Below are 57671 nucleotides of genomic sequence, written 5' to 3' on the forward strand. Positions count from 1 at the left end.
CAAGCCAATGCCATGAGTAGTGATGAGTTTGCCGAGCAAGCGGTACAGGCGCTTTTGGCAGGCCGCGAATACATTGTGATTGGTGGTTTAAAGGAAAAAGTGGGCGTGTGGCTGTCACGGCTGTACCCACCACTCATGTATCGCATTATTCGGAAAAGCAAGGTGCGTTAAATAGTCTTCTGGAGAAATCCCTTTTGGTTTTGCAAGAAAGCTCATGAATTGACGTTAAGGATAGGTCAACTGCAATACGTTTAGTTTAGGGAATACAACACAACATTTAAAAAACAGGATGCACTTTATATGGAAACCCAGTACGCCGTTGCCTTACCGCTAAATGATGTAATCCGGCAGGAGCTGGAACAGTTGCATACCTCATCGGTTGCGCATGACAGTTCAATTGCTGAAAAGGCTGGCAAACTGATGAGTGAAGCGACTTGCCACATTATTGATTATATTTTTACCGACATGGTGCAGCAGTTTGCCAATGTCAAGGAAATGGCTGAGGAGAAAATTGCCAGTTTTAAGGAGTCACTCAGCCATATAGAAGAAATCAAAGGCATTATTCGCAAGTACTTTGGCTGGGCAGTCAGCTGGTTTGATGCCAAGCGCTTAAAGCCGGTGATTGCGCATTATCACCAACTGATTAATGAGTGCTCCATTAATAGTGCTGCCATTCCCTGTCTGATTTATGCCATACCCGACATGCTGGCGCAAAAAGCCCTTGATGCCTTGAATGATCTAAAAGACTTAAAAGCGGATAATGCATTGCACGCCATCGAATGCCTGATCGAAATTATTGATGTGGGCGTCACCAAGCTATTAAAAGAACCCAAGGAACTGCTGAAGTTTAACTTTATTGCCAATAAAACCCTGGATGGCGTCATGAACATGACCACGGCTTTATCCTATAAAAGCCTGCGCAAGCTGGGCAACGCCATGGACCCGGCATTGTTTCAAACTGCCTCAGGCCACTTGCAGCAGTTTATTATTCCGCATCCGCTTAGCTGGCATGAAGCTGTCGGTACAGGCCCGGCGTTACACCCGTCCATTTCTTGAAGGCGCGGTGAAAGGTACTGGTTTCACTAAAACCCACCTGTTGTGCCACATCTTCGAGGGATAGTTCCGGCTTGAGCAGCAAGTGAATGGCGGTATCCCGGCGCAGGTTATCCTTGACGCCCTGATAGCTTTTGCCTTCTGCAGCCAGCCTGCGACGCAGCGTTTGCGGTGACAGGTAAAGCATGGAAGCCACTTCATTCAAGGTGGGCATTTCTTCGCCGATATGACTTTTAAGCACTTCACGAATGCGTGAGGTGAGCGAACTGGCATTTTTAAATTTCACCAGTAACTGCGCAGGGGCACTCTTTAAAAATTCATGCAGGCTGGCTTCGGTTTGCCGGATGGGCAAGTCCAGATAATCGGCCGCAAAGGTAATTTCGGTACGGACGGCATCAAACTTGGTGACCGGTGAAAAAAACAGGGCATCGTATTCATCGGCATGCTTGGGCTGGGGATAGGCAAATTGTACCCGCTCCAGTGGTATACGGCGTTCGATCAGCCATGATGCCAAACCATGCCAGATCATCAGCATGCTTTCAGTAATAAAATGATCAGGGTCGCGATTGTGTGGAATATGCGTCACCATGCGGGCTTCGTGGGTATCGCGTTCAATACTCACCGCCCAGTCATCACCAAACAGGCGATAAAACTGAGCGCTTAAATCCAGCGCCTTGCCCAGTGTACCGGCATGAATAATCAGCTGGCACATAATGGAAAACGTGCCGAGCCTACGTGGCTGGCTATCAAATCCCAGGTGTTCATCTTGTGTCACCAGCCACAGGGTCTGGGCCAGACGGGTATACTGGTCTGGGGAAACACGGGCTTTGGGCTGGCCTAGCAATTCCGGCTCAATACCTGCCCGGGACAATAAAGCATTGACATCCAGACCCATCCGGCGAACGCCAGTCAGGGCTGCGTTGACAAAGTGAATGCTAATGGTGTCACGGTTCATCATCGACCTCTGGAATTCTAAAGCGCTTGAATGTAATACAAGTAAATGTCGTATAGACCTCAAGGCTGGGTGCACAGACCCAAGCTACAAGAGACTGGTATTACAGCTTTACCATAGCATATCTGGCTGATTAATTTGAGTTCATTTAGCGACAAAATACGAACTGACAAGTTTGTTCAGCCAAACTGGCAACTATCGTCATTGCTCACAGGTACTGCCACATTCTAGGCTGGCTCATGATTTAAACTGACTTTGGCCATCAATGTATTGGCCGCTTAACTGGAAATTCCATGACACAAGATACAACCCAACTTACTGTGCAAACTACTACATCTTCACGTTCAAATACACCGCTGGCTGGCCTTAAGGTACTGGATTTTTCAACCTTGCTGCCGGGGCCATTTGCCACATTGATGCTGGCTGACCTTGGTGCAGAAGTGATTCATGTAGAATCGCCCACCCGGGTTGATCTGGTGCGTGTGATGCCACCGTATGCCGATGGACAGGCCACTGCCCACGCGTATTTAAACCGCAATAAAAAATCACTGGCTGTTGACCTGAAAAATCCGGAAAACATTGAAAAAGTAAAAGGTCTGCTGGCTGAGTTTGATATTGTGGTTGAGCAGTTTCGTCCCGGCGTCATGCAGCGTTTGGGGTTAGGTTATGATGACTTAAAAGCCATTAATCCGCGCCTGATTTACTGTTCCATTACCGGCTATGGCCAAACGGGTTCTTATAAAGATCGCGCAGGTCATGACATTAACTATATGTCACTGGCAGGAGTTTCCGGGCACAGCGGACGGCAGGACAGTGGCCCGCCAGCCCTGGGTATTCAGGTGGCAGACGTTGCTGGCGGTTCATTGCATGCAGTGATCGGCGTGTTGGCAGCGGTGATTGAGCGCAACCAGAGCGGGCAGGGTCAGCACATCGATATTTCCATGACAGATTGTGTATTTACCTTAAACAATATGGCGGCTTCAGCGCAGATTGCAGGTGGCGAAGATCAGGCACCAGAAGCAGCTACCCTAAATGGCGGCAGTTATTACGATTACTTTAAAACTTCTGATAACCGCTATATGTCTGTGGGTAGTCTGGAACCACAATTTATGATGGGTTTGAGTGCTGCCTTAAACCTGCCCATTCTGGCGCAAAAAGGGGCTTCCATGTTTGATGATGACCGTCAGGCAGTGAAGCAGGCCGTTAGTGAAGCCATTGCAGCGCAGCCATTTGCACACTGGCAGCAGGTATTTGCAGCGCTGGATGTCTGTGTGGAACCTGTTTTAAGCTTAAAAGAAGCTGCGGATTCACAACTGGCTCAGGAGCGTGGCTGGGTAGTCGATGTGCCTTTAACGGCAACTCATTCGTCCAGCCAAAAGCAACTGGCTTGCCCCATCAAGTTTTCCCGCAGTGTGGCACGTTATGAATATGCGGGACAGCAACTGGGTGAAACTGGCTGGGCTGACTTATAAGCAGTTTTAATCATTTAATCTGCTTTAAGATGTTGTGGTTTTATAAAGGAAAATAATAAATTTGTTGGTGAATCCCTTGAGTTCCCCCTGCAAAAGGGGGATTTTATAGCTAACAAAACGACTTAAAAAAGCACAGTAACGTGGCGACACTCATAGACCAGCTGCAACTCATGGCACGCTATAATCAGTGGATGAATAAAACACAGTGGATGAATAAAACAATCTATGCAATTGCCAGTCAGTTAACTAAAGAAATCTTCAAGCTGGATTGCCAGCCATCCGGCAGGAACTCAGCATATATTGGTAATGCATCGCCTTGACAGGTGGCCAGCCTTAAGCCATGTGCTATTTGATCATTTTTAATCATCAAATCCATCATCGCGGGCAGGTTATCCCATTTACTGGCTATAAATTCAAATCTAGAGTTCAAAAATTAGCAAGCAAATTTAGGGACTTATGCCCAAAAATAGGCAGTGCGATATGTGAGCAAGATTGGAGCTTGGTTAATAAGTGTTAACTTTTGTAAGCCATGGCGTACAGCAATTGGGGTTGTGGCGACTATTTATAGTTAGGGAAATACGCGATGATGTGTTTAGCGAATCAAGGATGATATGGCACGGATTAGCCATAAGGATAGCGCGAACTGAAAGGTTGGCAACAATCGCAAGGCTCGAATGGATGTTTCGAGAACAGGATGTACAGCAGGATGCTAAAGAAATGCCCGACCATTCAGGATGAATATAGTCGGGCTTTTTTATGCCTGTCTGCTATGGATTCACAGGGCCAAGGGTTTATCAATAAAACCGTTATGAATTATGCAAAAAAAACGTTTTATTGATGAAGCAAACCTAGGTATGCTTCGCACCTAAACTTATACAATGAATCTAGCCGTACGCCATGTATTTATATACCGATCTTGACCAGCAACTGGTTAATGAGCGCGTTGCTCAATTCCGCGATCAAACCCAGCGTTATCTCGCCGGAACTTTGTCTGAAGACGAGTATCGTCCCTTACGCCTGCAAAATGGCCTGTATGTGCAGCGCTATGCACCCATGCTGCGTATTGCCGTGCCTTACGGTTTGCTAAATAGCAAGCAGTTACGCAAGATTGCGGACATTACCCGTCAGTATGACCGTGGCTATGCGCATATTTCCACCCGCCAGAACATTCAGCTGAACTGGCCTGCACTGGAAAATGTACCGGATATTCTGGCTGAACTGGCTACTGTACAGATGCATGCCATTCAAACCAGCGGCAACTGTATCCGCAATACCACCACCGACCAGTTTGCGGGTGTAGTGGCTGGCGAAATTGAAGACCCGCGGCCAACCTGTGAGCTGATTCGCCAGTGGAGTACCTTCCACCCGGAATTTGCCTTCCTGCCGCGCAAGTTCAAGATTGCCGTATCTGCGCTGGAAGAAACCGATCGTGCGGCCACTGCCTTGCATGATATTGGCGTGTATCTGGTTAAAAATGCTGCCGGTGAGCTGGGCTATAAAATTCTGGTGGGCGGCGGTCTGGGCCGTACCCCAATTATTGGCAGTGTGATCCGTGATTACCTGCCCCGTGAAGACCTGATTGCCTATCTGGAAGCTGTGCTGCGGGTGTATAACCTGCATGGCCGCCGTGATAATAAATACAAGGCGCGTATTAAGATTCTGGTTAAAGCCTTAACCCCGCAAGTATTTGCCCAAAAGGTAGAAGCCGAGTTTGCGCAGGTGCGCGAACAGCGCAAGGTTGATCCTGAGCTAATGGCCAGAATGGATGCAGTTTTTGCGCCACCGGCTTATGAAAGCTTGCAGGACATCGACTGGTCTGCACAATTTCAGGCAGAGCCTGCATTTGCCAACTGGTATCGCCATAATACCCATGCACATAAAGTAGCGGGTTATCGCATTGTGACCCTATCGCTCAAGCGTGTGGGCATTGCACCGGGTGACCTGACTGACAGCGAACTGGACATGGTGGCTGACCTGGCGGATCGCTACAGCTTTGGTGAAATCCGTAATACCCATGAACAAAATATGGTGCTGGCGGATGTGCCCCAAAAAGACCTGTATGATCTTTACCAGATTTTAAACCAGCACAACATGGCGCGTGCGCATATTGGTTTTGTGACTGATATCGTGTGCTGTCCCGGTGGCGATTTCTGCTCACTGGCCAATGCCAAGTCCATTCCTATTGCGGAAGCCATCAGCCGCCGCTTTGATGATCTGGACAGCGTGTATGCACTGGGCAAGATTGACCTGAATATTTCCGGCTGTATGAATGCCTGTGGCCACCACCATGTGGGACACATTGGGATTCTGGGCGTGGACAAAAAGGGTGCCGAGTTTTATCAGGTGACTCTGGGCGGTAATAGCGACCATGATGCCAGCATTGGCGATATTCTTGGGCCATCCTTTGCGGCTGAAGACATGGCCGATATCGTGGAAGAAGTCCTGAATACCTATCTGGATTTACGCGTGGATGAAGAGCGTTTCCTTGATACCTATCGCCGCGTTGGCATTACACCATTCAAGGAGCGCGTCTATGCCTAATACCGTATTGTTTAAAGATGGCAGCATCTGCGAAGATGAATACCAGATGATTGCTGAAGATGGAACAATGCCTGCGGGCAATGTATTGCTTCGTGCAACTGAACTGGATCGTCTGGCTGAAGTGCAGGGCAAGAAAGGCCTGTTAATTACCGTGGCAAGCTCGCCGGAAGATAATTCATTTCCAGTCAATCAGCTTGACCTGATTGCCATTGAGTTTGCCGGTTTTAATGATGGCCGTGGTTATTCGTTTGCGGCATTGCTGCGTCGTCAGGGCTTTGTGGGCGAGTTGCGTGCGGTAGGCGATGTATTCAAGGATACCTTGAACTACATGAAACGCGTTAGCTTTGACTCCTTCATTTTAAAGGAAGGCAAGGACGTTAACGAAGCCGCTGCGGGTCTGAATGACTTTACCGTGCCATATCAGGCATCGGTTGCGGTGCAAAAAGCCAGCTACCAGACCGGCCAGTAGTTCGCCAAAATCATCTGGCACGGATGTGTGCTGGATCAAAAGCCCTTGTCCAAACCCGTGCAGGGGCTTTTTTTATACAAACTTTTTTGAGGTAAACGTAGTATATTCAGTTTGTTGATTACCAGTTTAAGGGAGTAATGGATTCACGATGCTAATACTGATTTCACCAGCCAAGACCCTGGATTATGACAGCCCACTGGCAACGACCGAACATACCCAGCCGCAGCTATTGGACAAAAGTCAGGAACTGGTAGATGTGTGCCGCGAACTCACCACGCAGGACTTATCCGACCTGATGGCCATTAGCCCCAAGCTTGCCGAACTCAACAAGCAGCGTTTTTGCAACTGGGAACCTATTTTTAATCTGGAAAATGCGCGACAGGCCATTTTAGCCTTTAAGGGTGATGTGTATGCCGGTTTGCAGGCGCAGGATTTTACCGAAAAGGATTTTGAGTTTGCCCAGCGCCACTTACGCATGCTATCCGGTTTATATGGCCTGTTGCGTCCACTCGATTTGATGCAGCCCTATCGGCTGGAAATGGGCACGCGGCTGAATAACCCGGCAGGCAAGGATTTATATGGCTTCTGGGGCGAAACCATTACCGATCACGTCAATCAGGCCTTGCAGGCGCAGGGTGATGATATTGTGATTAATCTGGCTTCCGATGAATACTTTAAGGCCATCAAGGTTAAGCATTTGCAGGGTCGCCTGATCAAGCCGGTATTTCTGGATGAAAAGAACGGACAGTACAAAGTCATTAGCTTCTATGCCAAAAAAGCCCGTGGACTGATGAGCCGCTTTATTATCAAACACCAGTTAACAGAGGTAGCACAGCTAAAAGATTTTAACCTTGAAGGCTATGCTTATTCTGCCGAGCATTCTACTGACGATGAACTGGTCTTTATGCGTGCCCAGCAGGATGCTGTATCAGTCACTTGAACAGGCTGAGAGTTTCACTGGTTTAAGTGATTTATAAAAAAGGCAGCAGCTTGCTGTCTTTTTTATTAGAGGTGTTTTATCACTACTTATATTGCCTTCGACCCTTTTGACAAATTGCTGGCATGGGCGGGTTGAACTACAAACTCAGGAATCGGGTCGAACCAGAATTGGTAAGCTTACTCAATATTAAAACCATATTTTTATAAAGAACGCTATAAATAGGGTTTGCTATAGGGCAACAAATATATTGATGCCTACACGATTAACAATTTTTAAACTTATATTACATAGCTGTAACATTCTATATTAAAATTCGGTTTTTGGACGTTTTTGCCTGCGCAGGAACGTTTGCCAGTTGATTGGAGCAAGCAGTTTATTTCGCCTGTGCCGGAGTAAACAGTAGAGGTCATATGAAATTTCAAACCATTCTAGTTACGGCAATTTGTAGTGCCGCCATGTCTGCCGCCTGTGCCCAGCCTGTATGGCAGGACTTTAGCATTACCGGACTTCATGGTGATGATTATAAAGTCGGCCCTGAAAAACGGGATGTCATTACTCTGGAATATGCAGCGGGCCTGACTTGGGGCGATGCATTCTTTTTTATTGACCATAGCCGCTATAACCAGACGGATGAAAAAGACAATTATTTTGAGCTTGCACCCCGCTTAAGCCTGTCGTATGTAACGGGCCAGAAACTGTCTTATGGGCCAATCAGGGATGTTTATCTGGCATCTACCTGGGAATCCGGCAGTGATTTTGACAACTATGTGTATGGCATTGGTTTTGGCCTGACCATTCCGTATTTTAAATATGCGGATATCAACCTGTACCGTGCCAATAATGAAACCACCAAGGATGACTGGATGACCACAGTCACTTATGGGGTGCCGCTGACAGTGGCTGGGCAGGACTTTTTGTTTGATGGTTTTGCCGACTGGTCCAGCAAGGAATCTGACCATGCTGCCGAACTGAACTGGACATCGCAGTGGAAATGGAACGCTGGCAAGCTGATTAGCCCAAACACCCGTCTTTATCTGGGGATTGAATATTCTTACTGGATCAACAAGTTTGGCATCAGGAATGTAGATGAAAAGAACGTCAGTGCCTTGGTGAAATATCACTTTTAGGCCAGAACCTAGCTGTTGGTGTAATCCTGTATTTTAGGCATTGCCATAGTGAACTGAATATTGACTGTGTTTGTGCATGCTCTTTGCATTGTTAAAGGTATCGTACAGACGGACTTTTTAAAAAAGCGTACTTATGGTGCGCTTTTTTGCATTTATCGGGCATGAATAATTTTTTGGCAGTGAATCACAAAGCATGGAAAGCCAGTCTTGAGCTGGGTTTTACCTGGTCTGGACAGCAGCGCACTATATTGGCGCATCGCAAGCACAGTGGCCCACTTCGGGTGCAAAAGGCACTCTGGCCCGAAGCCAAAGGCGTGTGTCATGTAATTATTGTGCATCCACCGGCTGGTTTTGCAGGCGGTGATGAGCTGAGTATTCAGGTGGCAGTTGCGCAGGACAGTCATGCGCTCATTACCACGCCCGGCGCTGGCAAGTGGTATGCCAGTACGGGGCAAACTGCAAGGCAGACTATTGATTTACAGGTGGCTGATAAAGCCATTCTGGAGTGGTTGCCACAGGAAACCATGCTGTTTAACCGGGCAATTGCCCATAGTCAAACCAGCATCCGGCTGGCTGCCAGTGCTGTTTTTATTGGGTGGGATATTCTGGTGATTGGCCGCCAGTCACGCGCGGAAAAATTTGAGGCCGGGCATTATCAGAACCAGTTATCAATCTGGCAAAACGACCAGTTGCTGTTTAAAGATCAATTGTTTTTTCAGGGCAATGATCGCTGGCTGGTGTCTCCACTGGGTATGCATCAGCAAGCAGTGAGTGGTTCACTCTATGCCATTCCGCCGCTTGAACAACGTGATGAAAAACGGCTGGATGTGCACATTGATATCCTGCGAGAACTGATGAGCCGTATGACGGTGCCAGTGCGCTTAACCCGGTTGGGTTATACACTGGTTGCGCGGTATCTGGGCAACGATACCCGACAGTGTCTGGATGCATTTGCGGCGATTCGGGCCAAGTGCCGACGCGAGTGGCTTGGACTGGATGAAGAATTACCCCGTATCTGGAAAACCTGAGTTTTAAACGTTTTACCCGGATTTTGATTAAAAAAACATCGATTGCAAGATTGTTATTTAAGTTAGCCTAAAAATTTTCATAAATGTGTACGGTTTTTGCTTAATAAAGCCCAAGTATAAATTACCGGCCTACAATCCTTATGGAACTTACCCCCACTGAAAAAGACAAAATGCTGATTTTTACTGCGGGGCTGGTGGCAGAGCGGCGCAAGGCACGGGGTTTAAAACTCAACTACCCCGAAGCAATTGCCTATATTTCTGCTGCATTGCTCGAAGGCGCGCGTGACGGGCGTAGCGTAAGTGACCTGATGCATTATGGCACCACCTTACTGAACCGTGATGATGTGATGGATGGTGTGGCTGACATGATTGCCGAGGTACAGGTGGAAGCCACTTTTCCCGATGGCAGCAAGCTGGTCACGGTGCATCAACCCATCATGTAATTTTAAAACATAAGGAAAATGCCATGACTCCCGGCGAAGTGTTGGTAGAAGCAGGTGATATTGAAATTAATGCAGGTCGCCAAACCTTACGAATTGATGTGAGTAATCATGGTGATCGCCCGATTCAGATTGGCTCACATTTTCATTTTTATGAAGTGAATGATTCGCTGGTGTTTGAGCGCGAGCAAAGTAGGGGGTTTCGCCTGAATATTCCAGCAGGAACCGCAGTGCGCTTTGAGCCGGGACAGGTACGACAGGTTGAATTGGTGGCATTGGCGGGCAAACGTGAGGTGTATGGGTTTGCTGGCCGTGTGATGGGCGGACTTTAATGCTGCAGTGATGTAGGTATTACAACGGTAAACGGAATAATTTATTTCAGCACTTGATTTTTTGATTCTTTTGCATCAAGGCCAAAGAACGTAAAAAATCGTGATGGTTTATAAACCAAAAACTGTAAGACCCTGTCGTGCTAGGAGTTTTGAATTTACGACGTAACAGTAATTTCAAGAATAAATAACAGATTTAGGAAGCATACCCTGTGAAAATGTCGCGCCGTGCCTATAGTGAAATGTTTGGCCCTACCAAGGGTGACCGGGTTCGGCTGGCAGATACCGAGCTGCTACTTGAGGTTGAGTACGACTATACCTGCTATGGCGAAGAAGTGAAGTTTGGCGGCGGCAAGGTCATTCGTGATGGCATGGGACAATCACAACTGAATGCCGAATTTGTAGCCGATACCGTCATTACCAACGCGCTGATTGTCGACTGGTGGGGCATTGTTAAAGCCGATGTGGGGCTTAAAAATGGCCGGATCTGGAAAATTGGCAAGGCGGGTAATCCTGATATTCAGCCGGATATTGACATCCCGCTGGGCGCCGCTACCGAGGTCATTGCGGGTGAAGGCCAGATTTTAACCGCAGGTGGGGTAGATACCCATATTCACTGGATTTGCCCGCAACAGGTGGTAACTGCGCTCATGTCTGGTATAACCACCATGATTGGCGGTGGTACTGGCCCAGCCGCCGGAACGTCTGCCACTACTGTTACCCCGGGGCCTTGGCACATTGCGACCATGCTTAAAGCCATTGATAGCCTGCCGATGAATATTGGTTTGCTGGGCAAGGGTAACCTGAGCCTGCCAGAACCGATTGCCGAGCAAATTAAAGCTGGCGTCGTGGGTTTAAAGCTGCACGAAGACTGGGGTTCAACGCCTGCCGCCATTGACAACTGCCTGACCGTGGCGGATCAATACGATGTACAGGTGGCGATTCATACCGATACCTTGAATGAAAGCGGTTTTCTGGAAGCCACTCTGGGCGCGTTTAAAGACCGTACCATTCATACTTATCACACCGAGGGCGCAGGTGGCGGCCATGCACCGGATATTTTAAAAGCAATTGGCCAGTCCAACGTGCTGCCGTCATCCACCAATCCCACCCGTCCGTATACCATTAATACCATTGATGAGCATCTGGATATGCTCATGGTGTGCCATCATTTAGACCCTGCAATTAGCGAAGATGTAGCGTTTGCCGAAAGCCGAATTCGCCGTGAAACCATTGCTGCTGAAGATATTTTGCAGGATTTGGGCGCGATTGCCATGATGAGTTCTGACTCGCAGGCGATGGGCCGGGTGGGTGAAGTGATTATTCGCACTTGGCAAACCGCTCACAAAATGAAAGTGCAACGCGGCGCGCTAGAAGGGGATTCTGCGCGCAACGACAACCAGCGCATCAAGCGCTATATTGCCAAATACACCATTAATCCGGCCATTACGCACGGTTTAAGCCATGAGGTTGGTTCGGTGGAAGTGGGCAAACTGGCCGATCTGGTACTGTGGAAACCTGCATTTTTTGGTGTCAAACCGTCCATGATTATTAAGGGGGGCATGATTGCTGCCGCACCAATGGGTGACATCAACGCGTCGATTCCAACCCCGCAGCCTGTGCATTATCGCCCAATGTTTGGTGCTTTACCTGATGGGGTTCATGCGTCTTGTATTACTTTTTTGTCGCAAATTGCCATTGAGAATGGTGTGGCTGAAAAGTTGGGTTTAAAGAAAATGATTAGCCCTGCCAAAAACACCCGTAACATTCGCAAGACTGATATGAAGCACAATACCTATTTGCCTGTGATGGAAGTTGACCCTGAGACTTATGTGGTAAAAGCGGATGGCGTGCATTTGACCTGTGAGCCTGCGGATGTGCTGCCGATGGCACAACGGTATTTTTTGTTTTGAGTGCTTATATGTCTTATTGGTTAGATGAAGCAGACTTTCAATATGCTGATGATAAGTATTTTTATCTATATCGTCATATGTCTTTTCAAGAATATTATTTAGATTCAATTGTGAAGCAGACATTACGCTTTAGCTCACCTTTAGACTTTAACGACCCTTTTGATTGCGTCTTTAAGATAAATGAATCGCCTAACGCAAACTATTTTAATGGAGTTTTGAATAGGCTTAAATGGAGTGGCTCTCCTGCTCAGCGACTGCAAAAACGAAATACATTAAAGAAATCCCTAATGTCTATTGATGGTCAAAAACGATTTTTAAAAGAGCATTTTGAGAAATTTGGGGTAATTTGTTTAAACCATAATCCATTAAATATATTGATGTGGTCACATTATGGTGATTCTCATCGAGGATTTTTGATTGAGCTAAAGTTTCCAAAAGATAGGTATCAGTTCTGTCAAAACCATTTTCCACCGCATCCAGTTATATATAGTGAAAATTACCCTGTAGGAAGGCTTGATTTTTTTGATATCAAAACCCAGCAACAAATGTTTTGTCAAAAATCTATTGACTGGCAATATGAGAAAGAATACCGCTTATTAGCTAGTGGTTTTTTGGATAAAGCAGACGAGCAAAGAGTTTATACATATCCTTGCGACTGGTTAGCGAGTGTAGTTGTTGGTTGCAAGTGTTCTGAGGATAATGTTAAAAAAATTACGGAAATTGTGAGCAAGTTTAATTTAGATAATGATAAGAATATTAAGCTGTATAGATCCATTCAATCCCCAGATAAGTTTGTGGTAGAAGTTCCCCAACATCCTCGTTTAGATCCAAAGTTAAATAAAAAGAGAAAGTAATGAACATTTATACCCAACGTCTACCCACTGACTACCACCCACAAAGCGAAATACAAAGCATCGCTTTAAATTACGATACCCGCCAAAAATGCCGTTTCCGTGCCACTTTAGATAATGGTCAAGATATCGGTGTAGATTTGCCTCGTACTGGCGTGCTGCGTGGTGGAGCATTTATCGGTACAGAAACAGGCGAAGTATTACAAGTCCAAGCTGCACCTGAAAAGCTACTGTGCATTACTGCCAATGAACCTTTTGACTTGCTCAAAGCCGCCTATCATTTGGGCAATCGTCATGTGCCGTTGATGCTCACACCAACGGCGCTGTATCTGGAACCCGATTATGTGCTGGCTGATATGGTGCGCGGTTTGGGTTTAACCGTGGAAGAAGTCATGCACCCATTTGAACCGGAAAGCGGTGCATACGCTCAGCATCAACATGACAACCGATTGCGTCCCTATCATGCCCATCACTGAACCAGTGCCGCAAAATAATGCGCTGAATCAAACGCTCAACGCAGTCAGTTTACTCAAGTTGCTCACGCTATCGTCCACCGCGTTGCCAATTGGTGCGTATTGCTATTCGCAAGGGGTAGAAAGCGCCATTGAATGTGGTTTGGTCACTAATGAAAAAACCGCGCTGGCCTACTTTGAGGATGTGCTGGACTTGTTGCTGGTACGCTATGAATTGCCCATGCTGGCACAACTAATGCAAGCAGTGACTGATGCAGGGAGATTTACAGCATTAGCCAGCGATTACAAAGCCAGCCGTGAAACCCGCGAATTTTTACTGGAAAGTCAGCAACTGGCTTTTTCACTCAACGCATGGATCAAGCAGGTGCTGGAACTAGAGGTACAGGTAGAGTCACATTATGGTTTTGTTCCGGTCTATGCCCAGTTGTGCGCTCGGCTTAATTTATCGGTAGATGACTGTTTGACCGCGTATTGCTTTAGTGTGCTGGAAAATCAGGTGTTGGCGGCGGTCAAAACTGTTCCACTGGGGCAGATGAGTGGGCAGCGGATTTTATGGCAATTGCATCAGCGCATGCCGCAAGCTGTACAACAGTCATTAAAACAGGCATTAAATTTGCAAGGTTTGGCCATATCTTTAAGCAGCAACTTACCCAATTTTGCCATGCTGTCCATGCAGCACGAAACCCAGTATTCACGATTGTTTCGGTCGTAGTTTGTATTCATGAATAACAGTATTTATCAGCAGTTATGAGAACAGAGAATTGATATGTCAGAACGTAGTCCGCTTCGGGTAGGAATTGGTGGCCCGGTTGGTTCAGGTAAAACCGCACTCACCTTGAATTTATGCCGTGCCTTGCGCGATAAATACAACATGGCGGTCGTCACCAACGATATTTACACCAAGGAAGATTCTAACTTTTTAACCCGTAACGAAGCCATGAGCCCGGATCGTATTGTTGGGGTGGAAACTGGTGGGTGTCCGCACACGGCCATTCGGGAAGATGCCTCCATTAATCTGGCGGCCATTGATGATTTGAATAACAAGTTTGCGGGGCTGGAGCTGATTATTATTGAAAGTGGTGGCGACAATCTAGCGGCAACTTTTAGTCCGGAATTATCCGATTTGACCCTGTATGTGATTGATGTGGCTGCCGGTGAAAAAATCCCGCGTAAAGGCGGCCCCGGTATTACCAAGTCCGATTTGCTGATTATCAATAAAACTGACTTGGCACCCATGGTTGGCGCTTCACTGGAAGTAATGGATCAGGATGCCAAACGTATGCGTGGTGAGCGTCCATTTTTGTTTTCTAATATGAAAACCCAAGATGGCTTAAATGACATTATTGCCTTTATTGAAAAACAGGGTTTATTCAAGCATTAACTGGATTAAGGACAACATTATGCGTTTTTTATTACTGGCGTTACTGAGTGTATCAAGCCTTGCACTGGCACATCCGGGCCATGAATACAGCCATTCTGCCTTGCTTGCTGGCTTGTTGCATCCATTATCGGGGCTTGATCATTTAACAATGGGCCTGGGTTTGGGTATTTTGCTGGCGCGTACTTTTAAGCAGGCACGTTTTATGGGGCTGGCCTTGTTGCTGGTTACAGTTACCGGTGGTTTTATGCTGGGCATGGCGCATATGGTGCCAGTAAGTATTGCTGAGTATGGCATTGTGGCTTCGTTAGTGGTGCTGGCTGTTGCCCTGTGGCAGCGTTCTACCTCGATATTTTTGGCCATGGTAGCGCTGCTGGGTGTATTTCACGGTTTGGCCCATGGTGCTGAACTGGGAACAGGCATGAATCCGCTGAATTTTATGCTGGGTATGCTGGTTACTTTGGGTGCACTGTACAGTGTTGGCCTGTTGGCGGGGCAATTGATCAAGCGGCATATCAAGCAAGGCGAGCGCATCGTTGCCGTGCTAATAGGTGTGGTGGCGCTGCTGGGTTTGACTTAAATAGCTGGTGCTTTAAAACTGATAGTAGAAAATAAAAAGCAGCTTAGTGCGCTGCTTTTTGAGTTTGATAAAGTCCGGCATGTACTTGTCCGGCTCGGGTTTCCTTAAGCAGTTGCCAATGGGCGGGCAGTTCCAGTTGCTGCAAGGGGCGGTCTGCTTCTATATAAATTCTTGCTGCTGGATTCAATAAGGGATCAATCAGAGTGGCAAGGGGTGTCCATAAATTCAGGCTATACGGCGGGTCCAGAAACACTAGATCAAAACCTGCTGAACGTACAGGCTCTGGAAGCTGCACTAGCGCTTGCTCAGCCTTGGCAAAAATCACTTTGGCGGTAGTGCATTGTAATTGCACAAGGTTGGCTTTAATGAGTTCTGCCTGTTTGCGATCTGCTTCAATAAACACACAATGGCGGGCCCCACGGGACAGCGCCTCAATGCCCAAGGCACCAGAACCAGCACAAGTATCCAGCACTTGTTTGCCTGACACATCCCACATTAGCCAGTTAAACAGGGTTTCCCTTACCCGGTCTGGCGTTGGGCGCAGGCCATTAACGGCTTCAAAGCGAATCAGCCGACGCTTCCATTCACCGCCAATAATGCGAACCTGATTCATGGCTTATTCCTCATTGCAGCTTATTCTTCATCAGTGGTGGTTGCAGCCCGGCGATTGCCAGTGGTGCGGGTAGTCTGGCTGACCTGTTCAGAAATTTCCTGTGGCTTCATGCCAGCAGTCATCAAGCCTCCGGTAATGCTGGTTGGTGCCGGCTTGATTGGATTTTTTTCCATCTGGTGTACCATATAGTCAAACATGGGGCGGGCCAGTACGGCCGCAGCAGAACCATGCTTGCCATTTTCCAGAATGACCGCAACGGCAATCTTTGGCTTATCCGCTGGGGCAAAACCCACAAACAGGCCATGGTCATAGTGGCGTTTATCCAGCGCAGCTTCGTTATAGCGTTTGCCCTGTGCAATACTTTTAACCTGTGCAGTGCCGGTTTTACCTGCAATTTCATAGCCTTTAAGACCGACTTTGAGGCTGCCTCCCGTACCAGAGCGAATGACGTTGACCATGGCGTCACGCATGTTATTCCAGTCCTGCTCGGTGCCATTAAATTCAACCTTGCCATCTGGTGCATTCAGCACATGGTAGGGTTTTGGCCCTTTGCTTTCACGCAGCACATGGGGAGTAACATGGTGCCCATGATTGGCCGTAATGGCAGTCGCTAGCGCCAATTGAATAGGCGTAGCAGTAAAAGCTCCCTGACCAATACTTACCGAAATAGTTTCACCGGGCAGCCATTTGCTGTTGCGCTTTTGCATTTTCCATTTGGGTGAGGGGTACAGCCCGGAGCTTTCATTGGGCAGGTCTATCCCGGTTTTTTCACCAAAGCCAAACTGGGTCATCCAGTCATGCATATTGTCAATGCCCATGCGATAGGCCAGTACATAAAAGAAGGTATCGCAAGACCAGGTAATTGCCTTGTTCAGGTCAACTGTGCCGTGGCCTGATTTTTTCCAGTCCCGGAAACGGTGTGAGTCACCCGGTAGGTGAAAATAGCCGGGGTCGTAAATCTGCGTGCCCCAGTTGACCAGGTTGTAATGAATACCACCCAGTCCTTCCATGGGCTTAATGGTTGAGCCGGGTGGATAAACCCCTTGCAGCGCACGGTTATAGAGCGGCTGATCCGGGTTGTCACGCAGGCCATTATAGTCAGTGTGGCTAATGCCGGTGACAAACAGGTTAGGATTAAAACTGGGGTTGCTGACAAAAGCCAGAATTTCACCGGTTTGCGGGTCAATTGCCACAATGGCACCACGCCGCCCGGATAACTGGGCATGGGCAATACTTTGCAGGCCATAATCCAGTGACAAGTACAGATCATTGCCACGAATGGCAGGGGTCTGGCCCAGATGACGTAGGACTTGCCCATGTGCATTTGCTTCCACATATTGATACCCGGGCTTGCCATGCAGCAAGTCTTCATAAAATTTTTCAACACCAATCTTGCCAATCAGGTCTGTACCGGCATAGGCGTTTTTATCCAGTTCGCCCAGTTCTTTTTCATTAATCCGCCCGACATAGCCAATAACGTGCGCAAATAGTTCGGCATGCGGATAAAACCGGGTCATTTTGGTTTCAATGTTGACACCCGGAAAGGTATATTTTAATTCGCTAAAACGGGCAATCTGCTGCTCATTCAGGTTGAGCTTGATGGCCAGTGGTTCGGTTTTGCGGCTGGACTTTGCCCGGTGCCTGAATTTGTTCAGGTCATCCTGTGTCAGGTCCAGCACGGGCACCAGACGTTTGAGGGTATCTTCCACATCCTCAATATCTGCCCGGTTAATAATGGCCGTAAATACCGGATAGTTGTCAGCCAGCAGGATGCCATTACGGTCATAAACATAGCCGCGCGCCGGGGGAATGGCCTGTAGGCGGATACGATTCTTGTCTGCTGCACTGTTGTACTGGCCATACTGGAAAATCTGTAGATAAGTATAGCGGGCCAGCAGTCCTGCAATGCAAAAGACCACAAAAGCCACCGCAAACCAGACGCGATGACGAAAGATTTGCTGGTCCTGGTGAGGATTTTTAAGGGGAAGCGGGCTCTTCATACAGGCAGCAGGAATAAGATTGGCACAATTTTAGCTATATTTGGTTATAGATGCCATGCTTCTCAATCCCTGAGTTGTAAAAGATCGATTACGGCAGGCATCTGGTTTTCGCAATTTGGGTTTTCTTGTCGGTTTCATTAAAAAAAACGCGACAGATGTTCTACTTTTGTCTAAACTTTCGCGCCGTCTACCCATAACTTGGGAAGGTTCAGTTGGCACCGCTCGCACCAGTCCTGCGGAAGAGTTTAACCCTAGTCATGAGAAGGGTGACCTGTGTTTACAACCAAAGATTACTTATTGATTGCCGCTGTTGTTTTATACATTCTGGCAAATGTTGTGGTTGGGGTTCTTGCTGCAAAACGTGTGAAAAACAGTACTGACTATATTGTTGCAGGCCATCGCCTGCCGTTGTATATGGTGATCGCTACTGTATTTGCAACCTGGTTTGGTTCGGAAACCCTGCTGGGCACGTCGTCAACCTTTGTCAGTGAAGGAATGGGCGGCATCGTGGCTGACCCGTTTGGTGCTGCGTTGTGTCTTATTCTGGTGGGGCTATTTTTTGCAGGGCCACTGTATCGTCTGAAACTCCTGACGATTGGTGACTATTATAAAATCCGCTATGGCCGTGATATTGAAATTGCCACCTCAGTGGTTATTATCATTTCCTATTTGGGCTGGGTTGCTGCCCAGTTTACCGCGCTGGGTGTGGTGTTTAATTCCATTTCCCATGGCTTAATTAGCCAGAATGCCGGTATTTATATTGGTGCAGCCATTGTGCTGATTTACACCATTTTTGGCGGTATGTGGTCGGTAGCCCTAACCGACCTGATTCAAATGGCAACCATTGCTATTGGGCTGGTGGTGATTACCTGGGTGATTACCGGTCAGGTTGATGGCGGTGCGCCCGCTGTTATTCAGCATGCAGCCGAATCCGGTAAGCTGAATATGCTACCCGATGCCACACTGGTGGGTTGGCTGGGCTTTTTTAGTGCACTGGTGACACTGGGCTTTGGCTCTATTCCGCAGCAGGATGTATTCCAGCGTGCCATGTCCGCCAACAGTGAAAAAAATGCCAAGCGCGGTGCAGTGATTGGTGGCGTTTTGTACCTCTTAATTGCCATGATGCCAATTTATCTGGCCTACACAGCCTTTATTATTGAACCTGCAACCGTCCAGAGCATGCTCAGTGACAGTGGTGACCCTCAACTGGTGTTACCAACACTGGTCATGAACCACACGCCTTTTTTTGTGCAGATTATTTTCTTTGGTGCGGTACTGTCAGCCATCATGAGTACGGCCTCAGCCACCCTGCTGGCACCTTCCAGCATGATTAGCGAAAATATTTTATCGCGTTTTTTTGTGGGCCGGGATGAAAAATACAAACTGCGCTTTATCCGTAGCTCGGTGGTAGTGTTTGCCTTTTTTGTACTGCTATATGCCGTGCAGTCCGAGCAATCCATTTTCCAGATGGTTGAAGATGCCTACAAGGTCGTGCTGGTCGGGGCATTTGTACCGCTGGCTTTTGGCCTGTACTGGAAGCGTGCCAGCCACAATGGTGCTCGGCTTGCCATGGTGTCTGGTATTGTCAGCTGGCTGGTTTTTGAGTATCTGGACAAGGATTCCAACTGGGCCATGCTGGGTTTCCCGGATGCTGCCGGTGTCTGTCCGCCGCAACTGGCTGGTTTGATCATTGCAGTGATTGCCATGCTGGTGGGTAGCCTGATCTGGCCAAACCGCAAGGGCATGCCACAACCGCTGAATGAAAAAATTGCAGATGAAGCAGTGCTTAACGCAAAATAAATTCTTGTATTTGACGGCGAATAATAGTGGTCAGGCGGATTTTTTCTGATAAAGTCTGCCTTGGCTTAACCAAACGACGCCATAGATGGTGTTGCAGACCAAAAAACCAGCAGGAGTGGTTAGTAATGAATAAACAGTGGATTACAGCGCTGTTGACAGTGGGGCTAATGACAAGCGTGTCGGCACAGGCAGCAGTGAAAGACTGGTTTCCAAAGCCTGCAACAGACACCACCGGGTTAAAAAAAGTATATGCCGGGGTGGGGATTACCAATGAGTTTTATCACCTGAATGCTGAAATGCCAACAGGTTACGGCAATGTTTATGTCAAGGCGGGTGGCTTTATTGATGGGCCGAATGAACCGGCTGGCCAGATTGGCTTTCGCTATCCCTACTTCCTAACAGGGACTGATAAAAACGGCTATTACTTTGGTGGCTTTATCGGGCATATTGAAACCAAGACCCAGGATAGTAAAAAATACAATCGCCTGGGTGCTGGCGGCGAGCTGTCCTATGTCTGGATGAACAGTTCACGTGTGAGTGCGGCCAGTATTGGTATTGGTGTGGGCGAGCGCAAAAAGGGCCGTGATGGTAGCAAGGAAGATGCCACGCCCATGATTATGTTTGGCTATAGTTTTAGCTTTGGGATTTATTGATAGGCGACTAAACCACCAGAATCAAGCACAGATGGTGGTAGGGCATTGGCCTGTTTTACAATATTTAAGCGTCATTTGAGAGTGTTGCATGCTGGAGTTTATTAGTCATTATTGGCAAGTCTTTGCAAATCGCCCCGATTTTTGGGCAATTTTAAGTATTGTGCCAGTAACGGCCTTTGTGACTTGGGCGCACGTCTGGATGGCGCTAAAAATGGTATTTTACCCCATTAACTTCTGGGGCTTTCATATCGGTTCACTGCCGGTTGGCTGGCAGGGTATTGTCCCGCGCAAGGCTGGCCGTATTTCCGGTATTATTACCGACAATACCTTATCCAAGTTAGGATCATTGCAAGAGTTTCTTCAGGCCATGGAGCCTGATGAAATGGCAAAAATCATTGGTGATCAGGTAGGTTATGACCTTGAGCACCTGATTGATGAGGTCATGCTGGAGCGTAACCCGGTATTGTGGGAAAATCTGCCTTTTTCCATCAAGCGCCGCATTTATAGTCAGGCACAAAAGCAGATTCCCACCGTATTGCGTGATCTGGTAAATGAGCTGACCTTTAATGTGGAAAATCTGGTCGACATGCGGGAAATGGTTGTGCGCCAGATGGAAGGCGACCGTCGCCTGATGGTGCGCATGTTCCTGAAAGTAGGCCAGAAAGAAATCAACTTTATCTGGCATATCAGCGCACTGATTGGCATGTTTTTCGGCTTTTTCCAGATGCTAGTCTGGTTCCTTGTACCATGGCACTGGACTGTGCCATTCTGGGCGGCTGTCTGGGGCTTCCTGACCAACTGGATTGCCATCTGGATGGTATTTAATCCGGTTGATCCACATCCAATCCGTTATTTAAAGCTATTCCGGCTTACCAACACCAAAATTCCATTTATTGCCCCGGTTATTCCGCATATTGCCACCTATAACTGGCAGGGTGCGTTTATGAAGCGCCAGCATGAAGTGTCTGAAGTGTTTGCGTCAGTGGTTACTGAAGAACTGATTACACTTAAAAGCATCATGACTGAAATGATGTACGGCTCGCGTAATGAAAAAACCCGTCGCATTCTGAAGCGCCATATCAATAAAATTATGGAAACACCTGTGGTGCGCACCAGCTTGCAAGTCAGTATTGGCATGAAAGAATATGCCCGACTGAAAACCGACCTGATTGACCGCTCCATCCAGATTACCATGGTGCCTATTTCTGACCCGGTGCTTAACCAGAGCCGCGCCAAGAAAATCTATCACATGTTCCGTGAGCGTATTCTTGCCCTGTCTTCCAAGGAATTCCAGAACCTGCTTCGTCCAGCCTTTCAGGAAGATGAATGGATTTTGATTGTCCTTGGCGGTGTGACAGGCTTTATTGCCGGGACTATTCATTTGTTTGTGGCATTCATTCGCTAACAGCACTAATTAAGCCAGCACCTACCTTTTTAATCGGGTCAGGTTCTGGCATTTTACCACTTAGGTCTTATGGTATTTATAGGTGCGGTTGGGAATGATAGGGACAGCGCGGTAGCAGTGTGGCCTTAGGCCTGTCAAGTTAGGCTGTAGCGGTTATGGGTTTGACAGAAATGCTTACTGAATTAACCGGATAAAGTTGAAAAAAACTTGAGTCCAGCTAGCTGTGAATGTATTGTTACGCCAATCTTTTAATTTTTATTTTGTAATTTATTTATCGTGATTGAGGAAGATGTTTTATGCGCATTATTTTGCTAGGGCCACCGGGAGCAGGAAAAGGAACACAGGCTCAGTTAATCTGCCAGCGCTATAACATTCCACAAATTTCTACGGGCGACATGCTGCGTGCTGCAATCCGTGAAGGAACAGAGCTTGGTCAAAAAGCCAAAAGTGTAATGGATGCAGGTGGTCTGGTATCCGATGACCTGATTATTGGTCTGGTGAAAGATCGTCTGGCCCAGCCGGATGCGGTAAATGGCTGTATTTTTGATGGCTTTCCACGCACTATTCCACAGGCTGAAGCCTTGGAAGCCGCTGGTGTGGCCATTGATCATGTGATTGAAATCGACGTACCGGATGAAGAAATTGTGGCCCGCCTGTCTGGCCGTCGTCAGCATCCAGCGTCTGGTCGTGTGTATCATCTGGTCTATAATCCACCCAAAGCCGAAGGCGTGGATGATGTTACTGGTGAGCCACTGGTTCAGCGTCCTGATGATCAGGAAGAAACCATTCGCAAGCGTTTAAATTCTTATCATACTGAAACTGAACAATTGGTTGGTTTTTACCAGTCTCGCGCACAAGCTGGTGAAAATGCACCCACTTATGACAAGCTGAACGGTCTGGACAGTATTGATAACGTTAAACAAAAATTGTTTACCATTTTGGGTTAAGCCTAGACTGATGTAAAAACCAAGCATTAAAAAACGGGACATTGCTCCCGTTTTTTATTACCGCCCTATTTAGCCCATACCACTGTAACTATGTGGTTTTTATATGCGCTATTGCCTCGGCGGCACCAAATTCATATTTTTCAGGCCATTGGCATAAGTCTGCCACAATGCATTTGGCACACAACGGAACCCGGGCCTTACAGGTATAACGGCCATGCAGCAATATCCAGTGATGAGCATTGGTCAGATAAGAGGCAGGCACCACGTCCAGCAATTTTTTTTCAACACCTTCTACGGTCTTGGCCGGCGCCAGTCCGGTACGATTACTAACCCGGAAGATGTGGGTATCCACCGCCATGGTGGGATGACCAAATGCCGTATTCAACACCACATTGGCTGTTTTGCGACCTACACCAGCCAGTGCTTCCAGATCCTTGCGATTATCGGGTACTTGACCCCCATGCAGGTCAATGAGCATCTGGCAGGTTTTAATAATATTGTTGGCCTTGGCGGTATAAAAATTAACAGTCCTGATATATTCCTTCAAGCCGTCTACACCCAGTGCCAAAATGCTTTCGGGCCTATTGGCCACAGCAAATAATTTGGCTGTGGCTTTGTTCACGCCTACATCCGTCATCTGTGCCGATAAAATTACCGCAATAAGTAATTCAAAGGGTGAGTGATAAACCAGTTCGGTGGTGGGGTCAGGGCGCTGGGCTTGTAACCGTTCAAAAAATTCTTCAACGTGTTCTGGGTTCATGGCTAATCCATACTGCGTTGCAGCTCTGTTTTTAATGATTCTAACTGGTGCTGCTTGGCCACATCATCAGGTTTAACGTTAAGCTGCCGTTCCAGTTTTTTAATCTGGCTGCGCAATGATGCCAGCCTGATGGTTTGTGCTGCTGAAACAGGTGTTGCAGGTTTGGCTTCTATCACTGGAGCCGCCAGTTGATGTAAATCCATGCCCGTAATGGCAGCGGCTTGCTCGGTGCTAATTGCCGCTGAAACCACGGGTTTACGAATTTTCTGAGTGAGCATGCGCTGCTGTTCACGCAATACATGTGCCTGATAGCGCTGACGTAAATCCTGCTGTTCAGTCTTACGTTCGGCATCACTGGGCACTGGCGCAGGGTCAGCAATCAGGTCAATGCAATCTACCGGACAGGGCGGGATACACAGTTCACAGCCAGTACACAGGTCAGTTAGAATGCTATGCATTAGCTTGCCACTGCCAATAATGGCATCAACCGGACAGGCGCTGATGCACTTGGTACAACCAATGCATTCATCTTCACGAATGATGGCTTTCATGCGTTGGGGCCGGCCATCAGCCACTAATGGCCACTGGCTGGGTTTGGCAGGCAAGGGTGGCCGGCCCAGTATTTCTGCCAGCTGGTTGGCTACAGGTTGCCCGCCGGGCACACAGCCATCTGCGCTGGCACCCTCGGCCATGGCAGTGGCATACGGCAGACAGCCAGCCGGATGCCCACAAAGACCACACTGGGTTTGTGGCAGGGTTTCGTCAAGTAAACGAATCAATTCGGCAGTTGACATGAACAATAGGGCACTAAACTAAAACAAATAAAGTGGCAAATGATGCGAGAATCCCAGCACAAGGTCAAATAAAACTTGGCAAAAATCTGCATGTGTTGCAGAGAAATTCTGTGGAAAACTGCATTTTGCCACACGCTGTTCTACTACATGCTTAATTCTGTAAGGAAAGTAATCTGCCTGATAGCTGATCAGTCCGTCGATAGGGAGATAATTAATTTGAAATATAGTTCGGTCAATGATTTTTTAAATGTGGTAAGCCGTCGCAATCAGAATGAACCTGAATTTATGCAGGCAGTAGAAGAGGTAATGACCAGTTTATGGCCTTTTATTGCGCAAAATTCCTTTTATGCCGAACAAGGCCTGCTGGAACGGCTGGTTGAGCCAGAACGTATTATTCAGTTTCGGGTTGCCTGGGTGGATGATAGCAATGAGGTACAGGTGAACCGCGCCTGGCGGGTGCAGTTTAATTCAGCCATTGGGCCTTATAAGGGTGGCATGCGTTTTCATCCTTCAGTCAATGTGTCCATTTTGAAGTTTTTGGGTTTTGAGCAAACCTTTAAGAATGCCCTGACCACCTTACCCATGGGTGGCGGTAAGGGCGGTTCCGATTTTGATCCCAAAGGCAAAAGCAACAATGAAGTCATGCGCTTTTGTCAGGCGCTGATGCTGGAGCTATACCGGCATTTAGGCCCAAATACTGATATTCCCGCTGGCGATATTGGCGTAGGTGCGCGGGAAGTAGGATATATGGCCGGCATGATGAAAAAAATCAGCAATGATACCGCCTGTGTCTTTACTGGTAAGGGCTTGTCCTATGGCGGCAGCTTGATGCGCCCTGAAGCCACCGGCTATGGCTGCGTGTATTTTACCGAGCAGATGCTGCATACCCATGGTGAGACGCTGGATAACAAGAAAATTGCCATTTCCGGGTCTGGCAATGTGGCGCTGCATGCCGCAGAAAAAGCCATTGAACTGGGTGCCATGGTGGTCACTTTATCTGATTCTAGCGGCACTATTTACATTGAACAGGGCCTTGATTTTGAGCGGTTAGAGCAAATCAAGCTGCACAAAATGGTGCAGCGCAGGCGTTTGTCAGAGTTTGCTGTACAGCACAAACTCACCTATTATCCGGATCTGCGGCCATGGCATATTCCAGCAGATATTGCCTTGCCCTGTGCTACCCAAAATGAACTTAACCAGCAAGATGCAGAAATGCTGGTAAAAAATGGGGTCATCTGTGTGGCTGAAGGAGCAAATATGCCCTGTACCATAGAAGCAGTGAACTGTTTTTTAAATGCCAAGATACTGTATGCACCGGGTAAGGCCAGTAATGCTGGTGGCGTGACGACCTCTGGGCTGGAAATGACCCAGAATGCCATGCGCATGAGCTGGCCACATGCCGATGTCGATAGCCGCTTGCACCATGTGATGCAGCAAATTCATCAAAGTTGTGCCTTTTATGGCAAGGCTGAGGATGGCCACATTAACTATGTGAACGGTGCCAATATTGCCGGTTTTGTCAAAGTGGCTGATGCCATGCTGGCTCAGGGAGTGTGGTAGCTGTGTTTTGAACTGTATAACATCAACCGACTAAAAATTTAAGTTAAAAAAATGGCGTATGCAACCTATTGCAACGACGCCATTTCTTCACGTTACTGCCAAATAATCTAAAACTTATTTAACCTGTTCACGTTCAACAAACATATCCAGCACATACGCCGCGTTGGATGCATCAGCAGGTGGATTTTTAACAGGGTATTTTTTAACCCGGATAATCACACGTTCGTTATTGCTGTGCTCATAGCCTTCAATGGAGTCATAAAAGTTTTCCCAGCCGCTGGATACATAGTTTTTTAAGCCTTGTTCATTGTATTTGACTTGTCGTACTTGTAAACACTGCATCTGGCGCACACCTGCATCACAGCGTTGTGTTTTGGGTGAAACTTCCAGAAAAATGGTTTCAGCCTGAGCACCATATTTGCTTTCTGGCGTGGCAATGCCTTTAAACACCAGCATGTCACCTGATGCACTAATTAGGGTTAATTGGGGTTGTGAGTCGGCCTTGGTAATCTTGAGGGTAGAATTACCTTCAATCAGCTTGCCCATTAAGGTGTCTAGCTGGTTTACTGGTGCATCACAGGCCATCATGGTAGAAACCAGATTGCTGACTGTTAACACATTTGCTTTAAGCGTGAAGGCACCGCCCATGTGGTTGCAAGTGTTCAAAATGCCAATATTGTTATCCTTAAACTGAAGGCTAACCGGTTTATCCTGTCGCACAAACAGGGCATTGATGGCCTGACCCTGTTGATTGGTAGCCTGCACCAGTTGCCATGTATAGCTGCTCAAAACAGTGCTGCTAGGAGATAATGTGGTAGATATTTCAGACATATTGGCTTTAGGGTTGTGTAGGCCAGATTGGGTACAGGCAATCAGTGACAGGCTCATTGCAAGCATTAAGGCGTTTTTCATATTTGGGTTTCATCAGTTTCTTAATGCCCCATTATAAAAAAGCCACGCGAATGTATTGCATGGCTTTGGTTAATGATCTGCTGTTTTTTAATCAAACCGGTACAAATCCATACCCAGTGCACCCAAACTAAAGCTGGAATGCACCAAACTAAAACGCGGGCCAGTACCCATAGCAAAAAATAATGGTGATAAATGCTCAAGGGTGGGGTGGTTGCGTTGTATATGGGGGGCTTGCTGCCAGTTCAGTACCGCAGCAAAATCATCATTGCTGAGTTGATGCACCACCCAGTTGCGAAAACCTGATGCCCATTCCGGCGTGCTGGCCTGTTCTTCGGCCCAGCTCAGTTCTGCCAGATTATGGGTAATACTGCCAGAGCCAATCAGCAGGATTTGTTCATCGCGTAATGGCGCTAAAATTTGTCCTACCTGATAAATCTGTGCTGCGCTGAAATGGCTGGGCAAAGAAATCTGTATTACAGGAATTTCAGCATCGGGATACATGTGCAGCAAAGGCATCCATACGCCATGATCGCGTGGCCGCAAGCTATTGGCATGGGCTGGCATATCACCTTGCTCCAGCATTTGAATCATACGTTCAGCCAGCTGGATATCACCCGGTGCCGGATAGCGAATCTGGTATAGCTCACGCGGGAAACCGCCAAAGTCATGCCATGTCTCAGGGCGGCTGCTGGTGCTGACTTCCAGCGCCTGACTTTCCCAGTGTGCTGACATCACCACAATGGCACGAGGTGTCGGCAGGTTAATTGACAGGCGATGCAGGGCTGGCCCCACCTGCTCGGGCTCAATCGCCAGCATGGGTGAACCATGGGAAATAAATAAGCCGGGCAGGGTAGATATACTCATAGTGTGCTCAGAAGTGTGAAAATTAGCAGGGCAAAATCAACCTTATGCGTATTTAAGCGCAAGGGCTCGAGTCGGATTTTGCACTGCAACAAAGGTTTGACTAAACCAGTAAAAACAGTAGCGATGCAATACTGACTAAAGCCTAATAATGCAGGCCATGCCCACAAATTTAAACCCATCGGGTTGCAACAGATTGTTATCAATCCAGCAACGATAAGCAACAAGCAGCATGCTTGAAAACTAAATTTTGAAGATCAGGAACTAATCTTTAAACTGATTCTATAAAGCCAATTGCTAGGAGTATTCATCACACCATTAAGCACGATGATAGGGATGGTTATTAATCACAGTCATGGCGCGATAAAGCTGCTCAATTAGCACAATACGTACCAGGGGATGCGGCAGGGTCAAATCGGACAAGGACCAGTGCCACTTGGCCTTTTGCCTTACTTCATCAGACAGGCCATCTGGCCCACCAATCGCCAATGCAATGTCCTGACCTTCCTGCATCCAGTTTTGCATGGTAGTGGCCAGTTTCTCTGTGGTTAAATGCCGACCATTGACTTCCAGCGCAATCAGTTGTTCCTGCGGTTTTAGCGTTTGCAAAATGCTACTGCCTTCTTGCACACAATATTTGTGGATATCGGTATCAGAATCATTTTTGCCACGTTTTGCCATGGGCAATTCAATAATCTGGGTTTGTACAAAGGGTTGAATCCGCTTGAAATAATCATCAAAACCGGTTTGTACCCAGTCCGGCATCTTCTGGCCAATGGTCAAAATTCTGATTTTCATAAATTGAAAAATAGCAGCGATAAAGCCGGTATTTTAACACAGCGCTTGCTAGGCAGTTTTGACAAAAGAAAGGCTCAAGGTTTTGTAATTATAGAAAATAGTAAAAACAAGAAAATAGTAAAAACAATAAACTAGCAAAAACAGCACGCAAAAAAAAGGCAGTCCAAAAGGGGTGTTGGACTGCCAACCAAGCCCATCTGCCTGGAGATCACAGATGGGCGACCGATAAGCGAGAAGCCTGGCTATTCACCAAAAGTCATCAATAAGCAATGTTGACTATTAATGACGTGCAGCTTTATCGCTTTCAACTGTTGTTGAAACAATGGGCGCTTTTGCAAGTGGCTCTGGCATATGCACCAAAGCCGCTGGCAACACGTCATCAATCGTTTTCACGGCTCTGATTTCAAGGCCTTCTTTTACGTTATCCGGCACTTCGGCCAGATCACGTATGTTTTCTTCCGGAATCAGAACCAGCTTGATTCCACCACGGTGAGCTGCCAGAAGTTTCTCTTTTAGCCCGCCAATTCGCATTGCACGGCCGCGTAGGTTAGTTTCACCTGTCATTGCCACATCAGCACGAATCGGAATACCAGTAAAGGCAGATACCAGTGCCGTGGTTAATGCCAGACCCGCAGAAGGGCCATCTTTGGGAGTTGCACCTTCAGGCATATGCACATGGACATCGGTATCGCTAAAACGTTCATGGGGAATGCCCAGCTGGTCACCACGGGTACGTACCACAGTCATGGCTGCCTTGATAGATTCCTGCATCACATCACCCAGTGATCCGGTTGCAGTATAAATACCTTTGCCTTTTACAGCAGCAGCTTCAATGGTGAGTAATTCACCACCTACTGAGGTCCATGCCAGACCGGTGACCCGGCCAATCTGGGCGTCATCTTCAGCCTGACCAAAGTCAAACTTATAGACTCCAGAGTACTCGCTCAGGTTATTTACATTGATATCAATGTGTATGTTTTTTGAACGACTGGTTACAGCTTCTTTCACCACTTTGCGGCAAATTTTGGAAATTTCACGCTCAAGATTACGCACGCCCGCTTCACGGGTATAACGGCGGATTAGGTCACGCACCGCACCTTCTTCCACAGTTAGCTCTTTTTCCTTTAGGCCATTGGCTTTAATGGCTTTAGGAATCAGGTAACGTTCTGCAATGTTGACCTTTTCTTCCTCGGTATAGCCGGGCAGACGAATTACTTCCATACGGTCCAGTAACGGCGCAGGAATATCCATGCTGTTGGCTGTACAGATGAACATCACCTCAGATAAATCCAGATCCATATCTAAATAATGATCATTGAACTTATGGTTTTGTGATGGATCAAGTACTTCCAGCAAGGCAGAGGCCGGATCACCACGATAATCCTGTGCCATCTTGTCAATTTCATCCAATAGGAATAGCGGATTTTTGACACCCACTTTTGACAAATGCTGCACAATCTTGCCGGGCATCGCACCTATGTAAGTACGACGGTGACCACGGATTTCCGCTTCATCACGCACGCCACCCAGTGCCATGCGCACAAACTCACGGCCTGTTGCCTTGGCAATGGACTCGCCCAGACTGGTTTTACCCACACCTGGAGGGCCAACCAGACACAATACCGGGCCTTTTAATTGCTTAACGCGGGACTGAACTGCCAGAAACTCAACAATGCGTTCCTTAACTTCTTCCAGACCATAATGATCAGCGTCCAGAATCTGCTGGGCTTTATCCAGCTTGATGCTGACCTTGCTGGCTTTTTTCCATGGCGTGTTTAAAATCCAGTCGAGGTAGTTACGTACCACAGCCGCTTCACTGGACGCAGCCTGCATGGACTTCAGCTTGCGGAATTCAGCATCGGCTTTTTTGCGTACATCTTCTGGCAGGTCGGCTTCTTCCAGACGTTTTTCAATTTCTGAAATATCATCATCACCACCGCCATTCATGTCAGACAGTTCACGCTGAATCACTTTCATTTTTTCATTGAGAAAGTATTCACGCTGATTTTTTTCCATCTGGCGTTTCACGTTTTCGTGCAGGTTCTGCTCAATCTGCTGTTCTTCAGACTGCTGGGTTAAATATTCCATCAGTTCTTTAACATGATCGGTAATATTGGCTTCTTCCAGAAACTTCTGCTTTACGTCAATCGCTAAAGGCGCACGGGTTGCAATGAAGTAAACCAGTTCCAGCAGGTCTTCAATTTTTTCAGCCGCTGCACTTAGTTCACGTGCATTACGTAGCTTGGCTTCAGCATACTGGCCAAATAGCGCTTGCAGGGTTTCCCGTTGCTGTTTTTGCTGCTCGGGACTCAATGCTACAGGCACAGGCTCGGCTGTGGTTTCTGCACGCATATAATCGTTTAGTTCAACAATCGTATCCAGACGGGCACGGTACAAGCCTTCAATCAACACTTTAATGCAGTTGTCATCATTTTCATGATTAACGACCTGAACAATACGGCACACTGTTCCATAGTGGTACAGGTTGTCATTGTCGATGTCTTCAGCCAGCGAATCTTTCTGGGCAACCACAAAGACCAGATTGTCATTTTCGCGTGCAACTTCGACTGCATTGATGGACTTTGGACGACCCACAAATAAAGCAATCTGCATGTGTGGATAAACCACCACATCGCGTAATGCCAGTAAAGGCAGGCTACCTTCCACTGGAAGAGTTGGATTTTGAATTGTTGTCTCGGACATAGGGCACTCCTACTGAGTGACAAATGATTTTGTCATATGTCATTAGTGATGCATTTTGAGAAAAAAACAAGTGCTTTTCCTGAAAAATCATGGAGTAGTGTTCATATTTTGACTCATTGAACCCTTAATCTGCTGTAAATCCAAGGGTTTTAGTCAGAATTAAATTACGCAACACTACAAAATTTTTAAAAGATAAGCAGATGGAGCTGTTCAAAAAATCGGCTTGTCAAAACTCTTTTCAAGGCTCATTACGGCGACCTATGCACCAATCGCTCAGGCCGCTTGATAATGCTTTTCTTGAAGATACTTTCAATGCAATTCAGGGGTTGATTAAACCTTACGGTGCATGAGGTTGTCATGACGTGATTTCAGCGCATTCTTGATTTCGCCAACATCAACATCGCTATATGGCCGTGCCGCCACATAATCACGGATAGCGGCAAGGGCAGTGACATCAGCAGCTTTCTGGATATCGGCCAGAATGCTGGGCAGTGACTTGGCACTGTTCTGCGCATTGTCAGTGCCTTGCATATTCTGCTTGACCGGTTTCTGGCTGGGCTTTCTGGCCGGTGCTGGTTCATGAATAGTAGCATCCGGATCATTATCGCCTTCAGTTGGAATTGCAAAGGTCTGGAAACAGGCATATTTATAGGCAATTGACATGGCCTTGTTGGTGGCCTTGTCGCCAGAATCCATGGCTTCCCCATAGGTACAGGCGGTGTGTTTGCTGCCATCTTCGGCGCACACAAAGTCAAATTCCATTTTGACCACCACAAAGTACAGGATTTTTGGCCCACTCTGGCGCTGGGATTCATGCCGCTCCACACAGCGGGGAATAATCACCAGGCCATGTTCAGACAATAACGGGCTTAAAGTATTGTAGACATCATCAATACCGCGGAATGCATAGCCCGCACCAAAACCGCTGGCCATTCTGTCCTTGGAAATCCCTTCTTTTGACAGCGCGCGCTGCACTGCATTGATTGCTTGATAAACTTTCATTTGTTCACCTTTATTCTCATAAAACCAATATCGGATATGGCCCGCTGCTCGGCATTTTTACGCTGGAGCCAGCGCGCATTGGGTGGCCGCTTTAATCGCTGGGACTGCTGATGTTCTGGCACAGGTTTGGTCAGCTCATCCAGCCACGCCAGCGTATTTACATTCATCATTTTCATCGTGATCTGGATTAACCTATATCGCCATAGGCGTGCAAGCCTGATATTTAAAAGCACGCTATCCTGAAATTCAGGACTATTTATAGTGCTTTCCCTATGAATATAATGAGGCTAAAATTAACTGATCCAAGCATTTTAAAATTGATTGCGACACAAAATGTCGCTAAATAAATCGCAGGATTTAGAATAAGACTTGAAGACAATAAGTTAAAAAAAGTAGACGTTAATCTAGAATCCAAAAAAGCATTGCCAGACACACTGGATGGCTATGCAGCCATGTCCAGCATGCGATTAATGGCATTTTCAGCCTCTACTTCATTGTTAAAGTGACGTGACAAGACAAAGCGCCAGCACACTCCAAATGCAGCCTTGTAAAACTCGTTAAACTCGGCCTGTGTCATTTTGGCAAAACTAATTGACTTGGCTTTTTTCTCAATAGTGCCATCGGGCAGGCGCACCACGTCAAAATAACCACATTCAATCTTGATCCAGCGATGAATCTCGGCAGTGCTGGCAGGCACCGGATTAATGAGCTTGGCGGCCCGTTTTTGCGTCAGCCTTTGCAGATAATCCTGCTGGAGTGCCTGACTTTGTTCCGCTGAGAGGTCAATGCCTCGGGTTTGCAGGTAATGGCAAAATGACGCTGCTGTCCTTGCTTCAGCCGGATGTACCAGCCCGGTTTGCGGTTCCCAGTAATCTTTCACCAGTCCAATCAGTCCACCAAAATACAGGCGGTGATGTTGCAGGCTACGGTCAGCCTGACGTTTGGTTTCGGTTTTGATCACCTGACCAATCCGGTAGGTTTGTCGCATGATGGCATAGTCATGCTCGGTTGCTGGAACCAGCGCACGGCCATTGCACACCATCATCATATCTACGCTCATGCTGCTTTTCCTCTCGTTTCAGAATCTCGAAATTCAGCCATCCACAGCCGTGCAAAATCGGCCAGATCACGCACGACATCCCTGATTTCATCTTGCATGCCAGCATAGGTGTACTGATCCAGACGGTGATAATCCTTGATAAACACCGGGTAATGACCCAATGCATCCGGCACATCCGGCAGGCCGCTATGTTCAAACACCTGATAAGTAAAATGGGTTTTGCCCCGCATCGCCAGATAAGCACGCCATTGCAGGCTATCCATATAGCGCTCATGGTCAAAACGGCCAGTTAGCTTGTGGTCTATGACCTTGCCAGGTGTTTCGGCATCAATCTTTCCCACCAGCACGATATCGTCAAATATAGGCCATTCATAAATTTGCTCACGAACAGACCCCAGCTCAATCGTGCCGCTTAAATCATCCGGCAGAATAAAATGAAAGCCGTGTTTGTCCGGTTTGGCCAGCAATTGCGGCTCTAGCTGGCCCTTTTCCAGAAAACGGTGAAATGAGGTGCCCACCCGCATGGCAAGGCTGGGCTTTTTGCGGGCAAACAGCTCATACGCCAGTTGCTCACTGCTTAAGTCTTCGTTGGCCATGCCATGCACATAAGTGTCGAGCATGGTCACTGACAGGCGCAGGGGAGCATGGGCAAAAGTGTTCATTTACGCCACTTCCTCATGCACATCATCGACAAACTCGCCTTCTACAAACATCACTTTATGGCTTAAGCCCTTAAAGGCTAAATCCAGTGCCTGCCGCATTTCCTTTAAATACAAATGATCAGGGGTTAACTGTTCACGCAAGTCATTTAAGTCATCGGCATTTTCAGCAGCCATGCATTCACTGCGATAGCGTTCCAGCTCCTGCAAGGCAGCGGCCTGAAACTCGCTTAAGCTATTAATATGATCCTTGGCCTGACTAATAATATCCGCCAGCGCTGTCGGGTTTTTATCCAGACCGGGCAAAATCATATTGCCAATGGCACCGGAATCCTTGGCATGATGTGAAGTGGACGGTGAAAAATTCAGGGAGATGTCAGCCCCCTGTTCGCCTTGCACGGTGGTCATATAACCCATCATGTCGGCTACCTTGTAGGCTTCTTTCTTACTGCCGCCCACCATATCCGGACGAATAATCAGCTCATCACCTTTTTTGTCCTCAGCCGCATGTGCCAGCAAAATGACATCCTTGCCAAACGAGCGAATCAGGTTTAGCCAGCTACTAAAACGCTTGTTGAGCGCACCATAGCCCTGAATGGATAACTCTTTGCTATTCTTACGGCAGTTTTTCTGGTCTTTGACCAAGTCACTAATAATGACATCCAGCATGCGGCCTGCGGTATCAATAATAATAGAGTCATAACCTTGCAGATCATCGTTGCTAATGGTAGCTACATCAGCCCAGCTACTCACCGGCACGGTATCTTTACGGAACTTGCCAGCACGGTGCGCACCCCGGTCAAAGTCGAACAAAATCGGGTTTTTGGCGCTAAAGGCCAGTGAGGTTTTGCCAATACCCGGATCGCCATAAATAAAAACAATCAGGTTATCCACGCGCATGGGTTCAGCAGCAGTGACGATTCTTAATGCCATTTCTGGTACTCCTCAGACTCAGGCTTAAAATGTATTCAAATGCGATAGTGTTCTGGCTAAAAAAAGTTTTATCTCTTCATATTGCAACCCAGATAATCACCGCAGTGAACTTAATAAATGGTGTTTATTTCACCAATTTCAATCGTTTTAGAGATATTCAAGGCCAGTAGTAGAATAAAATTTATTATTAATAATCAATATATTATATTAACATTGGTATTTTTTGGATTATGCTGGCGTCATGCTGTGACGCACCAGAACATGGGAGAAATTAATCCCTGTAAATTTGCTAAAAAGTTACGTGTTTTACATGAATTGACCCAGCATTATAAAAAAGCTGTGCTTTGAAGTGTTTCCCCAACATAGCGCCTTATCGTTTTAGGTTATGTTGAAATGATTCAACTAATTAACTGAAGTAAAGACGGAGGCGACCCATGAATGCAGGTGACAATAATTTCAATGTGCATAATGCAGATCAGCAGGCTATTGATAAAAATGCGGATAAAAACTTACCTGAACATCCTCAGCCTAATCAGCCGCAAACTGAAGGTGAGCGGCAACAGCAACTACAAAATGCGCATCTGGAAAATCAGGATGCCAACGTCAAGCTACCAGACCAGCATACAGATAATGAACCCGAACATAAGGAAATAGGCAGTATTAATCACCAGACTGATTAATCCCTGGACTGTTTAACTATCCTAAATTTAATAAATAACCTTATAAGCGACTGCAAGCTATTTAATACTGTTTAGAAATTTATAGAATTTAAACAGTAGCCTATCGGTTGGATAAATAGTTTGCAGTACTAAAGTATGGGCTATTAAACAGTGCTGGAATAAAGGATTAAAAAACTAGTTTACCCATATCAGGAGTGGCGTAATGAATAGTCAAAATGTAAACAGTCATATCGTTGAAGAAATTCGTGAGGCACTCGAAAAAACTACCCTTACCAAAACCATCGAGCCAGATGCTTATGCCGATGCTGCCCAGCAATTTATAGATGAGTACGGCACTGATTTACATATGATTTTAGGGGAAGATACGCAACATCAACTGGGCGAGACTGAAATAACAGCACCACAGTCATCCAATCCTGCGTATTCGATTAAACCTGTTTGACAGCTCAGCAAGGATAGAATCTAGGCAACTATAAAATAAAGCATCAAATAAAAAAATCAGTTATTTTAAGCAATATGACTCGTTCCAATACTTTTAAAATATTTTATAAAATGCTCATTAAAGTAATAAGTGTTTTAAACCTAAATAACTTTATTTTAAAGTTTGAAGGTAAAGTTTTATTTCTAAGCAGTTAAAGACAACATACATAAAATGAAGGGCTTGCAAAAAAAGATTAAAAAATTAATTTTTGCTGGATAAATAGACAATACACAACTTGCTTTGTCAGTAACATAAACAGTTGTTAGCTTATCAGCATCATAGTTTTTAAGCGCTACATAAAAATGACTCAATACGCTAATCATGTTAGTTATAGCTTTAATCCGAATAATACTAGAAACACAGGCTCAATTAATCATCGTGGCCAGCAGATTAACCCGAATCATCGCGTGTGCCAAAGTGGTGATAAAATTACTATTAACCGTAAGAAAACAATAGGCTATTAAATTAAGATTAAAAAAAGCCCATCGTTATCGGTGGGCTTTTTTTAATGTCTCAAGTTTATTGTATAGGTGCCCTGAATAAATAAAATAATAACCTTAATAGCCAGAAATTATTAAAACTCAGAATTGATTTTGTTAAAAGTAATCTAAAGCTAAGTTGCACTAACGATTGTGCACAGTAAAAATTAAGAAAAATAAGTTGGTATAGGTAAAAATATTAATTAAAAAAAATGAGTAAAATTAATAAGTTATTGTTTTAATTATGGTCCCGGGGGTCGGACTCGAACCGACACGTCATCTCTGACAGTGGATTTTGAGTCCACCGCGTCTACCAATTTCACCACCCCGGGTGGAGTAGTTATGGGTTGCTATCTTAGCGGCCCTAGAATTATTGTCAAGCACAATGGGTCGGCTTTTAGGCTGTTTGATTAGTTTTTGACTTTTCAATTCGTTATAATTCCGGCTCTTTTGGCTGTAATGCTGTGCCCATGCAATTATCTGATTTTTCTTATGACCTTCCGGACGAGCTGATTGCCCGTTATCCTCTGGCCACACGCAGTGCATCACGCCTGCTGTATTTAAATGCGCAGGGGCACACACAGGATTGCACCATCAAGCAGTTACCGGAATTATTGCAAGCTGGTGATTTACTGGTGCTGAATGATACACGGGTAATCAAGGCGCGTTTACATGGCAGGCGGGCCAGTGGTGGCGCCGTTGAAGTATTGGTTGAGCGTATTACTGGTATAGATACCGCTTTGGCCCATATCAAAGCCAGTAATTCACCCAAAGCCGGAACGACCTTGTATCTGGCCAATGATCAACTGGAAGCACAGGTAGCGGGGCGGCAAAATAACCTGTATGAGCTACGCTTTAACCAGCCGGTATTAGCAGCGCTAGAGCAGTTTGGTGCGTTACCCATTCCACCGTATTTTAACCGGGCCGCCGATGAAACTGATGACGAGCGTTATCAAACCGTATTTCATAACCCGGACAAGGCTGCCAGTGTTGCTGCACCAACCGCCAGCCTGCATTTTGATGATGAGTTGCTGGCTGCACTGGAACAAAGCGGGATTAACAAAGCGTTTGTGACTTTGCATGTGGGTGCAGGTACTTTCCAGCCAGTGCGTACTGACAATATTGTCGAGCATGTGATGCACAGTGAATGGGGTGAAGTCCCACAAGCCACCGTTGAGCTGATTGCAAAAACCAAAGCAAATGGCGGCAAGATTATTGCAGTTGGCACTACCGCAACCCGTGCGCTGGAGAGTGCTGCCAAAGCCAATCATGGTGAACTTAAGGCATGGTCTGGTGAAACGGATATTTTTATTTATCCGGGTTACAGTTTTAAGGTGATTGATCGCTTGCTCACCAACTTTCACTTGCCGGAATCAACTTTGTTGATGCTGGTATCAGCCTTGGCAGGTCGTGATCCTGTATTAAAGGCTTATGAACATGCTATCAGGCAACAATACCGTTTCTTTAGTTATGGCGATGCCATGTTAATTGATAAAAAAATCTAAGCGCTTAATGGGCTTGTTAACCGTTCAGCTTTTGATGAAAAAGGCGCAGCTATTGCTGAGCCAGTGAATTGGCTTCGTTTGAGGTTAGTGACAGGTTTTCCAGTAATTCGGGCTGTATAATCGTTACCGGAGCAAAGCGCACCTGAAGCTTAACGGGTAGACCATTGCGGCCGGGTGACAGGCTTTTTTGGGCGGCCAGCACTTCCTGTTTACTGGGAGCAATATCGCCTTGCAGCATGACCCGGATTAATATGAAATTGTTATAGGGAATATACTGCACCTGATCAATAACATTGTTTTGCTTGGAAAATAAAACTTTAAGGTGTTTGGTGGTAGATGCTTGATAATGTTGTTTTTCTACTGTACCCAGCAGGTTTAAGGTCAAATAAACGGCCAGAAAGCTGAGCATAATCAGGCTAACAAAATTGCGTTTGATAAAAGCAATTGCGCTTTTTTCCACTTCTTCATCAGTTACACGGCGAAAACCGGCGATCCATAACACTAGTGATGAGCTAAACTGAATTGCCACCATATTGGTAAAAACCAGAATAAACGCCCCCAGCGCCAGTTTCCATTCAAAATGTGCCAGCAAAATACCCATGGCAACCAAAGGTGGCACCAGTGCAGTGGCTACCGCTACACCAACCACAGCCACAGACAAACGTGCTGAAATTGATGCAAAAGCGCCAGCCGCACCGCCAGCCAGTGCAATCATTAAATCCATAGAATTGGGGCGGGTACGTGCTAGTATTTCTTCACTCATGGGCATGTTGTAATGAATCACGCCCAATAAAATGCCCACAGCAGCCAGCAGGCCAATTCCACCCAGCAGGGTTTTAAGCGAAGTACCCAGCAGAATCATGCGGTTATCAATGAGTGCTAGGGCAATACCGGAAATTGGACCAGTCATCATGGCGACCAGCATGGCACCAATCACCACTGCCGGAGAGTTGGCCAGTAACCCATAGCCTGCAATGACGCCCGCCAGAGTATTCATGATAAAAAAGGTTTTGCTGGGCAGCGCATTGGCCTGAATATTCAGCCGAACCTGTTTATGGTCAATTTTTTTATTGTTTTCACGTTTGGCCTGTTTATAACGTAACTTCTCTTTTAATAACTCGTATTTATCCTGTTCCGGATTATCAGAAATAATAATTGTCGGATCGGAGTCATCCTTATTGCCAATGTTTTCGTCGTTTTGGGCCATAGTTAACGCTTTACCTGAACACTAAAAGGAAAAAACCTGAGGTTTAGAAAGCCTCATGATTTTAAATGCCTGAATAACCTTAATATTGCCTGTGCTCAAATATAGGCGCTAGCACTTCTTTGTATAATCAACGACAATATGGGTCTGGTTTTAAAAGTCGTTTAAAAATCGGTGAACTGTTTCTTCGCTGGATTCATTTAGGTTAATTCATGAAATTTGAAAAAATTGCCCAAACCGGGCGTGCACGTCGTGGCCGTTTAACATTAAATCATGGCGTGGTAGAAACCCCGGCATTTATGCCCGTGGGAACCTACGGCACTGTTAAGGGCATGTTGCCACGGGACATTGAGGACATTGGTGCGCATATTATTCTGGGCAATACCTTTCATTTGTGGTTGCGTCCCGGCCTTGAGGTCATCAAGGAGCATGGTGGCCTGCACCAGTTTATAAAGTGGGATAAGCCTATTCTGACCGATTCGGGTGGCTTTCAGGTATTTAGTTTAGGGGCCATGCGTAAAATCAAGGAAGAAGGCGTAACCTTCCGTTCGCCGATTGATGGCTCTAAAATCTTTTTATCGCCTGAAAAATCCATGGAAATTCAGAAAGTTTTGAATTCCGATATTGTGATGATTTTTGACGAATGCACGCCATATCCGGCCACTTATAGTGAAGCGCAAACTTCCATGCAAATGTCACTGCGCTGGGCCAAGCGCTGCAAGGATGCGTTTGAAGGCAATCCCAATGCGCTGTTTGGCATTGTACAAGGTGGCATGTATCCAGAGCTGCGCCAGCAATCATTAGATGGCCTGACTGAAATCGGCTTTGATGGGTATGCCATTGGCGGCTTGTCGGTGGGTGAACCTAAAGAAGACATGATCAAGATTCTGGACTACCTGCCAACCAAGCTGCCGGAAGACAAACCCCGTTACCTGATGGGCGTAGGCAAACCGGAAGATATTGTAGAAGCCGTGCGCCGTGGCGTAGACATGTTTGACTGCGTGATGCCCACCCGCAATGCCCGAAATGGCCATTATTTTATTACGGATGGCATTGTGCGCATTCGCAACAGCCAGTATCGCCACGACATGAAAGCGCTGGATCCGCACTGCGATTGTTATACCTGCCGCAATTTCACCCGTTCTTATTTGTATCATCTGGACAAATGTGGAGAAATGCTAGGAGCCATGCTGGGTACAATTCATAACTTGCGTTATTACCAGCGTCTGATGCAAATGATCCGTGAATCAATTGAAACCAATCAGTTTGATAGTTTTGTAACTGATTTTTATCAGCGACGCGGATTAGCTGTACCGGAAATGGCTGAATAAGGATAATCAGTTACTTAAATCCTAAAATGCATTTTAAATTAGCTTTTATGATATGGCCTTTTACACAAGGGCCATATAATGTTGCATTTTAAAATCAAAGACTTTAAAAATGTAGACTTATATTTTTTTTATGAAGTTTTATTAATTAAATGTTAATATGCGACCCTTACCAAAGGAAGGTATAACAAGACGTAGAGAAATACGCACGGCTAAATAAACCATTTCGAGGAATTGCAATATGATAGAGGCTGAGTTGCCAAGCAACGAACCTGAACGCATCCATACCCTGCATCAGTACCAGATTATGGATACTGAGGATGAAGAGTGCTTCAATGATTTGGTTCAACTGGCTGCCAATATCTGTAATGTGCCCATTTCCATTATTAGCCTGCTGGACGACAAGCGTAGCTGGTTCAAGTCAGCCCATGGTGTGCCCCGTGGCGATGAAATAGACCGCAAGTTTAGTATTTGCAGCCATGCCATATTGCAGCCGGAAGTGTTTATTGTTGAAGACACCAGCCTTGATCCACGTTTTGTTGATAATCCGATTGTAACTGGCGACCTTAATGTTCGCTTTTATGCTGGCGCACCCTTAAAAACCAGCGACGGCCATCACTTGGGCACACTGTGTATTCTGGATTCCAAGCCACGCAAGCTGGAACCAGCACAAGTTGAAGGTCTGCGCATTCTGGCGCATCAGGTCATGGCTCATCTTGAGCTGCGCAAGTCACACCGTGCAGTTGAGGATTCCAACGATAAGCTAAAAGAAATTAATGCCAGCAAGGACAAGTTTTTCTCAATTATTGCGCATGACCTGCGAGCACCGTTTCATGGCATTCTGGGGTTTTCAGAAGTTCTTGAAACCGAGATTGACGACCTTGATGAAAAGGGTATCCGGGATATTGCCGGTTACCTGCGTAGTACGGCACATGCCACATTCCGCTTGCTGGAAAACCTGCTGCAATGGGCCATGTCTGAAGGTGGCGCTATTATTTACCGTCCGCTGGATGTGCAGATTGAACAGGTATTCCAGAAGGTATTTGAAGTACTGGGCGCGATGGCCCAGAAGAAAAATGTGGCCTTGCACAATGATGCTGACCCTCAGTTGACAGTATATGTCGACCTGAACATGATGACATCTGTACTGCAAAATCTGACGTCCAATGCCATTAAGTTTACCCATAATGGGGGCCACGTCTATTTATCTGCCCAAAAAGTAGATAATGAAATTCATATTTCTGTACGTGACACTGGCGTTGGCATGCCGCAAGAGCAAATCAAGGAATTCTTTATGCGCCAGCAACCCAAGAGCATTAAGGGTACTGATGGTGAAAAAGGCACTGGACTGGGCTTGTTGCTGTGCCGCCAGTTTGTGGAAAAAAATAACGGTAGAGTTGAGATTACTGCCAAGCCCAATGAAGGCACGACATTTACCATTATGATTCCCTATCGTCCGCCGCTATCCTGATTATGGTACAGGTGTAGGCTGGTAACTTGCGTGCCGGCCAACCAGCCATCAATGAAAAAGCGCATTACCAGTTGGGTGAATGCGTTTTTTTAGGCCTGTTTTTTTGTGAAATTATTGAATTCCATAATTAACGGTAACCACTACCCGGGCCATTTTATCAATGGTGCTGGTATTGTATTCACCGCCATATTCATCAGAACCGGTAGACAGTGGCGCATTAATCTGGAACACGCCCTGTGAGGCCGAGCGCATATTGCCTACGGTAACATCGCCACTTTTGGCAAATTCCAGCGCCCGTTCATGGGCATTCTTGGTGGCTGCGGCAATCAGCGACAGTTTAATACCTTCAATGTTAGACACCAGATATTGCGTGTCGTTGCGCTCAACAGTCATGCCATTAACAATCATCTGGTTAACCAGATTGTTGAGTTTTCCTGGAATACTGACATCATTAAAGACAGCACCCAGTCGTTGGGTCAGGGTATAGCCCACAATACGGCTTTCACCATGTTGTTCATCGCGCTGATAAACTGGTTCGGATGTCCAGTCATATTGCTGCAACTGGCTGGCGCTAATGATTTTTGAGGCGATTAACTGGCTTTTGGCCTGCGCTACACTCTGCTGAAGCTGGGGCAGGGCATCACTAACACTGGCGGCATAAGCAGTAATACTAATGCTCCACAGTGCCTTGTCGGCCTTAACGGCTTTTTCAGCCGTGCCCTTAACCGTAATGCTTTCACGTGAGTTGGCCACTTGCTTGGCACTATAAGCTAAAATCAGTGCCGAAATAATAAAACCCAGTGCCAGCAAGGTACCCAGACTTAACCACGGTAACAGGGGAGAATTATTGCTATGATTATTCATGGTTTTTTCCTGTGTGAATTCGCTTCATTCAGGGTGAAGCTATTTAATTGTTGAAAATGGGATTGTTGAAAAATAGCATTCATCATACTAAAGCAGCACACTGACAAGCTGTGGTTTTGTAGTATTCATGAAGCAATGGTAGTGATAATAATGAGGGCAAGGATTATCCAATGGCAGAAATAACAATGGAAAACACCGTAGAGATTCATCCGGCGCAACTGGAACGCACACTGACAGCCAGCAACTATGCGCGGCAGGTGATGCAGCAATTGCCAGAGCTGTGGAAACAGGATTATGCCATTGACCAGTTTTTACCCACTTTGACGACCGAACAGCTTGATGCACTGGTGCAGCATAATCTTGGTTGCTGTACGGATGAAGCCACATGGATGCAAAAATCCCGGCAACTGCGTGCACGCTTGATGCTGCGCTGGATCTGGCAGGATGCCAATGAACTTACGAGTGTGGTGCAGCTCACCCGTGAGTTGTCAGATTTTGCCGATGCCTGTATTCGTTCCGCAGTTGTGCTGGCAAAGCAGCCTTTGGTAGCCCGTTATGGCGAGCCGATTGGTGATGACGGGCAGGTGCAGGATTTAATCGTAATTGGCATGGGCAAACTGGGCGCACAGGAGCTTAATCTGTCCAGTGATATTGACCTGATTTTTGCCTTTGATGAATCTGGTGCTACCAATGGCCGAAAATCAATTGATAACCAGCAATTCTGTATTCAGTGGGGGCAAAGTGTTATCCGCCTGCTGGATCAGGTTAGCGCAGATGGTTTTGTGTTCCGGGTGGACATGCGGTTGCGTCCCTGGGGCGACGGCAGTGCATTGGCCATTAGCCATGCGGCCCTGGAACGTTATCTGGCGCAGCATGGCCGTGAATGGGAGCGCTATGCCTGGATTAAAGCGCGTGCCATTACCGGGGGCAAGGCTGGGCAACTGCTGATGGATATGACCCGGCCTTTTGTCTATCGGCGCTATGTGGATTACACCGCATTTGCGGCCATGCGTGACATGAAAGCCATGATTGAGCGCGAAGTCCAGCGTCGTCACAGTGAAGATGATGTCAAGCTGGGTGCAGGGGGCATTCGTGAAATTGAGTTTATTGTGCAGGTGTTCCAGCTGATTTATGGCGGCGCACGACGTGAACTGCGGGTCAAGCACTGCCTGACTGCCTTGCAACGGCTGGGTGAGATCGGACTGCTTGAAATGGCAGATGTAGAAGCCCTTAAAAAAAGCTACCTATTTTTAAGGCGTCTGGAACATGCCATTCAGGCGATGGATGACCAGCAGACCCAGGCGCTACCCACCCAGGCTGAAATTCAGGCCCGTATTGCACAGGTTCTTCATTTTAAGGACTGGCCTGACTTTCTACAAACCTTGCAACAAGTGCGGCAGGTGGTAAGCCAGCAGTTTGCCCAGTTAATCAGTGACCGCACAGAAACGGTAGAAAACAACAATAATTCAGAATCGCTTAGTGCCTTGCAGCAAAAAGTGGATGAACCTGCATGGCAACTTGTGCAGAATTTCTGGAACAGTAGCAGCATTAAAAAACTACCGGAAAGCGCCCGTTTGCGGCTGGATGCTTTCTGGCCTGCCTTGACCCGGATTTTATTAAAAAAACAAAACCCGCAACTGGCTTTAACCCGCCTGATTCCCTTGGTTGAAAGTATTTTAAGACGCAGTGTTTATCTGGTCATGCTGGTGGAAAATCAGGGCGCCTTGCAGCGGCTGGTGGATATTGTGTCAGTCAGCCCGTGGATTGCGGAAGAATTAACCCATTATCCGGTGTTGCTGGATGAGTTTTTATCCACGGATTTTGAGCTGTCATCCCGTCGTGATCTGGAAGATAGCCTGCGCCAGTTGCTGCTACGGGTAGAACGGGATGATATTGAAGAGCAAATGCGCGTGCTGCGGTTATTTAAGAAAAGTCAGGTACTGGCCGTAGCAGCCAGTGATGTGCTGGCCGAGCGCCCTTTGATGAAAGTGTCCGATGCACTCACCGATATTGCCGAGGTGGTGTTACAGGCCAGTTTACATCTGGCGCTGGACAGCGTGTATGCGCGGCATGGCCTACCCAAACGCAGTAATGGCGAAGTCCTCACACTGGATGCAGCAGCATTTGCGGTGGTGGGTTATGGCAAGCTGGGCGGTATTGAGCTGGGCTACGGTTCAGACCTTGATCTGGTGTTTTTGCATGATGTCGATGAGCAGTCAGACACCGATGGCAAAAAAACCATTAGTGGCATGGAGTTTTGTGTCAAGGTGGCGCAAAAGCTGATGTCACTACTGACCACGCAAACACTGGATGGCCGTGCTTATGAAGTGGATACACGGCTGCGGCCATCCGGGCAGGCCGGCGTACTGGTGTCCAGCCTGAATGCCTTTGCGCATTATCAGGAAAAAAGTGCATGGTTGTGGGAGCATCAGGCACTGGTTCGGGCACGCAGTATTGCCGGGGATTTGCTGGTTCGGCAGCGTTTTGAACATATTCGCCACCAGATTCTGACGCGCCCGCGCGATGAAACATGGGTAAAATCAGAAGTCAGGGATATGCGACAAAAAATGAAAGATCATCTGGGCTCAAGCCGTGAACAGCAAAAAGCCGGGATTTTTCATTTAAAACAGGACGCAGGTGGTATCGTTGATATTGAATTTATGGCACAGTATGCAGTGCTCGCTTGGAGCGGGACGAATCCAGATCTCGCCCGTTTCTCCGATAATGTACGCATCCTTAATGACACTGCAACAGCAGGCTGCTTATCCCGTAGCGATGCTGATGCCTTGACTGCCGCGTACTTGCGTGAACGTACCGAAAGCCACCGGCTAGCACTTGCCCAGCAATCCATGCAAGTCAATGCTGCCGACTGGTTTGAGACCCGCAAGGTCGTTTGCACATTATGGCAACGTTTGATTGATCCCGCCGCTATTGAAGGACTGGATCACTAAGCAGTTGTCCTTCTGCATTTTAAAAGAAAAGCTTATATCTGGGCTTTTAAAGAATTCTTGTAAAAATTTGGAGTAACAACGCCGTGAGTATGGCTGAACGTGATGGTCTAATTTGGCATGATGGTAAACTGGTTGACTGGCGCGATGCAAAAGTTCATGTGTTAACCCATACCCTGCATTATGGCATGGGCGTGTTTGAAGGTGTGCGTGCTTATGAAACCGAGCAGGGCACTGTCATTTTCAAACTGCGCGAGCATACCCAGCGCCTGCTGAATTCAGCCCGTATCTTCCAAATGAAAGTGACTTATGATCTGGACGCATTGATGGACGCGCAAAAAGCCGTCGTGCGTGAAAACGGCTTAAAGTCCTGCTATTTGCGTCCGATTGCCTGGATTGGCTCAGAAAAACTGGGAATTGCTGCCAAAACCAATACCGTACATGTGGCGGTTGCGGCTTGGCCGTGGGGTGCTTATCTGGGTGCTGAGGGCATGGAAAAAGGTATCCGGGTCAAAACCTCATCGTTTACCCATCACCAGCCTAACATTACCATGTGCAAAGCCAAGGCTGTGGGCAACTATCCGGTGTCCATTCTGGCCAATCAGGAAGTAACCGCTTGCGGCTATGATGAGGCCATTTTGCTGGATCCACATGGTTTTGTGTGCCAAGGTGCTGGCGAGAATATTTTTATTGTTAAGGATGGGGTATTGCACACGCCTGATCTGGGCTGTGGCGCACTGGACGGTATTACCCGTCAAACTATTATCCAGATTGCAACTGATCTGGGTATTAAAGTGGTTGAGCGTCGTATTACCCGTGATGAAGTCTATATTGCCGATGAAGCTTTCCTGACTGGTACTGCCGCAGAAGTAACGCCAATCCGTGAATATGATGACCGTCCAATTGGTATTGGCAGCCGTGGCCCGATTACCGAGCAGCTGCAACGAATCTTCTTTGAAGCAGTGACTGGTAAGCGCGAAGAATACCGTCACTGGTTAACGCCAATCGCCTAATAAACCTAAAACCTGACTTGTCTGAATTTTTAACTGGGCAGGTTGGGTTTTTTGGTTTTAGGCAGGTAGAAATCGCCATGCAAATCTGCTACATCAGTGATGGTAAAGCAGGCCACCGGGCACAAATGCTGGGTCTGGTTGCTGGCCTTAAGCGTCAATCCTGTCCAGCTCATTTGACTGAAATTGCAGTGCAGCAGTTGTCATGGTTTGGCTTGTTGCTCTGCTGGTTAAGCCATGGTTTGCTGAAGCGTTTGCCTACAGTGTTCAAGTCCTTGCCACTGCCGGACCTGATTGCCGGGGTTGGTCATCGCACGCACTGGAAAGTCATTCTGGTTAAAAAAATCCTGCAACGCAAAAATCCACAGCTTAAATCCCTTATTCTTATGCAGCCCAGCCTGCCACTTGGTTGGTTTGATTACCTGATTATTCCCAGACATGACCATCCACCGCTACAGGCCCGGGTACTGGTCACCGAAGGGGTTTTAAATCCGCTGACCAATGAGCAGCGCCATCAGGCTGGCCGTAATCTGGTTTTAATTGGCGGGCCATCCAAACGGCATGGCTGGTCAGAAGCAGACCTGATAGCCCAGTTACAACACGTTATACAGCAGCATGGCCATGAGTCCTTAATTTTAAGCACTTCTCGCCGCACACCGGCTGGATTCTTACAGCATGAATGTCTAAAGCAACTGCACTCTTCAAAACATTCCGCTATTACGGTTTATCCGGTAGAGCAAACGCCGGCTGGCTGGCTGTTTGAGCAACTACAACTGGCCAGTACGGTATGGGTAACTGAAGACAGTGTGTCCATGTTATATGAAGCACTCACCGCGGGTTGTACGGTACATTTAATTCAAATGCCGCGTCTTAAGCAGGATCGCATTACCTGCGCAGTCGATGATTTGCTGGCACAGGGGCTGGTCAAAAGTTTAAGTAAAAAAGTCATTGATTCAGGGCATAAAATCACTTTGAATGAAGCTGACCGAGCAGCGCGCTGGCTTATTCATCATTTACAGGGCTAATGAACAAACATGAGTGTCTGGGTTGTTTTTTTCATCGTTGCTGGCCTTGGCTGGTTTAGCCATCGTTATGCCTGGTGGCGTCCGCACCTGAACTGGAACCGTCCGCGGATCCTGATGTATCACATGGTACGCGAGCATGTTGCCGGGGCCAAGTTTAACAAGTTGCGGGTTACTCCGGTCCAGTTTGAGCAGCAGGTGAGATGGCTGAGCGAGCAGGGTTTTCACTTTGTGACCATGCATCAGCTCTGTGCCAACTGGGGCAAGCATCCAGATAAAACAGTTGCCATTACGTTTGATGATGGCTATGAAGATAACCTGATTCATGCATTGCCCGTCCTAAAAAAATACAATGCTTCTGCCACCATTTATGTTGTGGTAGACCGGCATGAGCGTGACTGGTCCAGCTACAAAAAAGCCCATCACAACACGGGCGAGCTGGCACAGGAAACCAAACTTTCTGATTTGCAAATCAAGGAACTGGTGGATAGCGGCCTGATAGAAATTGGCTCACATACCTTAACCCATGCCAACTTGGCTGCCATTGATGACCAGCAACGCTTAAAAGAAATGACTGAATCCCGCTATATCCTGCAACAGCAAACCGGGCAGGCCATTAACAGTTTTGCTTATCCGTTTGGTATTTATAGCGAGGCCGATGTTGAGGCTGCCGATCAGGCAGGTTACCTGACAGCAGTAACTACCCTTGAAGGGGTGGATGAGCTTTTGCCCAAGCCGGATTTCTTGCAGTTAAAACGGATTAAGATAAGCGGCAAAGACAATATGCTGGCGTTTAAATGCCGCATGCGTACCGGGCAGCGAGGCATTTAGCATGAGTAATACCGCACTACAGGCCAAAGCAAGAATTACCTTGGTCATGGCTGGCGACGAAGAGGGCGGCCTGGAAAAACATGTGGTTGAGCTAAGCAATGGGTTGGCGGACCGTGGCTATGCGGTTAGTGTAATTGCCCATGCCAAATATCAGGAACGCTTAAGTCAGGCTATTCAGTTTCTGGAAGTTGATTTAACAAAAAGCCGCCGTAATCCACTGGTATTGTGGCAGCTCTATCAGGCTATAAAAACAAGCCAGCCTGATGTTTTGCATATTCAGGCCAATAAAGCCGTTGCCATGGTTGCACCTTTACGAAAATGGCTAAATATTCCTGCTGTGGCTACCCTGCACAATAAAAAAAACAAGCTAAAGGCGTTTATGCAATTTGACCGGATTATTGCCGTAAGCCAGCAAGTGGCTGCACAGTTTGAACAGCAGAAAAATGTACGGGTAGTGCTTAATGGCGTTGCCATTGATACCCCGCAATCCGGGTTTACTAAACCTGAAAAATCCAGCCAAACCATTCAGGCATTGGCTATTGGCCGCTTAGTCACAGCCAAGGGTTTTGATCTACTGGTTGAGGCATGGCAGGGCATTGATGCCACGCTGAAAATTGTGGGTGATGGCCCGGATTATCAAGCGTTGCAGGCCAAGATTCAAACCCTTGGGCTAGAAAGTCAGATCACACTACTGGGTTTTCGGCAGGATATTACGGCGCTGTTGACGCAGTCTGATGTGTTTATTATTTCCTCACGCAATGAGGGTGGACCGTATACCCTGGCTGAAGCCCTGCTGACAAAAACCCCTGTGCTGTCTACTGATGTTGGGATGGTGGCAGAAGTTCTGCCTCAAGCGCTGATTTGTGAGGCCGACAATATTACAGCCCTGCATGAATTGCTTGCAACTTACCTGTCAGATATGACTACCTTAAATAGCCTGACCCAACCGGTTTACCAGTTTGCACAAGATCATTTAAGTTTTAACGCCATGCTGGACAAAACCATTGCTGTCTATCAGGAACTGGGTTTAAGCGGTTTAAAATAAAGGACACCACAGTAAAAATGACCATAGCCAGTCCAGACCCTAAACCAGTAAAAATAGTCTGGGTGATCAGCGATGGAATACCCGGACATTTTAACCAGTCTAAAGGGGTCTTGCTGGCATTGGAGCAACTCTACATCCTAAAGGTGGAATGGGTTGAGTTACACCTAAAAAGTGGTATTTACCGGCGTATTTTAAGCTGGCTACTAAACCATACCAAGCCATCAATTGGCTTGTTGTCCTTTTTTTATCGGGGACCACTTCCCAGTGGCAAACCCGATCTGGTCATCGGCGCAGGTGGCAAAAGTATGTTTGCAGTGGCTTGGCTGGGACAAAACTTTGCTGCCAAGACTATTTTTGCCGGTTCGCTACGCCAGTTAAAACCTGAACTCTTTCATGCAGTGCTAATTCTAGAGCCCAGCCTGCAAGCCCCATTTATTAGCCTGCAAACCTCACCCATGCCCATTAGCCAGTCAGTATTAAAACAGGCTGCTGAAGTATGGCTTGCTCAACATGTTAAACCTGAAAAACCATTATGGGCCATGCTGGTGGGTGGAGATGGTGCGGGTGCAACATATCAGAGTACTGACTGGCAAACGCTGGCAGTGCAAATGAATGCACTGGCTGCACAGCATCATATTCAATGGCTGCTTACAACGTCGCGTCGTACAGGTGCAAGCGCTGAGCAGATTTTAAGGCAAAGCCTGAATCCGGAGTTTTTAGCCCACGCCGTCTGGTGGTCTGAAGCACCGCATCCAGTCACCTCAAGCTATCTGGGTTTAAGTGAAGTGGTGTGGTGTACGGTTGATTCCATGTCCATGATGATGGAATCTGTCAGTGCCCTGCGTCCGGTCGTAGCAGTCACTCCACAGCATTTCGCTCCGGATAAGAACTTTCAACAGGCAATTAATCGTTTGCAGCAACAAAAACTGGTGTTGCAATCCAGTATTTCTGTACTTCAACAAAGTGGCAGTCATATCCTGCAGCTCAAGCCTCTACATCAAGAGCCGTTCAAAAAGCTGGCTAATAAACTGCATGACGTTCTGGAAAAATAATTATAAAAACATAAAAAGTGATTTATTGTGTTTATTTATTCAAGATTTTAAAAACAGACTCTATTACAATAATCCGATTATTGATTTCGCTAACAATGCACAAAGATTATGAAGCTATTAATTACCGGGGGAGCTGGATTTATTGGTTCAGCCGTCATACGCCATATTATTAAAAATAAACAAGATCATGTGCTTAATATGGATAAGCTGACTTATGCCGGTAATCTGGAATCATTAAATTCAATTGATACCAATGCCAGATATCAGTTTATTCAGGCCGATATCTGTGATGCTGATCATTTAAAACAGATATTTGCACAATACCAGCCTGATGTCGTTATGCATCTGGCTGCTGAGTCGCATGTGGACCGTTCCATTTCTGGCCCGGCTGCTTTTATTGAAACCAATATCGTAGGCACCTATCAGCTCCTTGAGGTTGCACGCCAGTACTGGGCAGGCCTTGATCAGGAGCGCCAGCAGTCGTTCAGGTTTCATCATATTTCAACGGATGAAGTGTATGGTGATCTGGAAGGCACAACAGACCTGTTTACCGAGCAGACGCCTTATTCGCCAAGTTCGCCCTATTCTGCCAGTAAGGCCAGCTCCGATCATCTGGTGCGTGCATGGCATCGTACCTACGGCCTGCCTGTACTGATTACTAATTGCTCCAATAATTATGGCCCATATCACTTCCCGGAAAAGCTCATTCCCCTGATTATCCTTAATGCACTGGAAGGTAAGCCACTGCCTGTGTATGGCAAAGGAAACCAGATCAGGGACTGGCTGTATGTCGAGGATCATGCGCGTGCTTTATATAGCGTTGTTACCCAAGGCCAGATTGGTGAAACCTATAATATTGGCGGGCATAACGAAAAGCAGAATATTGAAGTGGTACATGCTATTTGTGAACTGCTGGAAGAACTGGTCCTGAATAAGCCGCAGGGCGTTGCCCAGTATAAAGACCTGATCCATTTTGTGCAGGATCGTCCGGGCCATGATGTGCGTTATGCCATTGATGCCTCAAAAATACAGCAAGACCTCAACTGGACACCAGAAGAAACCTTTGAAAGTGGCTTGCGCAAGACAGTACAGTGGTATCTGGATAATTCAGCATGGGTTCAGCATGTTAAAAGCGGTGAATACCAGAACTGGATCAGCCAGCAATATAAGGCCCAGCAATGAAGATACTCTTGTTGGGAAGAAATGGCCAGGTGGGCTGGGAGTTACAACGTGCCTTGGCCCCGTTGGGAGAGCTGATTGCGCTGGACCGTCATAGTCAGATCGATGCAACGCAGCCGGATGGCAATACAGTGGTTTTATGCGGCGATTTATCAAATATTGATGGGATCCGTGCAACCATTGCAACCGTCAAGCCTGATATTGTCGTTAATGCGGCAGCCTATACAGCCGTGGATAAAGCCGAGTCAGCAGCACAGGATGCCGACATTATTAATCATTTGGCGGTGCAGGCTATGGCTAACGCCTGCCAGCAAATTGGTGCCTTACTGGTGCATTATTCTACCGATTATGTGTTTAATGGACAGGGCACGCAGGCACGGGCAGAAACCGATGATACCGACCCCTTAAATATTTATGGCAAAACCAAGCGGGCAGGTGAACTGGCTATTTTGGCAAGTGGCTGCAATGCGCTAATTTTCAGGACATCATGGGTCTATGCCACACGGGGTCATAACTTTATTAAAACCATGCTGCGTCTGGCGCAGGAACGTGATGAACTAAGCATCATCAATGATCAGATGGGTGCGCCAACCTCGGCTGCCCTGATTGCTGATGTCACAGCCCATGCCTTAAAAACATATGTGAATGCTCAGGCACCTGCGCAGTTATGCGGGATTTATCATTTAACTACAGCAGGCAGCGTGTCATGGTATGACTATGCCCAGTTTGTCTTCAAGCACGCTATTCCTTTAGGCTACACGCTGAAAATCAAACAGGTTAAGCCTATTGAAACCAGTGCTTACCCCACGCCAGCCCAGCGTCCACTCAATTCACGGTTAAGCCTTGCCAAGCTGGAGCAACAGTTCGGTTTAACACCGCCACATTGGCAACAGGGTGTATTGCATACTTTACAAGAGATTATTGAAGGGAAAACTGAAAAATGAGTTTAAAGCGCAAAGGCATTATTTTAGCCGGGGGTTCAGGTACTCGTTTACATCCAATTACGATGGGTGTTTCCAAGCAGTTATTACCTATTTATGACAAACCGATGATCTACTATCCGCTGTCAGTACTCATGCTGGCAGGGATTCAGGACATTCTGATTATTTCTACGCCAGAAGACTTGCCAAGTTTTGAAAAAATGCTGGGTGACGGCGCTCACTTTGGTATCCAGTTAAGCTATAAGGTTCAGCCATCACCCGATGGGCTGGCGCAGGCCTTTTTAATTGGTGAAGAGTTTATCGGGCAAGATGATGTCTGCCTGATTCTGGGTGACAATATTTTCTATGGCCAAAGCTTTAGCACCCAGTTGGCCAGAGCGGCTGCAAGACCAGCAGGGGCAACTGTATTTGGCTATCATGTTAATGACCCTGAACGCTTTGGGGTGGTTGAATTTGACCAGCAAGGCCGTGCCATCAGTATTGAAGAAAAACCCCAGCAGCCCAAATCCAGTTATGCAGTAACTGGATTATATTTTTATGATAACAGCGTGGTAGACATTGCCCGCCAGATCAAGCCTTCGCATCGCGGTGAGCTGGAAATTACTGATGTGAACAATGTTTATCTGGAGCAAGGTGCATTAAACGTTGAGCTACTGGGTCGTGGCTTTGCATGGCTGGATACAGGTACACATGATTCGCTACTTGAAGCAGGCCATTTTGTACAAACGGTAGAGCACCGTCAGGGCCTAAAAATAGCCTGTCTGGAAGAAATTGCCTTTAATCAGGGCTGGATTAGCGCTGCACAGCTATTTGACCGGGCCCAGTATTTCAAAAAGACAGGATATGGGCAATATTTGCATAAGTTGCATGCGGAGCATCAACCAGCATGAATGTCATTGAAACAAAAATAAAAGATTTGCTGATTCTTGAGCCCCGGGTGTTTAGTGATGAACGCGGCTGGTTTATGGAAAGCTTTAACCAGCGCACATTTGAGCAGGCGCTTGAGGCTCATCAGCTGGCTACCCCCGTATTTGTGCAGGATAATCATTCGTTATCGCATAAAGGCGTGTTACGTGGTTTGCATTACCAGCTAAACCCGCGCGCACAGGGTAAACTGGTACGTGTGGTGCAGGGCAAAGCATGGGATGTGGCCGTTGATATCCGGCAAGGCTCTAAAACCTTTGGCCAGTGGGTTGGCGTGGAATTAAGTGATGAAAATATGCGCCTATTCTGGATTCCGGCCGGTTTTGCCCATGGCTTTATTGCCCTGGAAGACAATACCCAGTTCCTATATAAGACCACGGATTATTATTCAAAAGAAAGTGAGCGTAGTCTGCTATGGAGTGACCCTGAGCTAGCGATTGAATGGCCTATTGACAGCAATACGCAGCTTACCGTACACGCCAAAGATCAGGAAGCCTTGACATTGGCTCAGGCAATGGCAACGCAATCCCTATTTTAATGGTAATAATGATATGACAAGTTTGACTCAACATCCTGAGCTACAATGCTTAAATCCTCAGGAGGAGTTTAGTAAGCGTTTTAGTTTTTGCACACTGGTTACCCGATATGATGAATATCTGGAAATGGTGGACAGTGCAAAGCAGGCTGGTTTTTCAGGTGCGGATGTTGAGTTTTTATATTTCGATAACAAGCAATCAAACCAATATGATGGTTATAGTGGCATTAACAAAGCCATTCGGGTTGCGCGTGGCAAGTATTTGATTTTTTGTCATCAGGATATTTTATTCAATTTTGATAGCCGCGCTGTACTTGATCAAAGAATTGACGAACTTGAAAAGCTGGATCCAAACTGGGCAGTAGCAGGCAATGCCGGAAAAAGTAAATTTGGTCAGGTTAAGATCAGAATTTCAGATGTTAATTATAGTAATTTACATGTGGGGCCTTTGCCGTCTGAAGTGATGACGCTGGATGAAAACTTTCTGATTATTAATCGGCAGCAAAACATAGCATGTTCGCCAGTGCTGTCGGGTTTTCATATTTATGGCACTGATTTATGCCAGAACGCTAATGCGTTGGGCTTAAAAAACTATGCAATAGATTTTCATCTTTATCATAAAAGCCCGGGTCGGGTAGATCAAACCTATTACGATGCTCAGAATGCTTTTATGCAATTGCAGTATCATCGCAAGCAAAGCCAGTTTATCTGGGCCATGTGTTCAAGTTTTTTTGTGTCATCCTCTAGGGTATTACTATTTATTTGTAATAGATACAGAGTGTTACGTTGGGCAAGAACAGTAAATAAGCGTAGAACACGTATTTAGCATAGACTTATAGGGATTGATCAGCCGGGCATAGTATTGCCTTAATACGCTGTGCATAGGTATGTTCCAGATGCGCTTTACTACAAGTGCCTTGGACATCTATGCATGGCTTGGTGTTCATTTTTGCTGTCAGCTCTGCTGCATTGCTAAAATAAATTAGATCTTTTTCAATGTTAAAACAACGTGGTAGGTCGTTGCTGAATTCAGTTACCAAAGTTGCGCCTGCACCCATCGCTTCAAAGCAACGCATATTTAAGCCAATACGGGTATTGTTATGATTAATAATATTAAGCACATACTGATATTGTTGATATAAGCCTGCAACGTGTTGCAAGCTAAGGCTATGCGGGTGAACGGTAATATAATCGGATTTGAGTTTATCCCATCCTTTGCCGTACACAGTTATAGGAATTTGCAGCTGTTGCAATAATGCTTGGCGATTCTCTGACCATGCGCCAATAAACAACAGCGCTTCTTTGCGTGGTAAAGTAATTTTTGGAGCGTAAAAAACACAGGGATTAAATGCTAATGGCAAATAATGAGATTGCTCGATTCCCAATTTTTTTGCATCATCAATAAAACTACTATCAGTAAATAAAAAGTGATCAACAACTTCTTTGCTATGTATCAGACGTTCATCAAAAAAATCACCAATCCAGTGATAGATTTTTGCTTTGGGTTTAGCCTGCTGTAGCACTTTAAGCAAAGGTAAACTCAAATAAAATAAATCTGCAATTAAAATAATATCAGGTTGTGCATTCTGAATTTTTTTAGCCAGTAATCTGGCAGTGTAATGATCAGGATTCTGACGGCCTAATTTTAAGATCTTTTTAACAAAACGTTCATGCCAGTTGTTGTGATTAAATGCAAAGCCATCAATCTGAATCTCACCGAGACTAGCTTTAGCGTCCAGCAAACCTTCATACCATTGCAGTATCCCACCACGTTTTCCCAAGACTAGTATTGACGATTTGCTCATGTTTAACAGATTGAGTTACAGCACAAAAAACATTATAGCTTACTTCAATTGGTTTAATAGGCATTTAAAATGAGAACTATTACTAATTAATAGTCTTTTTGCTGATAATTATTTCCTATGACTTCATTAAGCCAGCCTGTTAAATATCAGCCTATATGATTTTGGCAGTATTGGAATAATGAAAGCAGTGTGATCCTAAACGCGGAAACATATAAAAACGATTTATTGAAATATATAGTTATACACTACTCAGCTTCAGAACTGTTTGAAAATTAATGAATTGATATGCCCCTTCATTTAGCAAAGAATAAAGTAGTTTGCGTAGTGCGCACGCCACTACAATTATTTAATGCCATTGAGGCCTGCCAAAGATTTCATGAGGATGATTTAAAGTACCTGATTTTAGTTGCTGGCTCGTCAGTCGATTTGAAGATGATGCAAGCCATGCTCCAGCCAGATCAGGAATGGACAGCCATTAAAACAGTGATTTTTCAGGGCTGGCAAAAGCATTTTTATGGTTGGCAGCTTAATCGCTGGCTAATGACACTCAAGCCGGTTAAAGCTGTTTATATTGGTATGATTCGTCATGTTCCACTACATGTTGTGAATGTGATACAGCCTGAACAGGTCTGGATACTAGATGATGGAAATGAAAGCCTGATGATTGCCCGGCAGATCCATGCCTGGCAACAACAAAAAACCATTCTGCCAGACCGTTGGCAAGATCAGTTTCTGGATTTGCAGCTTAATCCTCAAAGACTACTTAAAGCACATTTCTTTAGTGCCTTTGAGATTCAGGCGCCCAATAACTGTATAGTCAATAATGACTATCGGTGTTTTAAAGCGAAGGTACGGCAGTTACCTATCCGACCTGATATATTGGTGATTGGTTCAAATCTGGTCGGTACTTATTTAAAGGATGAGTCGACGCTGTTATTGCGATTGCAGCAGTTACATCGGGATTTGCCAGCCAATGTCCCGCAATGGTATGCACCTCATCGTTATGAATCCAGTTCGTTGATTCGTCGAATCCAAAAATTGGGTTACCAGATTTATCAGCCAAGAGGTATTTTGGAGTATAGCCAGTTGCAACAGGGCTGGCGCTTTTCAGCCAGCTATAGTATTCGTTCTACAGCCATTGAAACACTGTATAAAATTTATGAGATTCCTGGATTCTTGTGTCAGGTACCTGCAAGCGATTTCATTAACTTAGCAAAGTGGCAAGAATGCGTCTACATCTGGCAGCAATATCCAGAAACGATATCACTTAATCAAGATAAAAAATAAATCTGATTAGATTTGGTTTAGTTTAAAATTATTAATTATATTTGTAAAAATAAGCTATAAAATTAACAGAATTA

General features: G+C 46.4%; 56 protein-coding genes and 1 tRNA gene (1 of these 57 only partly in view). 39 read left to right on the forward strand and 18 right to left on the reverse strand.

The window, feature by feature from the left end; translation table 11 throughout:
• Together BKE30_RS09440 and BKE30_RS09445 are read left to right on the forward strand one after the other, a co-directional pair.
• Window positions 1–171 carry the final stretch of an SDR family oxidoreductase gene (locus BKE30_RS09440; RefSeq protein WP_076878341.1) on the forward strand. It extends 633 nt beyond the left edge of the window, so only the last 171 of its 804 coding nucleotides appear in the window; the start codon falls outside the window, past its left edge; its stop codon occupies window positions 169–171.
• 129 nt (window positions 172–300) lie between these two features.
• The gene (locus BKE30_RS09445; protein WP_076878342.1) at window positions 301–1056 is read left to right on the forward strand and encodes a hypothetical protein; all 756 of its coding nucleotides are present in this window, start codon (window positions 301–303) and stop codon (window positions 1054–1056) included.
• Here BKE30_RS09445 and BKE30_RS09450 read toward each other — a convergent pair.
• On the reverse strand, window positions 1001–2008 hold the full coding sequence (locus BKE30_RS09450; RefSeq protein ID WP_076878343.1) for an AraC family transcriptional regulator: 1008 nt from the start codon (window positions 2006–2008) through the stop codon (window positions 1001–1003). The two genes, BKE30_RS09445 and BKE30_RS09450, sit on opposite strands and share 56 nt — an antisense overlap.
• A gap of 290 nt (window positions 2009–2298) precedes the next feature.
• On the opposite strand from BKE30_RS09450, the gene BKE30_RS09455 reads away from it, so the two are divergent.
• The 15 genes from BKE30_RS09455 (at window position 2299) to BKE30_RS09520 (ending at window position 15546) form a co-directional block, all read left to right on the forward strand.
• Window positions 2299–3477, forward strand: a complete 1179-nt coding sequence (locus BKE30_RS09455; protein ID WP_076878344.1) for a CaiB/BaiF CoA transferase family protein — start codon at window positions 2299–2301, stop codon at window positions 3475–3477.
• A gap of 140 nt (window positions 3478–3617) precedes the next feature.
• A complete protein-coding gene (locus BKE30_RS15855; RefSeq protein WP_143253696.1) occupies window positions 3618–3797 on the forward strand; it encodes a hypothetical protein in 180 nt (59 codons plus the stop codon).
• Window positions 3798–4374: 577 nt separating this feature from the next.
• On the forward strand, window positions 4375–6018 hold the full coding sequence (locus BKE30_RS09460) for a nitrite/sulfite reductase (protein WP_076878345.1): 1644 nt from the start codon (window positions 4375–4377) through the stop codon (window positions 6016–6018).
• Window positions 6011–6487, forward strand: a complete 477-nt coding sequence (locus tag BKE30_RS09465) for a DUF934 domain-containing protein (RefSeq protein ID WP_076878346.1) — start codon at window positions 6011–6013, stop codon at window positions 6485–6487. The genes BKE30_RS09460 and BKE30_RS09465 overlap by 8 nt, the downstream gene beginning before the upstream one ends.
• A 148-nt stretch (window positions 6488–6635) precedes the next feature.
• Entirely contained in the window at window positions 6636–7427 is a 792-nt protein-coding gene (gene yaaA / locus BKE30_RS09470; protein WP_076878347.1) for a peroxide stress protein YaaA, read from the forward strand.
• A gap of 410 nt (window positions 7428–7837) precedes the next feature.
• The gene (locus BKE30_RS09475) at window positions 7838–8554 is read left to right on the forward strand and encodes an outer membrane protein OmpK (RefSeq protein ID WP_076878348.1); all 717 of its coding nucleotides are present in this window, start codon (window positions 7838–7840) and stop codon (window positions 8552–8554) included.
• Between the two features lie 161 nt (window positions 8555–8715).
• Complete coding sequence (locus BKE30_RS09480; RefSeq protein ID WP_076878349.1) at window positions 8716–9582, forward strand: urease accessory protein UreD; 867 nt, start codon at window positions 8716–8718, stop codon at window positions 9580–9582.
• 140 nt (window positions 9583–9722) lie between these two features.
• Window positions 9723–10025: an urease subunit gamma gene (ureA, locus tag BKE30_RS09485; protein WP_076878350.1), complete on the forward strand. Its 303-nt coding sequence runs from the start codon at window positions 9723–9725 to the stop codon at window positions 10023–10025.
• A 23-nt stretch (window positions 10026–10048) separates the two neighbouring features.
• Window positions 10049–10354, forward strand: a complete 306-nt coding sequence (locus BKE30_RS09490) for an urease subunit beta (protein ID WP_076878351.1) — start codon at window positions 10049–10051, stop codon at window positions 10352–10354.
• A gap of 209 nt (window positions 10355–10563) precedes the next feature.
• Window positions 10564–12264, forward strand: a complete 1701-nt coding sequence (ureC, locus tag BKE30_RS09495) for an urease subunit alpha (RefSeq protein WP_076878352.1) — start codon at window positions 10564–10566, stop codon at window positions 12262–12264.
• Window positions 12265–12272: 8 nt separating this feature from the next.
• Entirely contained in the window at window positions 12273–13118 is an 846-nt protein-coding gene (locus BKE30_RS09500) for a DUF2971 domain-containing protein (RefSeq protein WP_076878353.1), read from the forward strand.
• On the forward strand, window positions 13118–13591 hold the full coding sequence (ureE, locus tag BKE30_RS09505; protein WP_076878354.1) for an urease accessory protein UreE: 474 nt from the start codon (window positions 13118–13120) through the stop codon (window positions 13589–13591). The genes BKE30_RS09500 and ureE overlap by 1 nt, the downstream gene beginning before the upstream one ends.
• A complete protein-coding gene (locus tag BKE30_RS09510; RefSeq protein WP_076878355.1) occupies window positions 13578–14300 on the forward strand; it encodes an urease accessory protein UreF in 723 nt (240 codons plus the stop codon). Before ureE ends, BKE30_RS09510 begins: the two co-directional genes overlap by 14 nt.
• A 54-nt stretch (window positions 14301–14354) precedes the next feature.
• The gene (gene ureG / locus BKE30_RS09515; RefSeq protein WP_076878356.1) at window positions 14355–14969 is read left to right on the forward strand and encodes an urease accessory protein UreG; all 615 of its coding nucleotides are present in this window, start codon (window positions 14355–14357) and stop codon (window positions 14967–14969) included.
• A gap of 19 nt (window positions 14970–14988) precedes the next feature.
• Window positions 14989–15546, forward strand: coding sequence for a HupE/UreJ family protein (locus tag BKE30_RS09520; protein WP_076878357.1), 558 nt, complete (start codon window positions 14989–14991; stop codon window positions 15544–15546).
• Window positions 15547–15589: 43 nt separating this feature from the next.
• Here the strand turns inward: BKE30_RS09520 and rsmD are convergent, their stop codons facing one another.
• Both rsmD and mrdA read right to left on the reverse strand, forming a co-directional pair.
• Window positions 15590–16159 (reverse strand): 16S rRNA (guanine(966)-N(2))-methyltransferase RsmD, encoded by a 570-nt coding sequence (gene rsmD / locus BKE30_RS09525; protein WP_076878358.1) that lies wholly within the window; start codon window positions 16157–16159, stop codon window positions 15590–15592.
• A gap of 20 nt (window positions 16160–16179) precedes the next feature.
• Complete coding sequence (gene mrdA / locus BKE30_RS09530; RefSeq protein WP_076878359.1) at window positions 16180–18159, reverse strand: penicillin-binding protein 2; 1980 nt, start codon at window positions 18157–18159, stop codon at window positions 16180–16182.
• Window positions 18160–18432: 273 nt separating this feature from the next.
• Between mrdA and BKE30_RS09535 the strand changes: the two genes are divergently transcribed.
• The 4 genes from BKE30_RS09535 (at window position 18433) to adk (ending at window position 22964) form a co-directional block, all read left to right on the forward strand.
• Window positions 18433–19959: a sodium:solute symporter family protein gene (locus BKE30_RS09535; protein WP_076878360.1), complete on the forward strand. Its 1527-nt coding sequence runs from the start codon at window positions 18433–18435 to the stop codon at window positions 19957–19959.
• Window positions 19960–20084: 125 nt separating this feature from the next.
• Complete coding sequence (locus tag BKE30_RS09540; RefSeq protein ID WP_076878361.1) at window positions 20085–20612, forward strand: hypothetical protein; 528 nt, start codon at window positions 20085–20087, stop codon at window positions 20610–20612.
• 88 nt (window positions 20613–20700) lie between these two features.
• Window positions 20701–22017: a hypothetical protein gene (locus BKE30_RS09545; protein WP_076878362.1), complete on the forward strand. Its 1317-nt coding sequence runs from the start codon at window positions 20701–20703 to the stop codon at window positions 22015–22017.
• A 296-nt stretch (window positions 22018–22313) separates the two neighbouring features.
• A complete protein-coding gene (gene adk / locus BKE30_RS09550; RefSeq protein WP_076878363.1) occupies window positions 22314–22964 on the forward strand; it encodes an adenylate kinase in 651 nt (216 codons plus the stop codon).
• Between the two features lie 88 nt (window positions 22965–23052).
• On the opposite strand, the gene nth is transcribed toward adk, so the two are convergent.
• Both nth and BKE30_RS09560 read right to left on the reverse strand, forming a co-directional pair.
• Window positions 23053–23724: an endonuclease III gene (gene nth, locus BKE30_RS09555; protein ID WP_076878364.1), complete on the reverse strand. Its 672-nt coding sequence runs from the start codon at window positions 23722–23724 to the stop codon at window positions 23053–23055.
• Between the two features lie 2 nt (window positions 23725–23726).
• Window positions 23727–24518, reverse strand: a complete 792-nt coding sequence (locus BKE30_RS09560) for an RnfABCDGE type electron transport complex subunit B (RefSeq protein WP_076878365.1) — start codon at window positions 24516–24518, stop codon at window positions 23727–23729.
• Window positions 24519–24734: 216 nt separating this feature from the next.
• Between BKE30_RS09560 and gdhA the strand changes: the two genes are divergently transcribed.
• The gene (gene gdhA / locus BKE30_RS09565) at window positions 24735–26078 is read left to right on the forward strand and encodes an NADP-specific glutamate dehydrogenase (RefSeq protein ID WP_076878366.1); all 1344 of its coding nucleotides are present in this window, start codon (window positions 24735–24737) and stop codon (window positions 26076–26078) included.
• 114 nt (window positions 26079–26192) lie between these two features.
• Here the strand turns inward: gdhA and BKE30_RS09570 are convergent, their stop codons facing one another.
• The 9 genes from BKE30_RS09570 to BKE30_RS09610 form a co-directional block, all read right to left on the reverse strand.
• Window positions 26193–26990, reverse strand: a complete 798-nt coding sequence (locus tag BKE30_RS09570) for an META and DUF4377 domain-containing protein (protein ID WP_076878367.1) — start codon at window positions 26988–26990, stop codon at window positions 26193–26195.
• Window positions 26991–27077: 87 nt separating this feature from the next.
• The gene (locus tag BKE30_RS09575; protein ID WP_076878368.1) at window positions 27078–27854 is read right to left on the reverse strand and encodes a DODA-type extradiol aromatic ring-opening family dioxygenase; all 777 of its coding nucleotides are present in this window, start codon (window positions 27852–27854) and stop codon (window positions 27078–27080) included.
• A 315-nt stretch (window positions 27855–28169) separates the two neighbouring features.
• Window positions 28170–28649, reverse strand: a complete 480-nt coding sequence (gene rlmH / locus BKE30_RS09580; RefSeq protein ID WP_076878369.1) for a 23S rRNA (pseudouridine(1915)-N(3))-methyltransferase RlmH — start codon at window positions 28647–28649, stop codon at window positions 28170–28172.
• 279 nt (window positions 28650–28928) lie between these two features.
• Window positions 28929–31352: an endopeptidase La gene (lon, locus tag BKE30_RS09585; RefSeq protein WP_076878370.1), complete on the reverse strand. Its 2424-nt coding sequence runs from the start codon at window positions 31350–31352 to the stop codon at window positions 28929–28931.
• Between the two features lie 330 nt (window positions 31353–31682).
• On the reverse strand, window positions 31683–32354 hold the full coding sequence (locus tag BKE30_RS09590) for an ERF family protein (RefSeq protein WP_076878371.1): 672 nt from the start codon (window positions 32352–32354) through the stop codon (window positions 31683–31685).
• Entirely contained in the window at window positions 32351–32524 is a 174-nt protein-coding gene (locus BKE30_RS16020; RefSeq protein WP_158073182.1) for a hypothetical protein, read from the reverse strand. Before BKE30_RS16020 ends, BKE30_RS09590 begins: the two co-directional genes overlap by 4 nt.
• A 272-nt stretch (window positions 32525–32796) precedes the next feature.
• Complete coding sequence (locus BKE30_RS09600; RefSeq protein WP_076878373.1) at window positions 32797–33414, reverse strand: DUF1367 family protein; 618 nt, start codon at window positions 33412–33414, stop codon at window positions 32797–32799.
• Window positions 33411–34076: a hypothetical protein gene (locus BKE30_RS09605; protein ID WP_076878374.1), complete on the reverse strand. Its 666-nt coding sequence runs from the start codon at window positions 34074–34076 to the stop codon at window positions 33411–33413. The genes BKE30_RS09600 and BKE30_RS09605 overlap by 4 nt, the downstream gene beginning before the upstream one ends.
• Complete coding sequence (locus tag BKE30_RS09610; RefSeq protein ID WP_076878375.1) at window positions 34077–35006, reverse strand: ATP-binding protein; 930 nt, start codon at window positions 35004–35006, stop codon at window positions 34077–34079.
• 434 nt (window positions 35007–35440) lie between these two features.
• Here BKE30_RS09610 and BKE30_RS09615 point away from each other — a divergent pair, with 434 nt between their 5' ends.
• Window positions 35441–35686: a hypothetical protein gene (locus tag BKE30_RS09615; protein WP_076878376.1), complete on the forward strand. Its 246-nt coding sequence runs from the start codon at window positions 35441–35443 to the stop codon at window positions 35684–35686.
• A 202-nt stretch (window positions 35687–35888) separates the two neighbouring features.
• Window positions 35889–36128, forward strand: coding sequence for a hypothetical protein (locus BKE30_RS09620; protein ID WP_076878377.1), 240 nt, complete (start codon window positions 35889–35891; stop codon window positions 36126–36128).
• A 763-nt stretch (window positions 36129–36891) separates the two neighbouring features.
• On the opposite strand, the gene BKE30_RS09625 is transcribed toward BKE30_RS09620, so the two are convergent.
• A tRNA-Leu gene (locus BKE30_RS09625) sits at window positions 36892–36978 on the reverse strand.
• Window positions 36979–37116: 138 nt separating this feature from the next.
• Between BKE30_RS09625 and queA the strand changes: the two genes are divergently transcribed.
• On the forward strand, window positions 37117–38151 hold the full coding sequence (queA, locus tag BKE30_RS09630) for a tRNA preQ1(34) S-adenosylmethionine ribosyltransferase-isomerase QueA (protein ID WP_076878378.1): 1035 nt from the start codon (window positions 37117–37119) through the stop codon (window positions 38149–38151).
• Window positions 38152–38200: 49 nt separating this feature from the next.
• Here the strand turns inward: queA and BKE30_RS09635 are convergent, their stop codons facing one another.
• Window positions 38201–39358, reverse strand: a complete 1158-nt coding sequence (locus tag BKE30_RS09635; protein ID WP_076878379.1) for a DUF389 domain-containing protein — start codon at window positions 39356–39358, stop codon at window positions 38201–38203.
• A 209-nt stretch (window positions 39359–39567) separates the two neighbouring features.
• Between BKE30_RS09635 and tgt the strand changes: the two genes are divergently transcribed.
• Both tgt and BKE30_RS09645 read left to right on the forward strand, forming a co-directional pair.
• Window positions 39568–40686, forward strand: coding sequence for a tRNA guanosine(34) transglycosylase Tgt (tgt, locus tag BKE30_RS09640; RefSeq protein ID WP_076878380.1), 1119 nt, complete (start codon window positions 39568–39570; stop codon window positions 40684–40686).
• 238 nt (window positions 40687–40924) lie between these two features.
• Complete coding sequence (locus BKE30_RS09645; protein ID WP_076878381.1) at window positions 40925–42154, forward strand: GAF domain-containing sensor histidine kinase; 1230 nt, start codon at window positions 40925–40927, stop codon at window positions 42152–42154.
• Window positions 42155–42265: 111 nt separating this feature from the next.
• On the opposite strand, the gene BKE30_RS09650 is transcribed toward BKE30_RS09645, so the two are convergent.
• On the reverse strand, window positions 42266–43018 hold the full coding sequence (locus tag BKE30_RS09650; RefSeq protein ID WP_076878382.1) for an SIMPL domain-containing protein: 753 nt from the start codon (window positions 43016–43018) through the stop codon (window positions 42266–42268).
• A 203-nt stretch (window positions 43019–43221) separates the two neighbouring features.
• Between BKE30_RS09650 and glnE the strand changes: the two genes are divergently transcribed.
• The 11 genes from glnE (at window position 43222) to BKE30_RS09705 (ending at window position 55331) form a co-directional block, all read left to right on the forward strand.
• On the forward strand, window positions 43222–45969 hold the full coding sequence (glnE, locus tag BKE30_RS09655; protein ID WP_076878434.1) for a bifunctional [glutamate--ammonia ligase]-adenylyl-L-tyrosine phosphorylase/[glutamate--ammonia-ligase] adenylyltransferase: 2748 nt from the start codon (window positions 43222–43224) through the stop codon (window positions 45967–45969).
• Window positions 45970–46052: 83 nt separating this feature from the next.
• Complete coding sequence (locus tag BKE30_RS09660; protein WP_076878383.1) at window positions 46053–46979, forward strand: branched-chain amino acid transaminase; 927 nt, start codon at window positions 46053–46055, stop codon at window positions 46977–46979.
• 77 nt (window positions 46980–47056) lie between these two features.
• Window positions 47057–48001: a mitochondrial fission ELM1 family protein gene (locus tag BKE30_RS09665; RefSeq protein ID WP_076878435.1), complete on the forward strand. Its 945-nt coding sequence runs from the start codon at window positions 47057–47059 to the stop codon at window positions 47999–48001.
• Window positions 48002–48010: 9 nt separating this feature from the next.
• Window positions 48011–48829, forward strand: a complete 819-nt coding sequence (locus BKE30_RS09670; protein ID WP_076878384.1) for a polysaccharide deacetylase family protein — start codon at window positions 48011–48013, stop codon at window positions 48827–48829.
• 1 nt (window position 48830) lies between these two features.
• Window positions 48831–49874 carry a glycosyltransferase gene (locus BKE30_RS09675; RefSeq protein WP_076878385.1) on the forward strand — a complete coding sequence of 348 codons (1044 nt, stop codon included), beginning with the start codon at window positions 48831–48833 and terminating at the stop codon, window positions 49872–49874.
• A 17-nt stretch (window positions 49875–49891) separates the two neighbouring features.
• Window positions 49892–50926 (forward strand): ELM1/GtrOC1 family putative glycosyltransferase, encoded by a 1035-nt coding sequence (locus BKE30_RS09680; protein ID WP_076878386.1) that lies wholly within the window; start codon window positions 49892–49894, stop codon window positions 50924–50926.
• 108 nt (window positions 50927–51034) lie between these two features.
• Window positions 51035–52108: a dTDP-glucose 4,6-dehydratase gene (gene rfbB / locus BKE30_RS09685; protein WP_076878387.1), complete on the forward strand. Its 1074-nt coding sequence runs from the start codon at window positions 51035–51037 to the stop codon at window positions 52106–52108.
• Entirely contained in the window at window positions 52105–53049 is a 945-nt protein-coding gene (gene rfbD, locus BKE30_RS09690; protein ID WP_076878388.1) for a dTDP-4-dehydrorhamnose reductase, read from the forward strand. Before rfbB ends, rfbD begins: the two co-directional genes overlap by 4 nt.
• Window positions 53046–53936 carry a glucose-1-phosphate thymidylyltransferase RfbA gene (rfbA, locus tag BKE30_RS09695; protein WP_076878389.1) on the forward strand — a complete coding sequence of 297 codons (891 nt, stop codon included), beginning with the start codon at window positions 53046–53048 and terminating at the stop codon, window positions 53934–53936. Before rfbD ends, rfbA begins: the two co-directional genes overlap by 4 nt.
• Complete coding sequence (gene rfbC, locus BKE30_RS09700) at window positions 53933–54508, forward strand: dTDP-4-dehydrorhamnose 3,5-epimerase (protein ID WP_076878390.1); 576 nt, start codon at window positions 53933–53935, stop codon at window positions 54506–54508. The genes rfbA and rfbC overlap by 4 nt, the downstream gene beginning before the upstream one ends.
• Window positions 54509–54521: 13 nt before the next feature.
• Window positions 54522–55331, forward strand: coding sequence for a glycosyltransferase family 2 protein (locus BKE30_RS09705; protein ID WP_076878391.1), 810 nt, complete (start codon window positions 54522–54524; stop codon window positions 55329–55331).
• Window positions 55332–55338: 7 nt separating this feature from the next.
• On the opposite strand, the gene BKE30_RS09710 is transcribed toward BKE30_RS09705, so the two are convergent.
• Window positions 55339–56310 (reverse strand): CgeB family protein, encoded by a 972-nt coding sequence (locus tag BKE30_RS09710; RefSeq protein WP_076878392.1) that lies wholly within the window; start codon window positions 56308–56310, stop codon window positions 55339–55341.
• A 285-nt stretch (window positions 56311–56595) separates the two neighbouring features.
• Here BKE30_RS09710 and BKE30_RS09715 point away from each other — a divergent pair, with 285 nt between their 5' ends.
• Window positions 56596–57597 carry a hypothetical protein gene (locus BKE30_RS09715; RefSeq protein WP_143253697.1) on the forward strand — a complete coding sequence of 334 codons (1002 nt, stop codon included), beginning with the start codon at window positions 56596–56598 and terminating at the stop codon, window positions 57595–57597.
• The last annotated feature ends 74 nt before the right edge of the window (window positions 57598–57671 follow it).

The organism is Alkanindiges hydrocarboniclasticus (assembly GCF_001982605.1).
Taxonomy (GTDB): Bacteria; Pseudomonadota; Gammaproteobacteria; order Pseudomonadales; family Moraxellaceae; genus Alkanindiges; species Alkanindiges hydrocarboniclasticus.

Excerpts from the sequence above, each read along its gene's own strand:
- BKE30_RS09665 (WP_076878435.1), top strand. The coding sequence starts at position 47,057 with ATGCAAATCTGCTACATCAGTGATGGTAAAGCAGGCCACCGGGCACAA.
- BKE30_RS09490 (WP_076878351.1), top strand. The coding sequence starts at position 10,049 with ATGACTCCCGGCGAAGTGTTGGTAGAAGCAGGTGATATTGAAATTAAT.
- rfbC (WP_076878390.1), top strand. The coding sequence starts at position 53,933 with ATGAATGTCATTGAAACAAAAATAAAAGATTTGCTGATTCTTGAGCCC.
- BKE30_RS09680 (WP_076878386.1), top strand. The coding sequence starts at position 49,892 with ATGACCATAGCCAGTCCAGACCCTAAACCAGTAAAAATAGTCTGGGTG.
- BKE30_RS09465 (WP_076878346.1), top strand. The coding sequence starts at position 6,011 with ATGCCTAATACCGTATTGTTTAAAGATGGCAGCATCTGCGAAGATGAA.
- BKE30_RS09670 (WP_076878384.1), top strand. The coding sequence starts at position 48,011 with ATGAGTGTCTGGGTTGTTTTTTTCATCGTTGCTGGCCTTGGCTGGTTT.
- adk (WP_076878363.1), top strand. The coding sequence starts at position 22,314 with ATGCGCATTATTTTGCTAGGGCCACCGGGAGCAGGAAAAGGAACACAG.
- lon (WP_076878370.1), bottom strand. The coding sequence starts at position 31,352 with ATGTCCGAGACAACAATTCAAAATCCAACTCTTCCAGTGGAAGGTAGC.
- ureE (WP_076878354.1), top strand. The coding sequence starts at position 13,118 with ATGAACATTTATACCCAACGTCTACCCACTGACTACCACCCACAAAGC.
- BKE30_RS09475 (WP_076878348.1), top strand. The coding sequence starts at position 7,838 with ATGAAATTTCAAACCATTCTAGTTACGGCAATTTGTAGTGCCGCCATG.
- BKE30_RS09480 (WP_076878349.1), top strand. The coding sequence starts at position 8,716 with ATGAATAATTTTTTGGCAGTGAATCACAAAGCATGGAAAGCCAGTCTT.
- BKE30_RS09645 (WP_076878381.1), top strand. The coding sequence starts at position 40,925 with ATGATAGAGGCTGAGTTGCCAAGCAACGAACCTGAACGCATCCATACC.
- BKE30_RS09610 (WP_076878375.1), bottom strand. The coding sequence starts at position 35,006 with ATGGCATTAAGAATCGTCACTGCTGCTGAACCCATGCGCGTGGATAAC.
- BKE30_RS09500 (WP_076878353.1), top strand. The coding sequence starts at position 12,273 with ATGTCTTATTGGTTAGATGAAGCAGACTTTCAATATGCTGATGATAAG.
- yaaA (WP_076878347.1), top strand. The coding sequence starts at position 6,636 with ATGCTAATACTGATTTCACCAGCCAAGACCCTGGATTATGACAGCCCA.
- BKE30_RS09455 (WP_076878344.1), top strand. The coding sequence starts at position 2,299 with ATGACACAAGATACAACCCAACTTACTGTGCAAACTACTACATCTTCA.
- nth (WP_076878364.1), bottom strand. The coding sequence starts at position 23,724 with ATGAACCCAGAACACGTTGAAGAATTTTTTGAACGGTTACAAGCCCAG.
- BKE30_RS09605 (WP_076878374.1), bottom strand. The coding sequence starts at position 34,076 with ATGAACACTTTTGCCCATGCTCCCCTGCGCCTGTCAGTGACCATGCTC.
- rfbB (WP_076878387.1), top strand. The coding sequence starts at position 51,035 with ATGAAGCTATTAATTACCGGGGGAGCTGGATTTATTGGTTCAGCCGTC.
- BKE30_RS09715 (WP_143253697.1), top strand. The coding sequence starts at position 56,596 with ATGCCCCTTCATTTAGCAAAGAATAAAGTAGTTTGCGTAGTGCGCACG.
- BKE30_RS09560 (WP_076878365.1), bottom strand. The coding sequence starts at position 24,518 with ATGTCAACTGCCGAATTGATTCGTTTACTTGACGAAACCCTGCCACAA.
- BKE30_RS09675 (WP_076878385.1), top strand. The coding sequence starts at position 48,831 with ATGAGTAATACCGCACTACAGGCCAAAGCAAGAATTACCTTGGTCATG.
- mrdA (WP_076878359.1), bottom strand. The coding sequence starts at position 18,159 with ATGAAGAGCCCGCTTCCCCTTAAAAATCCTCACCAGGACCAGCAAATC.
- BKE30_RS09510 (WP_076878355.1), top strand. The coding sequence starts at position 13,578 with ATGCCCATCACTGAACCAGTGCCGCAAAATAATGCGCTGAATCAAACG.
- BKE30_RS09545 (WP_076878362.1), top strand. The coding sequence starts at position 20,701 with ATGCTGGAGTTTATTAGTCATTATTGGCAAGTCTTTGCAAATCGCCCC.
- rlmH (WP_076878369.1), bottom strand. The coding sequence starts at position 28,649 with ATGAAAATCAGAATTTTGACCATTGGCCAGAAGATGCCGGACTGGGTA.
- tgt (WP_076878380.1), top strand. The coding sequence starts at position 39,568 with ATGAAATTTGAAAAAATTGCCCAAACCGGGCGTGCACGTCGTGGCCGT.
- BKE30_RS09460 (WP_076878345.1), top strand. The coding sequence starts at position 4,375 with ATGTATTTATATACCGATCTTGACCAGCAACTGGTTAATGAGCGCGTT.
- rsmD (WP_076878358.1), bottom strand. The coding sequence starts at position 16,159 with ATGAATCAGGTTCGCATTATTGGCGGTGAATGGAAGCGTCGGCTGATT.
- BKE30_RS09615 (WP_076878376.1), top strand. The coding sequence starts at position 35,441 with ATGAATGCAGGTGACAATAATTTCAATGTGCATAATGCAGATCAGCAG.
- BKE30_RS09600 (WP_076878373.1), bottom strand. The coding sequence starts at position 33,414 with ATGAGCGTAGATATGATGATGGTGTGCAATGGCCGTGCGCTGGTTCCA.
- queA (WP_076878378.1), top strand. The coding sequence starts at position 37,117 with ATGCAATTATCTGATTTTTCTTATGACCTTCCGGACGAGCTGATTGCC.
- ureA (WP_076878350.1), top strand. The coding sequence starts at position 9,723 with ATGGAACTTACCCCCACTGAAAAAGACAAAATGCTGATTTTTACTGCG.
- BKE30_RS16020 (WP_158073182.1), bottom strand. The coding sequence starts at position 32,524 with ATGATGAATGTAAATACGCTGGCGTGGCTGGATGAGCTGACCAAACCT.
- rfbD (WP_076878388.1), top strand. The coding sequence starts at position 52,105 with ATGAAGATACTCTTGTTGGGAAGAAATGGCCAGGTGGGCTGGGAGTTA.
- BKE30_RS09620 (WP_076878377.1), top strand. The coding sequence starts at position 35,889 with ATGAATAGTCAAAATGTAAACAGTCATATCGTTGAAGAAATTCGTGAG.
- BKE30_RS09635 (WP_076878379.1), bottom strand. The coding sequence starts at position 39,358 with ATGGCCCAAAACGACGAAAACATTGGCAATAAGGATGACTCCGATCCG.
- BKE30_RS09650 (WP_076878382.1), bottom strand. The coding sequence starts at position 43,018 with ATGAATAATCATAGCAATAATTCTCCCCTGTTACCGTGGTTAAGTCTG.
- BKE30_RS09590 (WP_076878371.1), bottom strand. The coding sequence starts at position 32,354 with ATGAAAGTTTATCAAGCAATCAATGCAGTGCAGCGCGCGCTGTCAAAA.
- BKE30_RS09520 (WP_076878357.1), top strand. The coding sequence starts at position 14,989 with ATGCGTTTTTTATTACTGGCGTTACTGAGTGTATCAAGCCTTGCACTG.
- BKE30_RS09570 (WP_076878367.1), bottom strand. The coding sequence starts at position 26,990 with ATGAAAAACGCCTTAATGCTTGCAATGAGCCTGTCACTGATTGCCTGT.
- BKE30_RS09710 (WP_076878392.1), bottom strand. The coding sequence starts at position 56,310 with ATGAGCAAATCGTCAATACTAGTCTTGGGAAAACGTGGTGGGATACTG.
- BKE30_RS09705 (WP_076878391.1), top strand. The coding sequence starts at position 54,522 with ATGACAAGTTTGACTCAACATCCTGAGCTACAATGCTTAAATCCTCAG.
- BKE30_RS09575 (WP_076878368.1), bottom strand. The coding sequence starts at position 27,854 with ATGAGTATATCTACCCTGCCCGGCTTATTTATTTCCCATGGTTCACCC.
- rfbA (WP_076878389.1), top strand. The coding sequence starts at position 53,046 with ATGAGTTTAAAGCGCAAAGGCATTATTTTAGCCGGGGGTTCAGGTACT.
- BKE30_RS09450 (WP_076878343.1), bottom strand. The coding sequence starts at position 2,008 with ATGAACCGTGACACCATTAGCATTCACTTTGTCAACGCAGCCCTGACT.
- BKE30_RS09540 (WP_076878361.1), top strand. The coding sequence starts at position 20,085 with ATGAATAAACAGTGGATTACAGCGCTGTTGACAGTGGGGCTAATGACA.
- BKE30_RS09445 (WP_076878342.1), top strand. The coding sequence starts at position 301 with ATGGAAACCCAGTACGCCGTTGCCTTACCGCTAAATGATGTAATCCGG.
- ureG (WP_076878356.1), top strand. The coding sequence starts at position 14,355 with ATGTCAGAACGTAGTCCGCTTCGGGTAGGAATTGGTGGCCCGGTTGGT.